The sequence below is a fragment of the Actinokineospora sp. NBRC 105648 genome (assembly GCF_030269645.1).
GTDB lineage: Bacteria > Actinomycetota > Actinomycetes > Mycobacteriales > Pseudonocardiaceae > Actinokineospora.
Genome location: NZ_BSTR01000031.1, coordinates 49,785 through 90,801, shown reverse-complemented (window position 1 = coordinate 90,801; position 41,017 = coordinate 49,785). Strand labels below are relative to the sequence as shown.

Below are 41,017 nucleotides of genomic sequence, written 5' to 3'. Positions count from 1 at the left end.
GCTTTCGTGGATGCATTGGGTGTGGCGGGGTGGCGATGCGGGGGGTGGGGTGGGCGGGTTGACTGGTGGGGACGGTTGATTCGTGGTGGAGGAGAACGGGCAATGACTGATCGCAAGGCGACGACGGTGTGGACTGGGGACCTGGCTCGGGGGAAGGGTGAGGTCAGCCTGGACACCTCGGGGGCGGGGGCGTTCACCGTCTCGTTCCCGTCGCGGGCGCAGGAGGCCAATGGGCAGACCAGCCCGGAGGAACTGATCGCGGCGGCGCACTCGTCCTGCTACTCGATGCAGCTCTCGGGGTTGCTCGGGGCCAACGGGACGCCGCCGGAGCGGATCGAGACGAACGCCGTGGTGACCTTCGGGAAGAAGGGGGAGGGGTTCGGGATCCTCGGGATCGTGCTCACCGCACGGGCTTCGGTGCCGGGGCTGGCGGCGGAGAAGTTCGCCGAGCTCGCCGAGACGGCCAAGCAGATCTGCCCGGTCTCGGCTGCCCTGACCGGTACCGAGATCACCCTGGACGCGGCCCTCGCCTGATCCTCGCCTGAGCTGCGGCGGTGTGGCGGGGGCGCTGGACGAGAGCGCCTGCCCGCCACACCATGCGAGTCGGCGCCACCCTCGCTGGTGTGCGGCGCCGGAAGAGCTGAACCGTCTCCCGTTCGGGGGAGGGGACGGTCACGGTTCACCGGTCTGGCTCAGGCGGCCAGGCCGGCCCGCTCCTCGCGGACCCCGGTCTCCTGCTTGCCGCGGGAGAACACCGCGTCGACGGCCCACTTGCCGGGGCCGGTGAACGCGAGCAGCAGGAACGCCCAGGCGAACAGGGCCGCGGTCTCGCCGCCGTTCTGCAGCGGGAGTGTGCCGATCTCCTGGTGCACGGTGAAGTACGCGTACGCCATGGAGCCCGAGCACACGATCGCCGCGACCCGGGTGCCCAGGCCGAGGGCGACGAGCACGCCGCCCACCAGCTGGATCGCCGCGGCCCACCAGCCCGGCCACGCGGCGAACGCGGGAACCTGGCCGCCCTTGGGGCCGCCCAGCACGTTGAACAGCGTTGCCGCGCCGTGCGTGGCGAACAGGAAGCCGATGACGATCCGGAACAGGGCTAGTACGTGGTCCCGTGTTCTGTCGAACAGGTCCATGTCTGGCTCTCTTTCATTCGGAACAACAGGGGTGTCATCCATCCGTGGCCGTGGCCACACTGTGAGTAATGCCGTGCAGCGCCATCGGGTTCAATGAGTGGCAGGGACCACACTTTGCGTGATCTGGTTGACTTGCCCCGCCATGAAACGAGTCGTGATCATCGCCGCGCCCCTGCTGGCTCTCGCGGCCTGCGCCACCGAGCAGCCCGCGGCCGCGCCGCGGCCCAGCTCGCCCGCCGCGTCCATCGCGCCGTCGCCCGGCGGGAGCGGGTCGGCCCCGGTCGCGGTGCCCGCCGCGCCCGAGCCGGTCGCCGACGGACCGTGCCCCTACCTGACCAGCTCGGTGGTGGCCGAGGCCAACGGCCAGCACGTGACCAAGGTGCGCACGTCGGCGGACAAGCCCCAGCCCGCGTGCTTCTTCTACCGGCCGGACGGCAGCGTCCAGCTGACCGTGCGGATCTACGTGGGGGAGGCCGCGGTGGCCAAGGCGCTCGTCGACGAGGCCGCGCCGATCGCCACTTCCAGTCCCGCGTCGTCACCCAGCGGGTGGAAAGGTGGCTCTCTTTCGGGGGATGGCAAAGCCGTCTACGCGGTCGCCAAGGCGGGGACGGCGGTGGTGGTGACCTCGAACCAGGAGCAGACCATCAAGGCGCGCCGGATCACCGAGACGGTGATCAAGAACCTGAAGCTCTAGACACGCCGGTGGCCGCGTCCCACTTCAGGGACGCGGCCACCGGCCGTACTGCGCTCAGTTCTTCTCGGAGGAGATCGGCTTGGCGGGCTTCGCCTGGCCGTTGCGCTCCGCCGCCGGGGCCTCCGGCTTGGGCTTCTCGACCGACTCGGCACCAGTGCTCTTGGCGGTGGTCGCCGCGGTCTCGGTGGTCTTGGCCACCGGCGGCTTCGGTGCCGCGGGCTGCGGCTCGACGCGCGCCGGCTTCGCCTGCGACTTGCCGCGCAGCGCGACGGCCGCACCGGCGCCGACGCCGAGCAGCGCGAGCAGCCACGGCCACCGGCGACGCTTGTTCGCCGGGTCCTTGGCGGCTTCCTTCGCCGCGGCGCGAGCTGCCTTGATCTGCTCCTGAAGCTCACCGCGGTACTGCTTCACCTGCGGCTTCAGGTCCTTCTTCAGCTGCTTGACCTGCGCCTTCACCGGTCCGGCCGCCTTGGTGGCGCGCTTGGCCGCGGGCGACTTCGCCGCGTTCTTGCGCGCCTGCTTGGCCGCCTTGGCCAGGTCCTTGCGGGTCTGCGCCGCGGTCTTGGCCAGCCGCTTGCGGGTGCGGCGGGTGGTCTCGAGGACCTCCTGCCGGGCCACCTGCGCGGTCTCGGCCAGCGCCTCGGCCACCTGCTGCGGCGCGACGCCCTTGGCGGCGAGCCGCTGCTCGGCGACGTGCGCCGCCTCGGCACCGGCCTGTCCGGCCCGTACTGCACCTTGGCGCACCGCGCGCCAGCCGGTGCCGACGGCCTTGCCCACCGTCTCTCCGGCCCGGGTCATGGCTTCACCTCGTCCATCGTGTGTGCTCCAGGGACTTGCCGACCCGCTCAATCCTGCCCCTTCCGGACGGATCCCGCCGAAGATGGCACGATGATGGGCGTGGCAGACAGCAACGAATCCCTCGTCGGGACCAAGGTGACCGCCACCCTGCACACCTCGCAGGGTGACATCCGGATCAACCTCTTCCCCGACCACGCTCCCAAGACCGTGGCCAACTTCGTCGGTTTGGCCGAAGGCACCAAGCAGTACAGCGAGAACAACGCACAGGGCGCCACGTCGGGCCCGTTCTACGACGGCTCGATCTTCCACCGGGTGATCGAGGGCTTCATGCTCCAGGGCGGCGACCCCACGGGCACCGGCCGCGGCGGCCCGGGCTACCAGTTCGCCGACGAGTTCCACCCGGAACTGCAGTTCAACAAGCCGTACCTGCTGGCCATGGCCAACGCGGGCGCCAACACCAACGGCTCGCAGTTCTTCATCACGGTGGGCCCGACGACGTGGCTGAACTTCAAGCACACGATCTTCGGCGAGGTGGCCGACCAGGAGTCGCGGACCGTGGTCGACGCCATCGGCCGCACCCCGACCGGCCCGAACGACAAGCCGGTCACCGATGTCGTGATCACCAAGGTCGGCATCGAGCGCTAGGTGAGCACACCACCGCACCAGCCTGAGGACCGGACGCGGGCGGGCCTGCCCGCCTGCGTCCGGCACCCGGACCGGCCGACCGCGCTCAGCTGCACCAGGTGCGACCGGCCCGCCTGTCCCGAGTGCCTGGTGCCCGCCTCCGTCGGGTTCCACTGCGTCGACTGCGTCAACGAGGGCCGCCGGTCGGTGCGCCAACCGACCACGGTCGCCGGGGCCCGGCTGGCCGAGAAGCCGGTGCTGGTGCCGGTGCTGATCGCGATCAACGTCGCGATGTTCGCCATCACCGCGGCGCTGGCGAAGGACCTGTTCAACAACGAGCGGTCCGAGCTGTTCCACCGGCTCAGCGAGTACCCGCCGCTGGTGGCCGACGGCGAGTGGTGGCGGGTGCTGACCAGCGGCTTCCTGCACTTCGGGCCGATCCACCTGGTGGTGAACATGATCGCGCTGTGGTTCCTGCGCGACATGGAGATGCTGCTGGGCAAGGTCCGCTTCGCCGTGGTCTACCTGCTGGCCCTGCTCGGCGGCAGCGCGGCGCCGTACCTGTTCGGCGGTTTGAACGTCGAGGGCGCGGGGGCTTCCGGGGCTATCTACGGCTTGCTCGGTGGGCTGGTCGTGGCGGTCATCCGGCTCAAGCAGGACAAGCACGTGCTGATGAACGTCATCGGCGTGCTCGCGGTGAACCTGGCGATCAGCGTGTCCATCCCGAACATCTCGCTGCTCGCCCACCTGGGCGGGCTGGTGATCGGCGCGCTGGTCACCGCGGCGATGGTCTACGCGCCCGCCAACGGGCGGATCGCGTGGCAGGCGGGCACCGCGATCGCGGTGCTGGTGCTGCTGGTGACGGCGTTCATCGTGCGGACCCCGGCGGTCGAGGACCTCTACCAGGTCTGCGCGCTGGTCAACTTCCGCGCGCCGGACTGCTGAGCTGGTTTCAGGTCCGCAGTCGCAGGAGGTCGTTGACGACCTCCTGCGGGTCGACGCCGAGGTCGAGCCTGCCGAGCAGCACCAGGGTGGGTTCGGCCGCGTTGTCGGCGTCGATCTCGACGGCGGTGGAGTCGCGGCCGAACCTGCGGGTGCGGACCAGCCGCACGTTGACCTCGCCCCAGGTCCAGTGCCTGCCCCGGGTCAACCCCCGGACGGTTATCCCGGTCGAGTCAGCGGCGAGCCGAGGGCGCGCGAGGGTGCCGAACAGCGCCAAGAGCCCGAGCAGCAGCGCGGCGACGGCGAGCAGCAGACTGCCCCGAAGATCGCCGATGAGCACCGCGACCAGGGCGGCGACGGCGGCCAGTAGCCAGCCGACGACCACGACCTTGGGCTCGGCGGCCCACGTGCGAGAGCTGTCCCCAGGCGTCACGGGCATTCATCCACAGTAGTTATCCACAATGGGGATGACTTACATCCATGTGGTTCAGTCACTGCCCGCTGATTGGCGTAGCGGCGGTGACCCTGCGCGGTGAACGGCACGGGTACCTCGGTCCGGTGCTGGGTGACCAACCGCAGGTCAGCGCCACCGCATGGTCATCAGCAGGCCCGCGATCATCAGCGAGAAGCCGATGGCGAAGTTCCAGTTCCCCAGGTCGGCCATGAAGCCGATCTTCTCGCCCGCGATGTAGTTGACGACCAGCCAGGCGAGGCCGATCAGCATCACCCCGAGCATCACCGCGATGTAGATCGGGTGTGACGGCCCAGCCGGCTTCACCTTCACAGGCGTGCGGCGGTCGGCCGGCGGGGTGTACGCGGCCTTCTTGCGGACCTTGGACTTCGGCATGCTGTCCTCGCCTGACGTGATGCGTTGGATGCGGTCGTGCTGGCATGGGCGCAACTCCCGCCGATGCAACACGTTAACGTAGCTGAGCAGGTCGGCGAATCACCAGTCGCCAACGATGCGGAAATAACATGCGGAGAGGAGCCCGCGTGACCACTCCCGACCCGGGCGGCCCGACGCCCAGTGGCCTCGTCGGCCCAGGTGAGCGGCCTGAACGGCCTGACACGCTGCGCTCCGTCATCCGCACCATCGGTGAAGTGTTAATGACCGCCGGCCTGGTGGTGCTGCTCTTCGTGGTCTACGAGGTGTACGTCACCGACCTCGTCTCCGCGGGCAAGCAGCGCGAGGCGACGACCGCCCTGGACGACCGGTGGAAGTCCGACCCGGCCGCCGCCCCCGAGGACCCGGAGCGGGTCGAGCGGTTCCAGGGGCTCGCCGAGGGCTCGGGCTTCGCGAAGATGTACGTGCCCGCCTTCGGCACTGACTACTCGTTCACCATCATCGAGGGCACCACGGAGAAGACCCTCGAGATCGGCCCCGGCCACTACACCGGCACCGCCTACCCCGGTGAACCCGGCAACTTCGCGGTCGCCGGGCACCGGGTGGGCAAGGGTGCCCCGTTCAACGACGTCGACCTGCTGAACTCCTGCGACGCGATCGTGGTGGAGACGCACTACAGCTGGTTCGTCTACCGGGTGCTGCCCAAGTCCGAAGAGGTCGCGGGCTGGGCGGCGGGCAAGGGCGCCGACCCGCGCTGCCGCGGCGTCTCCCCGCTCGGCGGGCCGTACGCCCAGGTGGTGGGGCAGGAGATCGTGGCCCCCTCGCAGGGTGCGGTGATCGCGCCGGTGCCCGGGCAGCTGGGTGCCGAGGCCAGTGTGGGCGAGCAGGCGACGCTGATGACGCTGACCACCTGCCACCCGCGCTTCTCCGACCGCGAGCGGCTCATCGTGCACGCGGTGATGGTGCAGCAGTGGGCCAAGGACCCGGCCAAGCCCGGCGAGACCCCGCCCGAGTTGAAGGAGACCAGCTGATGTACGGGTGGATCTGGCGGCACCTGCCCGGCCCCACTGCGGTGCGGGTCGTGACCGCGGTGGTGCTGGTGCTCGGTGTGGTGGCGCTGCTGATGTTCGTGGTGTTCCCGTGGGTGGAGCCGAAGCTGCCGTTCAACCAGGTGACGACCCAGTAGCGCTGATCAACCAGTAGGTCCTGCCCAAGCAGTAGCCCAGGTGCGCAGCAGCAGTCCGATGCCCAGCACGCCGGCGCCCGCCAGCGCGGAGACCGGTGGGAGGGTTGCGGCGAGGACGGCGCAGCCTGTGAAGCCCGCGAGGTTGAGCGCGCGTGGCCAGCGGCGTTGTTCGGGCGGCTGGCGGTAGGCGCACGCGTTGGTGATCGCGTAGTAGGTGAGCACGCCGAAGGACGAGAACCCGATCACCCCGCGCAGGTCGCCCAGCAGCACCAGGCCGCAGACGACCGCGCCGACGGTGATCTCCGCGCGCGCCGGGACCTGCCGGGTGCTGGTCGTGGCGAGGAAGCGCGGGAGGTCGCGGTTGCGGGCCATCGCCATGCTCGTGCGGCCGATGCCGGTGATCAGCGCCAGCAGCGCCCCGAGGCTCGCGGCCGCGGCCCCGACCCGGACGGCGGGGGTCAGGCTCGGGTAGCCGGCTGTGGTGAGGAGGTCGGTGAGCGGTGCGCTGGAGGTGGCCAGGCGATCCGGGCCCAGGACGAGCAACAGCGTCACGCCGATGAGCAGGTAGAGCGCGATCGCGCCGGTCAGCGCCGCTAGGACCGCGCGCGGGATGGTGCGGCCCGGATCGCGGACCTCCTCGGCGAGGGTGGCGATGCGGGCGTAGCCGGCGAAGGCGAAGAACAGCAGGCCGGCGGCTTGGAGGATGTCCAGGGGGCTGCCGGTGGTCCACTGCGGGTGGTGGGCGGCGGGTAGCGCGAGTGCCGTTGTGGTCAGCAGGACAACGAGGACTACCGCCAAGAGGACCTTGGTGGCCAACGCCGTGCGCGTGATGCCCGCGCAGTTGACCGCGGTCAGCACCACCACGGCGGCCAGGGCCACCGGCCGCTCGAAGCCGGGTGCGGCGTAAGCGGCGAAGGTCAGGGCCATGGCGGCACAGCTGGCCGTCTTCCCGATCACGAAACCCCAGCCCGCGGTGAAACCCCACCACGGGCCGAGGACCTCCCGGCCGAAGAGGTAGGTACCGCCGGAGGCCGGGTAGGCCGCGGCGAGCTGGGCGGAGGCGGTCGCGTTGCAGTAGGCCACGAAACCGGCCACGGCCAGCGCGATGAGCAGTCCGCTGCCCGCGGTGGCCGCGGCCGGGGCGAAGGCGGCGAACACCCCGGCGCCCAGCATCGAGCCCAGGCCGATGGCGGTGGCGTCGAGCGGTCCCAAGCGCCGGGCGAGCGTCACCTGGGCGATGGTGTCAGCCGCAGCGCCAGCCGGGGGCAGAGGGTCACCGCCCGCCTGGCGTGTTTGCGCAGGTGGTCGGGTACGGCGCTGTCGGCGACGATCGGGTAGCCCCACTCGTCGAGGTCGACCAGCTCGGGGACCAGTTCCGCGCACACGCCGTGGCCGTCGCACTCGATCATGTCGACGGTGAGCCTGTCGGTCATCGCCAGCCCTCGCTCGGGTCGGGTGGGGTGGGCAGGGGGAGCGCGCCGGGGTGGCGCAGGCCCGGACAGCCGGGGCCGCCCAGGTGCGCGCGCACGTCGGCGGCGAACACGCGCAGCGCGGTGGCCACCAGCTTCACCACCCCGTCGGGGTGCGCGCAGGCGCCGCGCTTGTCGACCACGCCGAGGCGGAAGCGGAGGCGGTCGAACGCGGTCTGGTCCCGGCCCCAGGTGAGCCGGGCCAGGTCGTCGGCGATGGCGGGCAGGCCGTTGAAGCAGGGTCCGCACTGGCGGGCGTTCTGCGCGGCCAACCAGGACGCGACCCGCGCGGTCTCGGCCAGTCCGCAGGCGCCGCGCGGCAGCGCGAAGACGACACCCGCGCCGGGGGACGCGTCGACCTGGCGCAGGGCCTCCGGGGTGAACGGCAGCGCGAGTGCGTCCGCCGGAACCCAGTTGCCGCCGTAGCCGCCGACCAGGATCGCCTGGAGCGGGGCGGTTTGGCCGCCCGCGGCGTTGAGGATGTCCCAGCCGGTGGCGCCGGTCGGGAGCTCGTACACGCCGGGAGCGCGGACGGCGCCGCTGACGGTGTGCAGCGCGGTACCCGGCGCGTCGCCGGTGCCGGTGCGGCGGAACCACTCCGGGCCGTTGCGGGCGATCGTCGCCAGGTGCGCCAGAGTCTCCACATTGGACACCAGGGTTGGTTTGCCGCGCACGCCGGACTTGTAGGTGGATACCGAGCGGGGTTTGCCCGGCCCGCCCTCGACGAACTGCGCCAGCGCCGTCGACTCGCTCGAGACGTACCACCGGGGTGGTTCGACGACGGTGACGATGAGCCTGCTGCCCCACGCCGCCGCCGCGCGTTCGGCGACCAGGCGCCGGAGACCGTCGGCCAGGCCCGCGCCGCGGTGCACGCACACGGTGATCTCCTTGGCGCCTACAGCGAGGGCGGCGAGTTCGGCGCCGTCCAGCACAAGATGCGGCACCGTGCGCAGGAGCAGCTTGTCCTTGCCTGCGGCGGGTTCGCTCTCCGCGCCGTTGACGATCACGTGGGCGCCGCCTGCCGCGCGGCCGTTCTCCGCGACCGCGGCGAGCTTGCGGCCGGTGGGGAACCACGCGCCACCCCGGCCGCGCAGACCGGCGGCTCCGACCATGTCGATGAGGTGTGGCACCGCCTGAGCGGGGAAGGGACCGCGCCTGCGAGCGTGCTCGGCCAGTCCAGCGGTACTGCCCGCCAGCAGGCGCGGGCCGTCGAAGCGGGTGATCAGGGGTGCGCTCACATCGGCCTCCGCAAAGCCACTCTCCGCCAACCCGCCAGCCGGTAGCCGCCGGAGACAACCACGGCGAGCACGCTCACCGCGACGACCACGAGCACCCACAACCGATCCGTGCCGATGCCGACCGTGTGCGCGACGGCGACCGGCCACGACACGTAGGCCAGCCAGTGCACGTACCGCCAGACGCGCAAGCTCAACCGGGTGCGCAGCAGGCTGGTGACGATCAGCGCCAGCAGCAGGTCGAGCGCGATCGCGCCGAGCCCGACCCACAGCGGCCGGTAGTCCGAGGTGAACGGGACCAGCGCGTCGACCAGCGTGATCGGCACGAACGAGTCGAGCAGGATCGCGGTCACGTGCAGCAGCACCAGGACGATGGCCACCATGGACACGCTGCGGTGCAACGACTCCGTGACGAACCGCGGCCAGCGCGGCGAGTGCACCCGGCCCGCGGTGAGCAGGCCGAGGGCGACGGCCGCGGTGAACAGGGCCAGCGAGACGAACCCGCTCGCCCGGGACAGGTACCAGTAGCTGCTCTCCGAGAGCAACGGTGCGGCGATAGTCACGCTGCCACCTGCAGTTCGCTCGGCCAGTCACCGATGTGGATGACGGCGCCGGAAGCGGCTACAAGCCGGGCCGACAGCCCGTGTGCGTCCAGCCACCCAGGCGCTCGCGGGCCGAGCACGACCGCCGCGGTGGCCGCGGTGTTGGCCTGCGCGCACGTGCGTGCGGCGACGGACACCGCGCGCCAGGTCCGCGGTGCCGGGAGGCCGGTCGCCGGGTCGAGGATGTGGTGCAGCACCTGATCGGCGCGGCGCCAGGTGCGCAGCGTGGTGCTCGACGTGGCGAGACCGCCGGAGCGCAGGGTGACGACCTGGCCGCCGTAGGCCGCGGTGTGGTCCTCGGTCACCCGGACCCGCCAGGGCTGGGTGGTCCCGGCGATGGCGAGGTCACCACCGAGGTTGACCAGCACGCCGCCACCGGACTCGGCGGCGATCCGCGCGGCGGCGGCGTCGGCGGCCCAGGCCTTCGCGGTGGCGCCCAGGTCGAGCCGGACGCCGCGGGGGAGCCGGACCGACCGGGCGGCCACGTCGAGCTCGATGTCCCGCCAAGCCTGGCCGGGCACCGCGGTGGGTGGGGTCGGAACCGTCGCGAGATCGGCGAAGGTGCGGTCATAGCCGACCGCGGTCATGGCGATGCCGAGGGTCGGGTCGACCAGGCCCCCGGTCGCCTCGGCCGCGTCTAGGGCGGTCGCCAGGGCCGCGATGAAGATAGGGTCGAGGTCGGTGCCGCCGCCCACCCTGTTCACTGTGGACAGTGTGGAGTCCGGGCGGAAGCGGCTGCACGCACTGTCCAGTTCGGACAGGAAGGCGCGCAGCGCGGCCTCGGCGGGCGCCAGGGCGCCGGTGACCAGCAGGTGCGCCGTGGTCCCGATGGCGGTGAAGCGGGTGCTGTTCACGATCCCCCCGAGGTGGTCTGCTCGTCACCGCTGGAGCTCTCCGGGCGGTCTTCAGCGGGTGCGAGGGTGGGCTTCTCCTTGGCGGACTTGCCTGTGTAGTCGGCTTTCTCGGACTTCGGCATCGGGGCGGTGGCGGCGATCGCGGCCCCGATGCCGAGCGTCCCGGCCACGCTGAGGGCGACCACGCCGACGGTGACCTTGACGACCTTGGCCGCGGCGGCGTCGCGGTGGGCCGGGTGCAGTGGGCGGACCATGGGCTGTGCTCCTCAGCTCGCGTCGGTCGGGGTGGGCAACCCGGCGCTCGCCGCCTGGCGGGCGGCGGCGAACTGGGCGTTCGTGGTGGCGCCGCGCAGCAGCGCCTCGGCCTCGGCGTACCTGGCCGGGTCGTCGGTCTCGCGGCCGAGCCGTTCGACCAGCTCGCGGGCCTCGTCGCGGGTGGCCCGCGCGCTCGCCTTGGCGCGCCTGCGGGACAACCCGACCCAGGCCGCGCCCGCGAGCACGCCCGCACCGAGGCCGAGCGCCACCCAGGGCAGCACGTTCGCGGTGTCGTCCTGGTCGCGCGCGGTGGCGGCGGCGCAGGTCGGCGCGGCCTTGACGGCGCTGACGAAGTCGGTGAGCGCCCGGGTGAGGTCGCTGTTGCCCCCGGTGTCCAATGTGGACTTGTTGGCCGCGATCGCGCCGGACGCGGCGAGACCGGCCGCGCCCGCGCACAGCACCTGCGAACCCGCGTAGAAGTAGCGGCCCGCGACCACCGCGATGGTCTGCCCGGGCAGGTCGGCGGCCAGCCGCCGGGGCAGCGCGCTGACCTCGCCGACCCCGGGCCCGGCGGGCAGCACGGCGATCTTGATCGGCCGGTCGCCGATGGCCGCCTCGACGGCGGCGACGTCGAGCTGCCTGCCCGCGGCCGGGTCGAGCCAGACCGCCCGGTCGCGCAGCCGGGCGACGGCGTCGTCGACCGGGGCAGCGGTGACGTCGAGTAGGACACCGGTGACAGGTGTGGCCGCGGTGGCGGTTGGCGTGGCCGCGGTCGCTGGGACGGCGAGCAGCGCCAGGGCGGCCGCCGAGCGGAGGATCGACCGGACCACGTGCACCTCCCGGTAGTGGGTATCGGTGCACACACGGACCAGATCCGGGCGCGGTTCAACCCGGCGGCTATTTTTCGGGCGTCCGGGTAAGTTGGCCCCATGCGCGTCTTGGTCGTCGACAACTACGACAGCTTCGTCTACAACCTCGTCCAGTACCTGGCGCAGCTCGGCGCCGAGTGCGAGGTGTGGCGCAACGACGCGCCCGAGCTCGCGGGCCCGCTCGACGGTTTCGACGGCGTCCTGGTCAGCCCCGGCCCCAGCACCCCCGAACGCGCGGGCCAGAGCGTCGACGTGGTCCGCCGCTGCGCCGAGGCGGGGGTGCCGGTGCTCGGCGTGTGCCTCGGCCACCAGGCCATCGGTATCGCCTGGGGGGCGACGGTCGACCGCGCGCCGGAACTGCTGCACGGCAAGACCAGCAAGGTCCACCACACCGGCGCGGGTGTCCTCGCCGGACTCCCCGACCCGTTCACCGCGACCCGCTACCACTCGCTCACCATCGTCCCGACCACCATCCCGGACGACGAGTTCGAGGTCACCGGCCGCACCGAGTCCGGCATCGTGATGGCGATGCGGCACCGCACGCTGCCGATCGAGGGCGTCCAGTTCCACCCGGAGTCGGTGCTGACCGACGGCGGCCACCGCATGCTGGCGAACTGGATGGCCACCGCTGGGCACCCGGTCGAGGAGCGCCGGGTCGCCGAGCTGGAGCGGACGATGCGGGAGCTCACCCGCGCCCTGGCCTGACCGCGAGAACCCGATGACCGCGAGAACCTGAAGACGAGAGCGGCCCCTCCCGAGTGGATCGGGAGGGGCCGCTCTCGTGCTCGACCAGCTCGACTAGCTCGTTTACCTCGTCGGTGTGGACGGTCCGGTCGGGAACCTGGACTTGCCGATCGCGATCCCGATGGTCTCGTCCTTGTCGATCTTGGAGCCGGGCTGCTGGTCCTGCTCCAGGATCTTGCCGATCTTGTCGAAGTCGTTGGTGGTCTGGTCGAGGGCGTTGAACACACCCGTCCAGCCGCGCTGGCGCAGCAGGGCGTCGGCCTCGGCCCGGGTCTTGCCCTCCAGGTTGGGCATCTCGATCTGCAGCTTGTCCGCCTTCGACACGCTCAGCACGATCGTGGTGCCCTTGGGCGCCTTGCCGCTCTTCGGGCTCTGGTCGACGACCTCGCCCTGCGGGCGGTCGGAGGACACGTCCTTGCGCTGGACCTTGAAGCCCGCCGCCACCAGGTTCTTCGACGCGGTGTCGTAGTCCTGGCCGACGAGGCTGGTCACGTCCTGGGAGTCCGGCTCCTTGCCGATGATCAGCTTGATCTGGGTGCCCGGGTTGACCTGGGCACCGGCGGCCGGGTTGGAGTCGACGACCTTGCCGATCTGCTTGTCGTCGGTGACCTCGACCTGGTCGGTGGCCGGGGCGGCCTGCAGCTTGGCCTCCTGCAGGATCTTCGCGGCCTCCTGCGGTGACTTGCCGTTGAGGTCGGGGACCGAGACCTTGCCCGGCGCGACGCCGACCTTGAGGGTGACCCGGTCGCCCTTGCGCACGTCGGTGTTCGCGGTGGGGGTGGTGTCGATGACCTTGCCGATGGCGTCCGCGCCGCACGGGCCGGGCTGGCCGTCGGCGGTCTGCTCGCAGGCCACGGTCTCCCGGGCGACCTGCAGGCCCTGGGCGGTCAGCTTCGACTGGGCCTCGGCCTCGACCTGGTTGCGCACGTCCGGGAGCTTGAAGGTGTCGCTGCCGGTCGGCTTCTCGTCCTTGCTGCCCAGCAGCACGAACAGCAGTCCGATGAGCGCGGCCACGATCAGCGCGACCAGGACGACGAGCCAGGTGCGGTTCCGCTTGCGCCTGCGTTCCTCGTCGTCGTTGCTGTAACCGTTGTAGTCGTCGTAGTCGTCGGAGAGGACCTCGGGGCGGTGCCTGCCGCGGACCTCCTGCTGGCGGTTCTGGCCCAGCACCGCGGTGCGGTCCTCGTCGGTCATCACCATCGGGGCGGCCGGGCGCTGGCCGGAGAGCACCCGGACGATGTCGGTGCGCATCTCGGCGGCCGACTGGTAGCGGTTGGCCGCGCCCTTGGACATCGCCTTGAGCACGATCGCGTCCAGCTGCGGGCTGACCCGCGGGTTCAGCGCGGACGGCGCCCTCGGGTCCTCCCGCACGTGCTGGTAGGCCACCGCGACCGGGGAGTCACCGGTGAACGGGGGCTCGCCTGTGAGCAGTTCGAACAGCACGCACCCGGTGGCGTAGACGTCGCTGCGGGCGTCGACGGCCTCGCCGCGGGCCTGCTCGGGCGAGAGGTACTGGGCGGTGCCGATGACGGCCGCGGTCTGGGTGACCGCCACCTGGCCGTCGGCGACCGCGCGGGCGATGCCGAAGTCCATCACCTTGACCGCGCCGGTCTTGGTGATCATCACGTTGGCGGGCTTGACGTCGCGGTGCACGATGCCGTGCCGGTGGCTGAAGTCCAGCGCGGCGCAGACGTCGGCCATGATCTCCATCGCGCGCTGGCCGGGGAGCGGGCCCTCGGTCTTGACGATGTCGCGCAGCGTCCGCCCGTCGACGTACTCCATCACGATGTAGGGCAGCGGGCCGGTCTCGATGCGGGTCTCGCCGGTGTCGTAGACGGCGACGATCGCGGGGTGGTTCAGCGCGGCGGCGTTCTGCGCCTCGCGGCGGAAGCGCTCCTGGAACTGCGGGTCCCTGGCCAGGTCCTGACGCAGCACCTTCACCGCGACCTCGCGACTGAGCCGGACGTCACGCCCGAGGTGCACCTCGGACATGCCGCCGTAGCCGATCGTCTCGCCGATCTCGTAGCGGTTGGAGAGCAGTCGCGGTGTGGTCATCGGTGCGTAGTCCCGCTCCTAGTCAAGTCCTGTCCCATCATGCCTGCTGTCCTCCGGCGTGCCGGGCAGGTTCCCTCGCTTGGCCCGCGCGGGGGCGGGAAGACGTCCTCATCCCGCGGGCCCGTTCTGCGGCCTGCACCTGATTGTGACGGGCGCACCCAGTTTGACCTTGCCCACTGGCGAGACTTCGACAACGACGCACGTCACCGGGTCCTCGGGCGGCATCCCGGTGTCGGTCAACGTGATCGGGGTGACGCCCAGCTGGGACAGGTCGAACCCGACCTGCGCCGCGGAGCGCCTCAGGTAGGGCGCCTCGACGACGGTGACCATGTTGTCATCGTCGGGCAGCGGGCTCGTCGGCCGGATCGGCCGCGACGTGGGCTGCGACGTCGGCTGCCCGGCGGGCGGGCCACCGGGCTCCACGGACTCGTTCTCGGCGGGCTTGGTCGTCGTCTGCTGCGGCTGGTTGTCCGGCGGCCGCTCGTCCTGGGACCGGAAGATCGCGGGCAGGCCGAACGCCAGCGCCGCGATCAGCGCCACGGTGAGCACCGCGATGGCGACCCACAGACCGGTGCGGCCCTGCCGCGGCGGTTGCGGGGGCAGGCCCATCGGGAAGGCGCCGGAGCCGACGTGCCCGGGTGGCGGCACCGGGAGGAGGCCGGGGTGGGTGCCGGTGGCCATCGACTGCGCCCGGTGGGCGGCGGCCATGGCCAGGCCGGACGGCGCGGGCAGCGGGCGGCCGGCCCGGACCGCGGCGACCGCGGCGGCGAACTCGCCACCGTTGCCGTAGCGCTGCCGGGGGTCCTTCACCAGGGTGGTCTCGATGACCGCGCGGGCGCCCGGCGGCACGTCCGGCGGCAGCGGCGGGGCCAGGTCGCGGATGTGCATCATCGCCACCGTGACCGCGTTCTCCGAGAGGAACGGCCTGCGGCCGACCAGGCACTCGTAGCCGACCACGGCGAGGGAGTACACGTCGCTGGCGGGCTCGGCCTCGTGCCCGAGGGCCTGCTCCGGGGCGATGTAGTGCGCGGTGCCCATGACCATCCCGGACCGGGTGACCGGGGCGGCGTCGGCGGCCTTGGCGATGCCGAAGTCGGTCAGCTTCACCACCCCCGCCGGGGTGATCAGGATGTTGCCCGGCTTGACGTCGCGGTGGACGTAGCCGCGCTCGTGCGCGGCCTGCAGCGCGTGCCCGGCCTGCTCGAGGATGTCCAGCGTCCGGTCGGCGCCGATCCGGCCCTCCTTGGCCAGGATCGCGGCCAGCGGGTCGCCCTCGACCAGCTCCATCACCAGGTAGGCGGTGTCCTGCGGGCCGTCGACGATGGACGCGGTCTCGCCGTAGTCGTGCACCGCGGCGATGCCGGGGTGGTTGATCGAGGCGGTGGTGCGCGCCTCGTTGCGGAAGCGGTGCAGGAACTCGGCGTCACCGCAGAGCTCCGGCTTGAGCACCTTCACCGCGACCAGCCGGTCGAGCCGGGTGTCGGCGGCCTCCCACACCTCGCCCATGCCGCCGACCGCCAGCCGGCGGGCGAGCCGGTAGCGGTCGGCGAGCAGCTGGCCCGAGGTGAGCATCAGCCACCCCCGCCGAGCACGGCGTTGATCGTGGCCCGGCCGATCGCGGCGGACAGCTTGCCGCCGGTCGCCGCGACGTCCTGGCTCTCCACCACCACGGCGACGGCCACCTTGGGGTCATCGGCCGGTGCGAACGCGACGTACCAGGCGAAGGGGGGCGTGTTCTTCGGGTCGTTGCCGGTCTCGGCGGTGCCGGTCTTGGACGCCACGGTCAGCCCGTCGCGCTTGCCGTCGCCACCGGTCTTGGCCTCGGACTGGATCATCATGTCGCGCAGCTGGTCGGCCGAGCCGCGCGACATCACCCGGCCGAGGCTGTCCTCGTCGAACCTGGAGATCTCCGAGAGGTCCGGCGCGAGGACCGACTTGACCAGCTGCGGGCGCATCCGCTCGCCGCCGTTGGCGATCGAGGCGACGATCTCGGCGTTCTGCATCGGCGAGAGGCGCACGTCGCGCTGGCCGATGCCGCTCTGGTAGAGCGCGGCGTTGTCGGCGATGGTCAGGCAGTTCGCCCGCGGCCCGATGCAGGACTGCACGACCGTCATCGGCACCGTCAGGCTGTCCTCGCCGATGCCGAACTTGGCCGCCTGCTTGCCCAGCTTGTCCGCGCCCATGTCGTGCGCGAGCTGGGCGAACGCGGTGTTGCAGGACAGCGACAGCGCGGTCTCCATGGTGACGCCGTTGGGCTGGCCCGCGCAGAAGCCGCGGTTGTAGTTGCGCAGCTCCGAGCCGCCGACGGTGATCTTGTCCGCCGAGGTGACCAGGTCGTCCTTGCTCTTGCCGTCCTCGAGCGCGGCCGCGGCCACCACCAGCTTGAACGTCGAGCCGGGCGCGTAGGTCTCGGAGATCGCCCGGTTGAGCATGGGCTTGCGCTTGTCGGCGTTGTTGGCCGACCACGCCTTCTCCTGGGCGCTGCCGTCGTGCGCGGAGAGCGGGTTCGGGTCGTAGGACGGCGTGCTGACCATGGCCAGGATCTCGCCGGTCTTCGGGTTCAGCGCGACGACCGAACCGGCGTAGCCCGCCTTCTCCATCGCCTGGTAGGCCGCCTGCTGGGCGGCCGGGTTCACGGTCAGCTCGATGTTGCCGCCGCGCGGGTCGCGACCGGTGATCAGGTCGGACAGGCGGCGGACGAAGAGCCGGTCGTCGGAGCCGTTGAGGATCTCGTCCTCGGTGCGCTCCAGGCCGTTGGCGCCGTAGCGGACCGAGTAGTAGCCGGTGACCGGCGCGTACATCGGGCCGTTGTTGTACTGGCGCAGGTAGCGCAACCGGTCGTTGGTCGGGCTGACCGTGGCCAGGATCTGCACCTGGTTGCCGACCCTGGCGAGGATCTTGCCGCGCTCGCGGGAGTACTCCTCGAGCAGCACCCGCTGGTTGCGCGAGTCCTTGCGGTAGTCGTCGGCCTTGATGATCTGGATGTAGGTGGCGTTGGCCAGCAGCAGCACGATCATGCCGAGCATGGCGAGGCCGACCCGGCGCAGCGGGGTGTTCATGTCGGCCGCTCCACCATGACCGTGTGCGCCTCGGCGATCGGCGCCTGGGGGACCGGCCGCGGCCGCGAGCTGGTCTGCGGCCTGCGGGCGGCGTCGGAGATCCGCAGCAGCAGGGCCACCAGGACGTAGTTGGCCAGCAGCGAGGAACCCCCGTAGGACAGGAACGGCGCGGTGATGCCGGTTTCCGGGATGAGCTTGGTGACCCCGCCGACGACCACGAAGACCTGCATGACCAGCAGGAACGACAGGCCGCCGCCGAGCAGCTTGCCGAAGGTGTCACGCACCGCGAGCGCGCTGCGCATGCCGCGCAGGGCGAGCACGGTGTAGATCATCAGCAGCGCGGCCAGGCCGATGAAGCCCAACTCCTCGCCGATGGCCGCGGTGATGAAGTCGCTGTTGGCCAGCGGGACGAGCTCGGGGCGGCCCGCGCCCAGGCCGGTGCCGCCGACCCCGCCGGTGCCCAGCCCGAACAGCGCCTGCGCGATCTGGTAGCCGCCGCCCACGTCGTAGTAGGTGGCCAGCGGGTCGATCCAGTTCGCCACCCGCTGCTGGACGTGGGTGAACAGGTTGAAGGCGATGACGCAGCCGCCGACGAAGAGCGCGAGGCCGACCACCACCCAGACGACCCGCTCGGTGGCGACGTAGAGCATCACCAGGATCGTGCCGAAGAACAGCAGTGAGGTGCCGAGGTCCTTCTGGAAGACCAGGACGCCGACCGAGACGCCCCAGGCGAACAGGATCGGCCCGAGGTCGCGCGCGCGGGGCAGGTCGATGCCCAGGACCCGCTTGCCTGCGGCCATGAACAGGTCCCGCTTGGAGACCAGGAAGCCGGCGAAGAAGACCATCAAAAGGATCTTCGCGAACTCGCCCGGCTGCAACGAGAACGGTCCGACCTTCAGCCAGATCTTGGCGCCGTTGATCGTCGGGGCGAGGAAGCCGGGCAGCAGCGCGGGCAGCGCCAGCAGGACCAGGCCGACCAGGCCGAAGGTGTAGCCGTACTTGGTCAGCGTGCGGTGGTCCTTGACCACGATCAGCACGACCAGGAACAGCGCCAGCGCGACCGTGGTCCACAGGATCTGCTTGGGCACGTCGTTGTTGATCTCACGGCCCGCGCGCAGCGCCCGCTCGGTCATCGCCAGGTCGATCCGGTAGATCATCACCAGGCCCAGGCCGTTGAGCAGCGCGACGCAGGGCAGGATCAGCGGGTCGGCGTAGGGCGCGTACTTGCGCACCGCGGCGTGGGCGACGCCGAAGAGGGCGAGGAACGCCAGGCCGTACCAGACGATGCGCAGCGTGAGCTGCTGCTCCTGGTTGGCCTCGACGAGCATCAGCGCGGCGGAGACCACGAACGCGGCGAACCCGAGGAGTAGCAGCTCGGTGCCGCGGCGGGTGGGGGCCGCGTTGTCGGTGCTCGCGCTGCTCTGCCCGGTCGCCGGACCAACCGCGCCCTGGACCGGAGATCCCATCAGCCGCCGCCCTTGTCCTCGCGCGGGTTGCGGCAGTTCACGCCCGCCTGCGGCACGACCTGGGAGCTGGTCGGCGCGGCCGTGCCGGTGGGCACGATCTCGGAGGTGGCGGTGGGCAGACCCGCCGTCGGGCTGGTCGTGGCGCCCGCCGACGGGTCGAGCTGACCGGGCGGGGTGCCCGGCTGCTCGGTCGTCGTCGCTGTCGTCGCTGTCGTCGTGGTCGGGGTGGCCGTGGCGGTGGTGCTGCTCTGCTGCGCGGCCAAGTCGGCGCAGTCGGGCAGGCCGAACCGGCTGCGCAACCCGCGGACGAACTCGCGCGCGTCGACGATGTTGCCGAAGGTGTTGCTGCCCGAGCGGACCTCGTCCTTGCCGAACTGGTCCAGGTCGTTGACGTAGAACCGGTCGCAGGTCGTGGTCGCCGGATCGCACGAGCCCTGCAGCTGGCTGTTGAGCGAGAGGCCCAGCACGCTGCCGCGCACGCCCTGGAAGATCGCGATCTCGCCGTTGTCGCCCTCGCCGACGAAGTACTGGTTGTTGACCCAGATCCGGGCCGCCACCGCACCGGCGGCGAGCAGCACCAGGACCAGCGCCAGCCCGATCAGCACCCGCACCCGCTTGCGCCGCTTGACCTTGGGGTCCGGCGGCGGGGGCTGCTCGACCTTGCGCGGCTCGGGCCGCGGCGTGGTCATCGCGCTGGCCCGGGAGGCGGGCGAGTCCGGCGGCGGCGTCTCGTCCGAGCCGTTGCCCGCCGCGCCGCCGACGATGGTGTGGGTGTCGCCGTAGTCGACGTCGACCACGTCGGCCACGATCACCGTCACGTTGTCCGGGCCGCCGCCGCGCAGCGCCAGCTCGATCATCCGGTCCGCGCACTCCTGCGGGTCGGGGATCTGGATGGCCTCGCTCAGCGTCTCGTGGCTCACCGGGCCGGACAGCCCGTCCGAGCACAGCAGGTAGCGGTCGCCCGGGCGCGCCTCGCGCACCGTCAGGCTCGGCTCGACCTCGTGCCCGGTCAGCGCCTTGAGCAGCAGCGAGCGCTGCGGGTGGGTGGCCGCCTCGTCCTCGGTGATCCGACCCTCGTCGATCAGCGACTGGACGAAGGTGTCGTCGTGGGTGATCTGGCTGAACTGGCCGTTGCGCCGCAGGTAGACGCGCGAGTCGCCGACGTGCACCAGGCCCAGCCGGTTCCCGGCGAACAGGATCGCCGAGAGCGTGGTGCCCATGCCGTCGAGGTCGGGGTCGCCCGCGACCAGCTCGGCGATGGCGCCGTTGCCCGCGAGGGTGGCCTCCCGGAGCTGTCCGAGCAGGTCCTCGCCGGGCTCGTCGTCGTCGAGCGGCGCGAGCGCGGCGATGACCACCTTGCTCGCGACCTCACCGGCGACGTGGCCGCCCATGCCGTCGGCCAGGGAGAGCAGGCGGGGGCCCGCGTACACGGAGTCCTGGTTGTTCGAGCGAACCAGGCCCCGGTCGCTGCGGGCCGCGTAACGAAGAACAAGGGTCATGAGCGCAGCTCGATCACCGTCTTGCCGATGCGGATCGGGACACCAAGTGGGACCCGGAGGGGTTGGGTGACCTTAGCCCGGTCCAGGTAGGTGCCGTTCGTCGAGCCCAGGTCTTCCACGTACCAGTCGGTCCCGCGCAGCGACAGCCGCGCGTGCCGGGTCGAGGCGTAGTCGTCGTCGAGCACCAGCGTGGAGTCGTCCGCGCGACCCATCAGGATCGGTCTGCCGTCCAGCGTGATCCGCGTCCCGGACAGCGCGCCGTGGGTCACCACCAACTGGCGCGGCGCCTTCCCGCGCACCTTGCCCGCCGCCGAACGGCGGAATCCCGGCACCGCGACGCGCAGGCCGGACGCCGCGTAGAGGTCCGAGCGGACCACCCGCAACGCGGCCAGCACGAACAACCAGAGCAGGGCCAGGAAGCCCGCCCTGGTCAGCTGCATCACCAACTCAGGCACTTGTTGTGACCGCTCCCGCTTCTCACGGTGTCCAACTCGACATGAGGACTGCCCGGGCGTGCACCCCGGACAGCCCTCAGGACGTCTGGTCGACCTCGTCCGTTGCTTCTGCGTGTATCTCGAGCTTCCCCGACCCGAGGACACCCGACCAGATGGTCCCCGCTAGCCCTGCGTGCGGAACACCAGGGACGAGTGGCCGATCCGGACGACGTCGCCGTCGGCGAGCTGCCAGGTCTGCACCGGCGTGCCGTTGACGGTCGTGCCGTTGGTCGACCCCAGGTCCGCCAGCGTCGCGCTCTGCCCGTCCCAGGTGATCTCCAGGTGGCGCCGGGAGACACCGGTGTCGGGGAGGCGGAAGTCAGCGTCCTGGCCGCGACCGACAACGTTCCCACCCTGCTTGAGCGAGTAGTTGCGGTTCGAGCCGTCGTCGAGCTGCAGGCTCGCCGAGAGCTGCCGCGGCCCGGACTGCACCGCGGGCGGGGCGTAGCCCTGCTGGCCGTACGGGTCCTGCCCGTAGCCCTGCTGGCCGTACCCCTGCTGGTCGTAGCCGCCCTGCTGCTGGCCGTAACCCTGCTGCTGCTGACCGTAGCCCTGGTCGTAACCGCCCTGCTGCTGGCCATAGCCCTGGTCGTAGCCACCCTGCTGCTGGCCGTAGCCCTGCTGCTGCTGGCCGTAACCCTGGTCGTAGCCGCCACCCTGCTGCTGGGCGTAACCCTGGTCATAGCCGCCCTGCTGCTGCTGGCCGTAACCCTGGTCGTAGCCGCCCTGCTGCGGGGGCTGCTGCTGGCCGTAGCCCTGACCGTAGTTGGGATCGTTGCCGTACTGGCCCTGGCCGTACCCGTACTGCTGCTGTCCGTACGGGTCGCCTTCAGGCGCCTGGCCGTAGCCGGGAGGCTGGCTCATGGATCGGTCTCCTGCGTTGCGGGGTTGTGCCTGCCGTCTGCCTGCCGGTTGGCCTGCACCGCCGCCGTGAGGTTGGGCCTTCACGTCGGGGTCGACGGACGAGCGGGTTCGGAACTGTCCGGTGTGCAGCGCGTCGGAGCGCTCCAAGGAGACTACGACGTCGCCGTAGGTATCCCAGCCGTGCTCGGCGAGATGTTCCGCCACGCAGTCGGCGAGCAGCGCTTTCATGCGGTCTACGTCACCGGCGAAGTTGTCGTGGTCGGCCGGCCCCAGTTGCACCACGTAGTGGTTGGGCGCCAACTGCCTGCCACCAGCCAGTTCGCGGACGTTGTCCTCACCTTCGCGCTGCAGCGCCTGCGCCACTTCCTGGGGCACTACGTTGCCACCGAACACGCGTGCGAAGGTGTTGCCAACGACGTCCTCCAGCTTGCGGTTGAGCCGCTGTCCGATGCCCATGGGTCCTCCTTCCGCCGCGTGGTCCTGGTCCGATCGTATCCGGGCGCGCCGTGCAGGACACGGGTATGTGCGAACCGGGTTTTCGCCCGTGCTAGTGTTCCCCTCGTCCCGCAGAGGGACGACCCACTCGGGCGAGTGGCGGAATGGCAGACGCGCACGGTTCAGGTCCGTGTGTCCGAAAGGACGTGGGGGTTCAACTCCCCCCTCGCCCACGCAAATGGCCGGTGAGTGCTCGCGGAGAGCGCTCGCCGGTTTTTGCGTGTCAGTGCCTTCCCGGGGGGCCGAGCCCCCCGGACCCCCCACGGTGCGGCAAGCCCCTGAACCAGCGTGGTCGGGGATGGCTTCGCTTCGCTCGCCGAGAGGCATCGCTTCGCTTGCCGAGGGAATTGGGGTCGTTCGCTTCGCTTCGCTCGCTGGGTGGGGATCTCGCGGGGCGGTTTCTGTGGACGTTCATCTCTCTGTGTTGGTGGGGTTGCCCGCTGTGTGGGGTGGGGAGTGGGGTTTCAGCCTGTTTGGCCTCGCGGGTTGGTGGTCGGCTGTCTTCCTGCTGGTGCCGGGGCTCGTTTGGGGTTGTTCTCTTGTACCTGTTCGGTGTTCGTGGGGTTGGGTGGGTTTGCTTTGGGTGGGTGGGGGGTTACTTAGGGTGTTGGGGTAGGGGAATGGTGTGGGGTGGGACACCTTTTCCCGGTGAAATCGCTGAGGGGGAGGGCACTGGGGGTGGGTGGGCTGGATGGGGGACGCGGTGGTCTAGGTGGGGGATCGCTGAAATGGGCCTCTTGCTGGGGAACTCTTTACCGTTGATCTTCGTTGTCGCACTGTCGGTAGTTTTGGTGTCAACCGCCTGCCCCCGGTCTCACCCAGACGGCAGCACAGTCGGGCCGAAGTCCGATTACCGGTCGTCGACCGGTCACCGACCGCTCGGCGCCGCCGGTCGCATGGGGGCGTTCGTACCCTCTTAATCGCCCGTCTCTCCCTGGTACTCAATTGAAGTACCAATCGACACCGCGTCGATCGGCAGGCAACGCGATGCGGCCGGCGATCGGTGGAAGAGAAGGGCGGAAGTTCGTGACCGGCATTCCAGGGCGCACAGCGGTAACCGAGAGTCTGAAGGCACTGCCTGCGCAGCTCACCCCGCCGGTCGAGCTCCCCGCGGGGGTGCACGAGTTGGCCGTCGCCGCGGCGGCGTCGCTCGGGTGGTCGGGCACCGTGCTGCCCGAGATGACCCTGCACGGCCGTCGGGTCTGCCTGGTCGCCGACCTGCGGGCCGACGTGCACGCCGAGCGGATCTGCCTGGGCCAAGAGCCGGTCACCGACCGGGCCAGTGTGTCCACCTGGGCTTGGCCCGAGCTGCACGGCCGGGTTCCCGAGCCCGCGGTGCGGATCGTCGGCGCGATCGCGGTCGCGCGGCACTGGCGCACCGGGCTGGCCAACGCGGTCCCCTTCCTGCGCTACGGCGACGCCGCGATGGTGCTGCCCACCTCGGCCGTGCTCACCCACGACTACCTGGCCAACTGCCTGCCCCGCTCGCGGGCCTACGGCGTGGCCATCCTCAGCGCCGAGCCGGACGCGCGCGTCGACCTCGACCTGCCGGGTCGCCAGGACCGCGCCTGCCCGGACGTGGACGCCCGCTACCGCTGGGTGAGCGAGCTCGCCTACGACCAGATCCTCGACACTGCGCCGATCCCCTCGTAGCCGTAGGTTTTCCCCATGCGTCTAGTGATCGCGGGCGGCCACGGGAAGATCGCGCTGCTGCTCACCCGGCTCGCCGCCGACCGCGGCGACACCGTGGTCGGGCTGGTGCGCAACCCCGACCACGTCGAGGACGTGCGCGCCCGCGGCGGTGACGCCGTCGTGCTGGATCTCGAAGCGGCGCAAGCGGAACAGGTCGCGGCCGCGCTGGCGGGTGCCGACGCCGTGGTCTTCGCCGCCGGCGCGGGCCCGGGCAGTGGTGTCGCGCGGAAGGACACAGTCGACCGTGCCGCCGCCGAGCTGGTCGCCGACGGCGCGGAGATCGCCCAGGTGCGGCGGTTCCTCCAGGTGAGCGCGATGGGCCTCGATCGAGTGACCGGGGACGCCGCTGGAGACGAGGTGTTCTCCGCTTACCTGCGCGCGAAGGACGCCGCGGAGCGCGACCTGCGGACGCGTGATCTCGATTGGACGATCTTGCGACCGGGCAGGCTGACCGACGACCCGCCCACCGGCGGGGTCGAGCTGGCCGAGTCGGTCCGCGGCGCCGCGGTGAGCCGCGCGGACGTCGCGGCCGTGCTGCTCGCGCTGCTCGACACCCCGGACACCGCCGGGCTGACCCTCGAACTGGTCGGCGGCCAGGTGCCGGTCGAGGTCGCGGTTCAGTCCGCGATCGGACCCAGAACCCGGTCGCAGTAAGGGTTCCGGAAGCGCCCCTCAGGGTCCACTTCGGACCGAACGCGGGCGAAGTCGGTGAACCTCGGGTACCGCGCCGCCAGTTCCCGGGCGTCCAGGGTGTGCATCTTCCCCCAGTGCGGCCGACCACCCACCGCACCGGCGATCGACTCGAACAGGTCGAAGTACGCCCGGTAGGGCAGGCCGCGGTACTGGTGGACGGCGATGTAGGCCGACTCGCGGTCGTACGCGGTGGACAGCCAGATGTCGTCGCGCGCGGCCACCCGCACCTCCACCGGGAACATCACCGGATCGGGTAGTGCCGGCACCCGGACGCGCAGCTCGGCCAACACGTCGCCGAGTGCGGCGCGCGGGATCGCGTACTCCGATTCCACGAATCGCACGCGCCTGTTGGTGACGAACACTTTGTGCGAGACATCGCTGTAAGAGCGCGGCGTTAGCACTGACGACGACAGTTTGTTCAGCGATCGAACCAGTCGCGGTGCGGTGCGGCCGAGCTTGCACAGTGCGCCGAACGCGCCGTTTTCCATGACCTCGTACTCGAAAAATCGGCGCGCCGCGCCAAGCGGTCGCGCGGCGGTACCCGCGGGGAGGCGATTGTTGCGCTTGGTGAGCGCTCGTTCTCCGTAGGGGAACCAGTAGAACTCGAAGTGGTCGTTGCCCGCGCAGTGCTCATCGAGCCGGTCGAGCACGTCGTCGAGCGGCTCCGGGCGCTCTTCGGCGGCCAGCACGAACGATGGTTCGGTGCGCAAGGTCACCGTGCTGATCACGCCCAGCGCGCCCAGCCCCACCCGGGCGGCGGCGAACAGGTCGGGGCGCTCGGTCGTCGAGCAGCGCGTCACCGAGCCGTCGGCCAGGACCAGTTCCAGGGCGCTGACCTGGGTGGCGATCCCGCCGAGGCGGGCGCCGGTGCCGTGCGTGCCGGTGGCGATCGCGCCCGCGACCGTCTGCGCGTCGATGTCACCGAGGTTGGCCAGGGCGCGGCCGAGCCGGTCCAAGCCGGTGTTGAGCGCGGCGAGGGTGGTCCCGGACCGGACGGTGACCTCGCCGGTGTCCAGGTCGGCCGCGGTGATCCCGGTCCAGGCGGACAGGTCGAGCGCGACCCCGTGGGCCGCGCCGACCGCGGTGAACGAGTGGCCGCTGCCGCGAGCGCGGACCGTGAGCCCGCGCTCGGCGGCCGAGGTGATCGCCGTGCTGATCTCCTCGACGTGCCGCGGGGTGCGGACCTCGGTGGCGACCGCGGTCTCGGTTCCCGCCCAGTTCCGCCAGGCCTGCGGGGGTGTGCGTGTCATCGGGACCTCCCAGCCGGGAACATTAAGTGAATCGCCTTCACTTCTCAAGACCGGATGCCGTACGGTGGACCGGTGTCCACCCCACGCGACCGGTTCGACAGCGCGACCGAGCACCTCGACCCGCCCACCGCCGTGGTCGACCTCGACGCCTTCGACCGCAACGCCGCCGACCTCGTCCGCCGCGCCGACGGCAGGCCGATCCGGGTGGCGAGCAAGTCGGTCCGCTGCCGCTACCTCCTCGAACGGGTGCTGCGCAGGCCCGGCTTCACCGGCGTGATGAGCTACGCGCTGCGCGAGGCGCTCTGGCTGACCCGCGCCTGGGTGGACACGGATCTGGCCGACACCGACATCCTGGTCGCCTATCCCACCGTGGACCAGCGGGCGCTGCGCGACCTGGCCGCCGACGAGCACGCCCGGCGCGTCATCTCGGTGGTCGTCGACTCCGTCGAGCACCTCGACCTGGTCGACGCCGCGCTCGGTGCCGACCACCCCGAGATCCGGGTCTGCCTCGAACTCGACGTGTCCTGGCGCCCGCTGCTCGGCAGCCGGAAGGTGCACATCGGCACGCTGCGCTCACCGGTGTTCAGCCCGGCGCAGGCGAGCGACCTGGCCGCGGTGATCGCCGCCCGGCCGGGGTTCCGGCTGGTCGGGCTGATGGGCTACGAGGGGCAGATCGCCGGGCTCGGCGACGCGCCCGCGCGCAACCCGCCGCTCGGCGCGCTGCGCCGGTGGATGCAGCAGGGGTCAGGCCGCGAACTCGTGCGCAGGCGCGGGAAGGTGGTGCGCGCGGTGCAGTCGGTGCACCCGTTGGAGTTCGTCAACGGCGGTGGGACGGGCAGCATCGAGCTGACTCGCCGGGACCGCTCGGTCACCGAGATCGCCGCGGGGTCCGGGTTGGTCGGACCGACGCTGTTCGACAACTACAGCCGGTTCACCCCGAGCCCGGCGGTGCTCTTCGCCGTACCGGTCGTGCGCAGGCCCGCGCCCGGTGTCGCGACCCTGCTCGGCGGCGGCTACCCGGCGTCCGGCCCGCCGAACCGCGCGCGGCTGCCGCGGCCGTACCTGCCCGAGGGCCTGAAGCTGACCGCGATGGAGGGTGCGGGCGAGGTGCAGACCCCGGTGACCGGTCCGGCCGCCGACAGCCTCCGCATCGGGGACCGGGTGTGGTTCCGCCACGCGAAAGCGGGTGAAGTCGCCGAACGGTTCGCCGAGTACCACGTGATCGAGGGCGGCACGGTGACCCGCACCGTGCCCACCTACCGCGGCGAGGGCCACAGCTTCGGCTAGCGCGCCGCCTCCATCTGGCCGGTGAGGTAGCCGCGCACCACCATCTTCGCCTCGGCGATCACCGTTTCCTCGGGGAAGAGCTTGCGGCGGAAGGCGAGGTTCAGTATCCCGTCGGCGATCTCGTTGGCCACCGCGACCGGCAGCCGGATGTCCTCGAAGGCGATGTCGAACCGGTCGGCGAGGAACGAGGCCATGTTCTCCGCGATCACCGTGTTGTTGTCCCGCTCGCCATCGATCAGCCGCAGGTCGACCACGTCGCCGAAGCGGATCCGGCTGAAGCCCGGGACCTCCCGGTACATCCGCACGTAGCTGTCGAAGATCAGGTCGGCGCCGTCCCACCAGTGCTCGAGGTGCGCCTCGTCGAGCCTGCGGGCGATCTCGGTCATGAACTGGTCGAGGTTGCGCTGGGTCAGCGCCTGCACCACGGCGCGCTTGTCCGGGAAGAACTGGTACAGCGAACCGACCGCCACCCCCGCCCGCTCGGCGATGAGCGTGGTGGTCACACCGTCGTAGCCGAGTTCGTCGACCAGCTCCGCGCACGCCTCGAGCATCTTCTGCACGCGCTTGGCACTGCGCTGCTGCACGGGCTGACGGCGGAGTGGGGTAGGGCTGGCCACTGCGTCTCCTCCTGATCGCGGACTGGGTCTTGCCGGTCCAACGACTGAGAGAGACGCGCGAAGCGGTCCGATGACCACTTAAGGGAACCAGTTTCACAAATTACCAACTGGTAACCGAGGAGTGGTACCGCGGACCGGCGCCGGTCGGGGAACAAGAGCACACAGCACCGGCCCGCGGAGCATCACAACCTGACACAAAGCCAGGTCAAATCTACGAGGTGAGGAATCAAACCCCACACAACAACAAGATCAAACCCAAACCCACACCCCGCCACCCCAGACGAAGGTCCAGTCCCCACTACACAAAACCACCCCAATGGGCGCACGTCCCAACAGGACCCACACCCCTCCAGGTAACGCCCCCACCTACGCCCCCCGCCCCCGCACACCACTCAAACCCACAGCCCCACCCGCCAGCGCCCCAGAACCACCAACGGCCCCAGCGGGCCGACCATCAGAAACCGCGCCACAAGCACGTCCCGAACAACCGAACCCGCCAGCAGGTCCCCAAACATCCGAACCCACCTCACCCACCCTCAGTGAGTGGTCCCCTCAACGCAACCACCCCCGTGTGGGGGTTCGGGGGCAAAGCCCGCCGACCGGGGCGTGGGGGCTGGGCCCCCACAAGACACAGAGGTCCAGTCCCACCGGCTCACGCTCTCCGTGAGCACACCCCACCCAGGACTGGACCGACCCCGGCCCCACGGGACTCCGCGGCGTCCGGGGGAACGGCGGAGTCCCGTGGGACCCGGTTAGCGCGCGGTCGCGGTCAACCGACGCGGCGGCGTGGCCTTGGCCTTCGCGCCTGCGTCGTTCGCGTGCCGCGCGGTGTGTTGTGGCGCGAGGCCACCCGCGACGAGGTGCTCGTAGGCGGCCCGCCAGACCGAGCACGGCGCCTTCTGCTGGCGCCAGCGGCTGGAGCAGACCGGGCAGTTCCCCCGCTCGTCCGGCTCGTGCGCGGCGAGCATGGCCCGCCAGCCCTCGGTCAGCCGGGGCAGTTCGGATCGGGCTACGGACAGCAGCGACGGGGCGTCCGCGCGGTTGGCCAGTTCGGTGAGCATGTCCAGTCGTTCCCACACGGCGCTGCGCAGGACCTGGCCGAGTATCTCGTCCACCTCAACGTCACCGTCACCTTTCCGCCTGTTCGGCGGCTTCTTGGAGGGCTGTCCGCAACTGGCCGAGTTGCCCGGAGGTCAGGACCGCCGTCTCACCGGGGGGCCCGACCAGGACCACCTTGTTCTTCTCCACGAGCACGGTGAGGCACCGGTCGCGGTTGATCACGTCACCGCAGCTGATCCGCCAGACGCGGCGTTCACCCACTGAGCCGTGCAGGTCACCGTGGAAGGGCGCGTGGCGCTCGCCGCGATCGTCGGCCCGGCGAGCGGGCTGTGCCGCCACCGGGCTGGTGGCCGACCGGAGCAGTTCCACGGTTCTCGGTTTCCCTCCGTGCTCGTACGCTTACAACGAACTACATTGAGGCGTGAGGAACGAGATTGGAGCGTCGCAGCGCCGATCGGCGGTCGTTTCACGGTAAGCGGTCACGGAAGTTCGGCCCGACCGATCAGGTTCGCCGATCCGCTCTTCTCGCCGCCCGTGAAGTGCGCTTACTCTGCGTTTGACGCCCAGCGGACTGTGAGGGGCCGGAATGAACTCGATCGGATCGACGGGTTCTCCCATTACTCCGGACACGTGGGAGGAACCCGAGATGCGGGCCGCGCTCGCCGCGCGGGAGGTCAGTTCCGTGTACCGGCTGCTTCGCCGGACCGGCGTGTCGCAGCGCCAGATCGCGGCGATGACCGGCCAGTCGCAGTCCGAGGTGTCGGAGATCCTCAAGGGTCGTCAGGTGATGGCCTACGACGTGCTCGCCAGGATCGCCGACGGGCTGGGCGTCCCCAGGGGATATATGGGCCTGGCCTACGACGAGGTCACCGCTGTTCGTGTCGCGGTGACGCGCGAGGCCTCACAGCCTGAGGAGAGCGAAGAGGTGAAGCGTCGGGAGTTCCTGGCACACGCGGCCGCCGTCACGGTGGGCGCGAACGTGCTGGGCACCAACTCCGGGTCGTGGGTCGCCAACCCAGTCCAAACCCCCGCACCCGGCCGGATCGGCATGACCGATGTCCGCCAGGTGGAGGCCGCCACCAGGGCACTGCGCTCGCTGGACTACCAGTACGGCGGCGGCTTCTGCCGCGACGCCGTGGTCGCGCAGCTGTCCTGGGGCCAGCAGATGCTGGGGGCGTCCGGCCCCGAGCACGTCAAGCAACGCCTGCACGTGGCCCTGGCCGACCTGCACAACCTGGCCGGGTGGACCTCGTTCGACATCGGACTGACCGACTCCGCCCGCAACCACTTCGGCAAGGCGCTGGAGCTGGCCAAGGCGGGCAAGAGCGAACCACTGGTCGCGAACATCCTCTACCGGATGGGCCGGGTCTACCTGCACAAGGAGTCCCCGGACGACGCGTTGAAGATGTTCCAGCTGGGCCAGATCGCCGCCCAGGAGTCCGGTTCGGAGCTGGCCGTGGCGGTCATCTGCGCGAACCAGGCGTGGGCGTACGCGCTGATGGGCCACAAGGACCAGACGATGAAGCTCATCGGCCGGACCCGCGACGAGTTCGCCCGGGCGGACCACTCCAAGGCCGAGGACTGGGTCAAGTTCTTCAACGAGACCGACGTCTACGCCATGATCGGCACCGTCCACACGGTGCTGGCGCAGACCTCGGACCCCACGCACACCAAGTTCGCCATCCCGGCGCTGGCCAAGGCCATCGACTCCTACGGTGACGAGTTCACCCGCAGCAAGGCGTTCAACCTCAGCGCGCTGGCGACCAACCACATGCTCGAGGGCGACATCGACCACGGCGCCCGGATCGGGCGGGCCGCGGTCGAGCTGGCGGAGAACCTCAAGTCGACCCGGGTCAAGGACCGGCTCAAGCCGCTGCTGACCGAGGCGAACAAGCGGCGCAACAACGCCGACGCGCGTGACCTCGCCGACCAGATAACCAATTTGAGCGTGGCCTGACCGGGATCCCGGCGGCCGAGGCGCAGTGGGCACCGGTGGCCACGGACGGGTTGTTCACCAGGGAGAACCTGCGCGGCGCGCTGGCCGAGATCTGCGCCCTGATCGGCCTGGACCACACCGGCGCGCGGCTGCTGCGGTTCACCAACAACGCCGTCTTCCGACTGGCGAACGAGCCGGTCGTGGTGCGGATCGTGGGGTCGGTGGCGCTGCGCCACCGGGTGCGCAAGGTCGTCCGGGTGGCGCGGTGGTTCGCCGACAACGAGGTCCCCGCGGTGCGCTTGGTGGACGGGTTCGACCAGCCGGTGTTCGTGGGGGAGTACGCGGCGACCGTCTGGGACGCGGTCCCGGACTTCGACCGCGTCCCGCACGCCGCTGACCTGGCCAGACTGCTGCACACGGTGCACTCGCTGCCGCCGCCCACCCTGCCCGCCTGGGACCCGCTCGACGACGTGCGCAGGCGCCTGGGCGAGGCCGAGGGCCTCGACGGCGAGGAGCTGGCGTTCCTGCGCGACCGCTGCGACCAGGTCGGCGAGCGGCTCGACGGGCTGGACTTCGCCCTGCCCAGGGGGTTCGTGCACGGCGACGCCCACCTGGGCAACCTCATCCCGGCCGCGGCGGGCCCGGTGCTGTGCGACTTCGACTCCAGCTGCGTCGGCCCACCCGAGTGGGACCTCACCCCGCTGGCGGTCGGCGTGCGCCGCTTCGGCGAACCGGCCGCCCGCTACCGGGAGCTGGCCGAGGGCTACGGCTTCGACGTCGCCGGGTGGGCGGGCTTCCCGGTGCTGCGCGAGGTCCGCGAGCTGAAGCTGATCACCAGCGTGCTGCCGATCATGAACAGCAGCCCGGAAGTGCGCCCTGAGCTGCTCAGACGCCTCCGGGACTTCCGCACGGGTGACACGTCGGCACGGTGGTCGCGCTACACGTGAACCGGTTTGTTAGGCCGGATGGCGGTATGTAACTGGTAACGGCGTGCGCATTGTGAACGACGCCAGGGGCAGTGCGACAGCACTACCGCGTGTTTACGTCCCATGGGGTGGCCAGTGAGCGGGTTCCTGCGTACCGCGATCCGGGGTAAGCGCACCGAGCGCGCCTTGGCGTCCGCTCGTGTCCTCGACCGAGCTGTGGACAACCAACTCGCCTGCGTCGCGGGCCTGCCCGCCGACGCCCGCGAACGCGCGGCGGATCACTTGGCCGAGCTGGTCCTGCTGGCCCAGGCCTACCGGCACTACGCCAACGGCTGGATCAGCCACCGCGAACTCGACCACCGCGGCAGGCGCGCGACCGCGCGGTTGACCGAACTCCGCGCCGCCCGCCCCACCGCCGCGCACCTCACCGAGCGGGACTGACCACTTGGCGTTGGCCCGTTCGGGCTATCCGCCCTCCGATTTTGGTTGCCCACTCACCAGGTCGAACGCCGAGCGGTCGCCCACCGCGCCGAACGCCCCGGTTAACGCACTTTCAGCCGAAAACCTGTGGATAACTCGGCAGAATTGTCCACAGCTGTGGACAACTCCTTGTGGATCAGCGCCCCGACCACCACCGCGGTTGGACCTGGCGAGGGTGGCAGTGCCTCGGGTGCGACCCCCGGCTGCAGGACCGGTGTCCAGCCGTCGTGGAAGAACGGCAACACCAGCAGCGCGACCAACCCGGCGACCAGGACGGGCAGCCCCTGGGTTGAGCGCCGCCGGGGTGCCGCGTCCATGGCCACCGACCGTTGGGGCGGAATCGTGGGGCAGGCGATCGCGGCGAGACCAACCTCGACGTCGAGTGCGCAGGCGAGGTCGGCGACCAGGGTCGCGTGCGGGTCGGCGCCGGTGATCGCGTGCAGCCCGGTGCCCAGGTCGAGGTGCTCGGCGACGTCGGCGACCAGGCGCTCGTGCGGGTCGCGGGTCATGACTCGTCCCCGAGCAAGCCGGTCAGGGCCCGGCGGGCCTTGTGCAGGTTGGCGCGCACGTTGTCCTCCCGCAGGTCCAGCACCGCAGCGATCTCCTCGGGGTGGTAGCCGTCCGCCGCCCAGGCGATCACCTGGCGCTGCCGGGGCGGGAGCGCGCGGTGCGGACGAGGGCCCGCAACCCGTTCACCCGTGCGCGTTCACGGGCCCGCCGGTCGCGGGCGACCGCCCGCCAGATGATCAGTCCGTGGCTCAGGACCGCTACCACCACGCCGAGCAGCCCGACTGTCTCGTTCACGGTGCACCTCACTGGTCGACAGGACGCTGTCGATCACTAAGAGGCGGCCGGGGGCCGGAGCGTGAACTCAGGAGACCGGGGCCCGGCTCAGGATCACCGCGAAGCCGAAGGCCAGGCCCATGATGCCCAGCTCCATCGTCGCCCAGCCGAGCAGCGCCGTGCGCTGGTGCGCTGCGATCGCGGGCATCAGCCGCCAGCGGATGGTGGCGCCGAGGGCGGCCAGGCCGATCAGGCAAGCCGTCTTCAGCACCAGCAGGACGCCGTAGCTGGTGGTGAACAGCGCCGTCCACAGCGAGTGGGTGGGGTTCACCAGCAGCTCCACCGCACCGTTGAACACCCCGGTCGCGGTGACCACCAGCAGGCAGATCGTGGCGAGCCTGGAGAAGCGCGGCAGGGCCAGGGCCAGCAGGGTCCGGTTGGCCGACAGCAGGACCACCACCGCGCCGAGTCCGCCGGTCCACGCCGCCGCGCTCAGCACGTGCAGTTCCATCGAGATCATCGTGAAGTCGTGCCAGCGCCAGTTGGTCGCGTGGCCGGTGACCGGCAGCGGGAGCAGCGCGAACATCGCGACCGCCGCCCGCAGCTCGGCCGGGACCAACTCGCCGACCCGGACCGACCACAGCGACAGGGCGAAGCTGATCAGGGCGAAGATCGCCACGAACAGCAGGGCCTTGCCCGCGCCGACGGTGTCGACGTACTCCAGCACCGCCGCCGCCGAGACGTTCTGACCCGGCTTCAGCTCCGCGGTCTGCAGGACCAGGGCGACCAGCGCGGCGGTGGCCCAGACCAGGGCGGCCACCATCGCCACCCGGCGGGCGACCGCCAGCACCGGTTCGGCCAGCTTCGGCCGGTCGAAGCCGATGACCAGCGGCAGCAGGCACAGCCCGACGGTGATCACCGCCGACATGTCCAGCAGCACCCGCACCACCGGCAGGCCGACCCGGACCACCGCCCCCGGCTCCGGCAGCCCGGGGACCGGCTCGGTCGCCACGATCGTCAGCCCGATGAGGACGCCGACGACCGAGCAGGCGACGAGCACGGCCACCAGGTGCGGGCGCGCGGTGGCGGTGGTCCGGGTCTGGCTCACGGCGTCGAACCGCCGAGTCGCATGGCCAGCACGATGCCCGCGCCGAGCAGCAGCACGGCGCCGCCGATCCACACCCACACCGGCACGCCGCCGTCGTCCGGCGTCGAGGCCGCGGGGGTGCCCGTGTCCTGCGCGACCTCCTCGGCGGGCGCCGGGGTGCCGTTGCCCGCCTTGGTGAGGGTGAACTTGATCTCGCCGGTCACCGGGTGGCCGTCGGCGGACAGGATCCGGTAGCCGACGCGGTACTCCCCGGCCGGGCCGAGCGGGCGGAGCGGGGCGGAGACGACGTTGCCGCGCACCGCCGCCTTTCCGGCCTGCCACTGGTCCTTGCCCGCCGGACCCACGACCACGAGCGTGTTGAGGTTCTCACCGGCCTGCACCGGCTGGTCGAAGGTCAACTCGATCGTGCCGGGCCCGGTCTCCAGGCTCGCCTTGTCGGCCGGGTTGCTGGAGACCAGTTGGTTGTGCGCCAGCGCCGGACCGGCCAGGCCGACCACGGCGAACAGGGCCACCACCAGCGCGCCGACGGCTCGGCCGAGGGTCCGCATCCGCTACTCGCCCGCCTTCGCCGCGGCCACCGCGCGCCGCGCCCGCAGCGTGGCGCCCGCGCCGAGCCCCAGGCCGAGCGCGCCGACGGCCAAGCCCGCGCCGCCGAGCCAGCGGGCGGTGTTGTCCGCGCCCGAGGAGGCCGCCGCGGCCTCCTTGTGCGTGTCGGTGGCGTTGGCGGCGGGCGCGACCGCGTCGTGCGAGTCGCCCGCGTCCGCCTTGGTCAGCTTGATCACCGGTGCCGGGTGCTCCGGCTCCTCGGCGCCCGCGGCGGGCGGCGGGGCGTCCCAGGCCACGACCTTGCCGCTGTCGTAGGTCTGGGTGGTGGGCAGCACGAGCTGCTCGGTGTTGGTCGGCAGCGCGCCGCCGGAGACCTCGAACTCGGCGAACTCGCCGGGGCCGATCCGGGTGCCCGGGGCGGCGGTCCAGGTGACCGTGCTGACCGCCTCGGTGATCTCGGTGCCGTGCGAGGTGATCGGCTTGTCCAGCTTGGCCTTGACGATCGCCGCGGTCCAGCCCGCCAGCGGCTTGGTGCGCAGCGAGGCCAACGGGTACTCGGCCGGGAACTTGACCTCGAGCTTGACGGTGCCCGCGCTCGCGTCCTCGTTCGGCACCCGGAAGGTGATCTTGGTGTATCCGCCCTGGGCGGCGGTCTCGCCGATGACCTTGGCGGTGACGTGCGCGGAGGCGACGCCGGTGCCGAACAACACGGCGGTGCCCGCGACGGCGAGCAGGACGCCCGCGCGCGCGACGAAACGATGAGTCGACATGGGGATGGTTCTCCTGATGTGCACGAGAGGGCGGGCCCAGTGTCGGACCCGTTCGGGGGTGTCGGGGATCAGGAGGGGAGCGGGGGGCCGCGGCGGCCGCAGACCACGCGGAGGACCACGGTGAGCAGATGCCCGGGCGCGACGGCGATGGGCGCGGTCGTGGCCGCGGGCGCGGGCGCGATCGGCGGCGCGGTGATCGCGATGGCCCGCACCAGCCCCGCCAGCGCGGCAGCGATTGCGGTCAACGCCTGGGACGCGCCGGTGAGCAAGACCGCGCTGAGCACGGTGGCGACCACGTGCGTGGTCACCATCAGGGAGTCGCTGACGCCCGCGGCGTGCAGGTGCCCCGCGTGCGGGTCGGTGATATCGGTGAGCAACACGTGCAGGCTCAGCTGGCTGACACCCAGCAGCGCCAGCGTCGCGACCAGGCCGCCGCGGCGGTCGGCCAGCGCTGTGCCCGCCCAGGCCACCAGCGCGGTGAGCGCCAGGGTGACCGCGGTGTCCGGCACGCCACCACCGGCCATGCCGTGCGCGGCGACGGCCAACGTCGAGGTCGACAGCCCCAAGAGGACGCCGCGCAGCGCGCGGAAAGCGCGAGGCGGTGTCACTCGACCGGGGGGCACAACCCCATAGCGTATTCGGCGGTGTCCAGTGGCCTGTACCACCCCGCCGCCAAGTCCCACCTGATCAGACGCCGAGGGCGTGCAGCAACCGCTCCTCGATGGCGTCCAGCTCGGTGCCCACCGCCCGGTGCGCGGCCCGCCTGCGCGGCGTCGGCATCCGCTCGGCGGCCCGCACGGCGGCGGCCAGCTGCCGGAGCTTGCCCTCGGCCTCGTCGGCGAACGCCACGTCCTCGGGCTTGGCGTCGCGCTTGGTGCGCAGCTCGGTCAGCCCGCTCGCCGCGCCCGCGATCCGCGCGTGCAGCGACCCGCCGCGACCGCTGTACTGGCCGAGGTCGTCGACCGCGACGCCCAGCCGCCGCGCCTTCCGCCGGTCCCAGCGGTCGCGCACCGCCGCGGCGGTCTTGACCACGTACGGGGTGACGACCGGCAGCACGACGGGTCCGAGCACCTTCGCCACCGCGATCGCGTTCTTGGCCTTGCCCGGGGTGACCCGCGGCGAGCCCGCTGCCTTCTTCCGCGCCATGGGGAGAACCTACTGGCGGTGATCCGGCTGGGCACGCCGGCCGTCTCGGGTTCGTCGCCCACCGCAACTAAGCTGCGGTGTGTGACTACAACGGTGCTCCTCGACGCCGGCGTGGTGAGCCGCTGCAGGCGTCGTGTGCACCTGGAGCACGACCCGGCCATGCGCGATGCCCCCCGCGGTGCCCCCGACCCCACCGCTGAGCTGCGCAAAGCCGACGCCACCGCGCACCGGCGGGCGGTCGCCGACCAGCTCGCCGCGCGGTTCGGCGACCGTTGGCACGAGATCCCGACCGGGCCCGAGCTGCGCGCCGCCGAGCGCGAGGCCGCCACGGTCGAGGCGCTGCGCGCGGGCCGCGACTTCATCTGGGCCCCGCAGCTCCCGCGCGACCAGGCCACCAGCAGGCGCGGCGCGATCGACCTGCTGGTGCGCACCGCCGGTGGGTACGTGCCGGTCCTGGTGGTCCGGCACAAGACCATCGATCCCGGTTCCGGCGCGCGCACGTCCGTGCTCACCGACCTCGCCGAGGTGGGTGGCAGTCCCGATCCCAAGCACAAGGTCCGCCCGCAGCCGCGCGACCAGCTGCGCCTCGCGCACACCCGCAGGCTCCTGCAGGCCGGTGGCTTCGCCGACGAGCGGCACGCGCTCGCGGGCGTCGTGGGCCTCGAGGGCGACATCGTCGTCTGGCACGACCTGGAGGCGCCCACCTGGCCGGGTGGGCGCACCGCGCTGGCCGAGTACGACTCCCGGTTCGCAGACCGGGTGGCGGTCGCGACCGCGGCGGCGACCGGCGCGCACCCGCTGGCCGAGCCGTCGCGGATCGTGGAGTGCCGCAGCTGCCCGTGGTGGCAGGTGTGCGAGGCGGCCCTGCTGGACGCGCGCGACGTCAGCCTGGTCGTGCGCGGCGAGGACGCCGGGATGCTGCGGGCCGCCGGGGTCACCACCGTCGACGAGCTCGCCCTGGTCGACCCGGGCGACCGCGACCTGCCGCCGCTGGTGGGCATGCCGCTCGACGACGCGGTCGGCCTGGCCCGGGCGTGGCTGGCCGACCTCACCGTGGTGCGGCGCACCGTCTCGGTCGGGGTGCCGCGCGCCGACGTCGAGGTCGACGTGGACATGGAGAGCTTCGGCGACGCGGGCGCGTACCTGTGGGGCGCGCTGCTCAGCGGGGCCGACGTCGGCGAACCGCACGGCTACCGCGCGTTCGTCAGCTGGGAGCCGCTGCCCACCGACGACGAGGCCCGCTCGTTCGCCGAGTTCTGGCAGTGGCTCAGCGGGATCCGGCGCGCCGCCGCCGAGCGCGGGCTGACCTTCCGCGCCTACTGCTACAACGAGCTCGCCGAGAACCGCTGGCTGCTGGCCTCGGTGAAGCGGTTCGGCCAGTACCCCGGCATGCCCTCGCGGCGCGAGGTGCTCAACTTCATCGAGTCCGACCAGTGGTTCGACCTGTTCGGCAGCGTCCGCGAGTACTTCCTGTGCTCGCACGGCAAGGGGCTCAAGACGATCGCCCCGGTCGCCGGGTTCAAGTGGCGCGACCCCGAGGCGGGCGGCGAGAACTCGATGCGTTGGTACCGCGACGCGGTCGGGTTGGACGGTGGCGTGCCCGAACTGCCGCAGCGCAAGCGGTTGCTGGAGTACAACGAGGACGACGTGCGGGCCACGTTCGCGCTGCGCGCCTGGATGACCTCGCCCGCGGTCATGGAGATCCCGTACGTGGGGGACATCTAGCCCCGGGGCATCTGGCGCGCAGGCGGATGGGGCCTCGAATACCGTTGGCACCGAGCCGACTCGATGAGGAGCATGCATGCCGCAGCAGGTACGGGGCGTCGTCGCCCGCGCCAAGGGACAACCGGTCAGCGTCGAGACGATCGTGGTGCCCGACCCCGGGCCGGGTGAGGCCGTGGTCCGCGTGCAGTCGTGCGGGGTCTGCCACACCGACCTGCACTACCGCGAGGGCGGGATCAACGACGAGTTCCCGTTCCTGCTCGGGCACGAGGCGGCCGGGATCGTGGAGACCGTGGGCGAGGGCGTCACCGACGTCGCGCCCGGCGACTTCGTGATCCTCAACTGGCGCGCGGTGTGCGGGAAGTGCCGCGCCTGCGTCAAGGGCAAGCCGTGGTACTGCTTCAACACCCACAACGCCGCCCAGCCGATGACGCTGGCCGACGGCACGCCGCTCTCGCCCGCGCTGGGCATCGGGGCCTTCGCGGAGAAGACGCTCGTCCACAGTGGACAGTGCACGAAGGTCGACCCGACGGCGTCCCCGGCCGCGGTCGGGCTGCTCGGCTGCGGTGTGATGGCGGGTATCGGCGCGGCGATCAACACCGGCGGCGTCGGCCGCGGCGACAGCGTCGCGGTGATCGGCTGCGGCGGGGTGGGCGACGCGGCGATCGCGGGCGCGCGGCTGGCGGGGGCGACCACGATCATCGGCGTGGACGTCGACGACCGGAAACTGGAGTGGGCCAAGGGGATCGGCGCCACGCACACCGTCAACGCCAAGTCCGGTGACCCGGTGGCGGCCATCCAGGAGCTCACCGGCGGCTTCGGCGCGGACGTGGTGATCGACGCGGTAGGGCGCCCGGAGACCTGGAAGCAGGCGTTCTACGCGCGCGACCTGGCGGGCACCGTGGTGCTGGTCGGCGTGCCGACGCCGGAGCTGGCGGTCGAGCTGCCGCTGATCGACTTCTTCTCCCGCGGCGGCGCGCTCAAGTCCAGTTGGTACGGCGACTGCCTGCCCTCGCGCGACTTCCCGTACCTGGTCGACCTCTACCAGCAGGGCCGCCTGGACCTCGACGCGTTCGTCTCCGAGACGATCGACCTCGACGGCGTGGAGCAGGCGTTCGAGCGCATGCACCGCGGCGACGTCCTGCGCTCGGTGGTGGTGCTCTGATGTCGCACCGCGTCGAGCACGTGGTCACCTCCGGCACGTTCAGCCTCGACGGCGGCACGTGGGAGGTCGACAACAACGTGTGGCTGGTCGGCGACGACTCCGAGGTGGTGATCATCGACGCGGCGCACGACCCGGACGAGATCCTCGCCGCCGTCGACGACCGGCGGGTGGTGGCGATCATCTGCACGCACGCCCACGACGACCACATCAACGCCGCCCAGGACCTCGCCGAGGCGACCGACGCCCTCGTCCACCTGCACCCCGCCGACGAGGAGCTGTGGCGCCGCGTCTACCCCGACGCCGACTACGAGCCGCTGCACGACGGCCAGCAGTTCGAGGTCGGCGGTGTCTTCCTCGAGGTCATGCACACGCCGGGCCACGCGCCGGGCGCGGTGTGCGTCTACGCGCCGCAGCTGGGCGTGGTGTTCAGCGGCGACACCCTGTTCGAGGGCGGGCCGGGCGCGACCGGGCGCTCGTTCAGCGACTTCCCGACGATCATCGACTCGATCTCCGAGCGGCTGCTGGCGCTGCCGGGGGAGACGATCGTGCACACCGGCCACGGTCACTCGACCACGATCGCGGCCGAGTCACCGCACCTGCAGGAGTGGATCGACCGGGGGCACTAGGGGCTAGCGGGGGGCCATCCGCAGGGATCCGTCCAGGCGGATGACCTCGCCGTTGAGGTAGTCCTGATCGATGATCGACAGGGCCAGCCCGGCGTACTCCTCGGGCTTGCCCAGGCGCTTGGGGAACGGCACCCCCTCGGCCAGGGCCGCGCGGAACTCCTCGCTGACCGTGGCCAGCATCGGGGTGTCGATGATGCCGGGGGCGATCGTCACCACCCGGATCCCGGAACTGGCCAGGTCCCGCGCGGCGGGCAGGGTCAGCCCGACGACCCCACCCTTGGACGCGGCGTACGCGGCCTGCCCGATCTGCCCGTCGAACGCGGCGATCGAGGCGGTATTGATCACCACGCCGCGCTGCCCGTGCTCGAGCGCCTCGGTCCGCGCGATCGCGGCGGCGGCGAGGGTGACGACGTTGAAGGTGCCGATCAGGTTGACCTCGATGACCTTCCGGAACAACCCGAGGTCGTGCGGCCCCTTCTTCGACAGGATCCGCGCCGACGGCCCGATCCCCGCGCAGTTCACCACGATCCGCAACGGCGCCGCGGCCCCCGACGCCTCGGCCACGGACGCCTGGACCTGCTCGGGGTCGGTCACATCGGTGGCCAGGTAGGTGACCCCAGCCACCTCGGGCGCGTTCGCCACGGCGGCGGGCAGATCGAAGGCGAACACCGACGCGCCCTTGGCCGCGAGCGCCTGCGCGGTCGCCCCACCGAGCCCGGAGGCACCCCCGGTGACGATGGCCGCGGTCCCGTCGATCTGCATGTGCGTTCCCTTCGCCCTGTACCTGTGTCGCGGGTGAGGTTAACGCTCGTTCAACCCCGCCCCCACTCCGATGTGTTGGACTTCGCTCCCTGTCGGGGGAGGCACGTGGGTGACCGAGGTGGTCGATGGGCGCCGGTTGTCTCTTATGGCGTCGGGGTGGTGGAGGTCGGTGGGCATCGCGGTGATCGGTGGGACGCCGCCCTGCTCGCGCACGGAACGGGTGTGCTGACCATCTTGGCGGTGGTTCGCCTATGGGTGATCTGCT

The 41,017-nt window shown here is 71.4% G+C and carries 47 protein-coding genes and 1 tRNA gene; 17 read left to right on the top strand and 31 right to left on the bottom strand.

Features of this window, described 5'->3' with window-relative positions; translation table 11 throughout:
* Window positions 1-102: 102 nt before the first annotated feature.
* Window positions 103-534, top strand: coding sequence for an OsmC family peroxiredoxin (locus QSK30_RS24370; RefSeq protein ID WP_285506098.1), 432 nt, complete (start codon window positions 103-105; stop codon window positions 532-534).
* Between the two features lie 158 nt (window positions 535-692).
* On the opposite strand, the gene QSK30_RS24365 is transcribed toward QSK30_RS24370, so the two are convergent.
* On the bottom strand, window positions 693-1,136 hold the full coding sequence (locus tag QSK30_RS24365; protein ID WP_285506096.1) for a DoxX family protein: 444 nt from the start codon (window positions 1,134-1,136) through the stop codon (window positions 693-695).
* Window positions 1,137-1,278: 142 nt separating this feature from the next.
* Here QSK30_RS24365 and QSK30_RS24360 point away from each other — a divergent pair, with 142 nt between their 5' ends.
* Window positions 1,279-1,830 carry a DUF2020 domain-containing protein gene (locus QSK30_RS24360; protein WP_285506094.1) on the top strand — a complete coding sequence of 184 codons (552 nt, stop codon included), beginning with the start codon at window positions 1,279-1,281 and terminating at the stop codon, window positions 1,828-1,830.
* A gap of 54 nt (window positions 1,831-1,884) precedes the next feature.
* Here QSK30_RS24360 and QSK30_RS24355 read toward each other — a convergent pair whose 3' ends face one another.
* Complete coding sequence (locus QSK30_RS24355; protein ID WP_285506092.1) at window positions 1,885-2,628, bottom strand: hypothetical protein; 744 nt, start codon at window positions 2,626-2,628, stop codon at window positions 1,885-1,887.
* A gap of 90 nt (window positions 2,629-2,718) precedes the next feature.
* On the opposite strand from QSK30_RS24355, the gene QSK30_RS24350 reads away from it, so the two are divergent.
* Both QSK30_RS24350 and QSK30_RS24345 read left to right on the top strand, forming a co-directional pair.
* The gene (locus tag QSK30_RS24350) at window positions 2,719-3,273 is read left to right on the top strand and encodes a peptidylprolyl isomerase (RefSeq protein WP_502871878.1); all 555 of its coding nucleotides are present in this window, start codon (window positions 2,719-2,721) and stop codon (window positions 3,271-3,273) included.
* Window positions 3,274-4,197 carry a rhomboid family intramembrane serine protease gene (locus QSK30_RS24345; RefSeq protein ID WP_285506088.1) on the top strand — a complete coding sequence of 308 codons (924 nt, stop codon included), beginning with the start codon at window positions 3,274-3,276 and terminating at the stop codon, window positions 4,195-4,197.
* Window positions 4,198-4,204: 7 nt separating this feature from the next.
* Here the strand turns inward: QSK30_RS24345 and QSK30_RS24340 are convergent, their stop codons facing one another.
* Window positions 4,205-4,633: a PH domain-containing protein gene (locus QSK30_RS24340; RefSeq protein WP_285506086.1), complete on the bottom strand. Its 429-nt coding sequence runs from the start codon at window positions 4,631-4,633 to the stop codon at window positions 4,205-4,207.
* Window positions 4,634-4,774: 141 nt separating this feature from the next.
* Complete coding sequence (gene crgA / locus QSK30_RS24335) at window positions 4,775-5,041, bottom strand: cell division protein CrgA (protein WP_285506084.1); 267 nt, start codon at window positions 5,039-5,041, stop codon at window positions 4,775-4,777.
* 146 nt (window positions 5,042-5,187) lie between these two features.
* On the opposite strand from crgA, the gene QSK30_RS24330 reads away from it, so the two are divergent.
* Window positions 5,188-6,069, top strand: coding sequence for a class E sortase (locus QSK30_RS24330; protein ID WP_285506081.1), 882 nt, complete (start codon window positions 5,188-5,190; stop codon window positions 6,067-6,069).
* Complete coding sequence (locus QSK30_RS24325) at window positions 6,069-6,224, top strand: hypothetical protein (protein WP_285506079.1); 156 nt, start codon at window positions 6,069-6,071, stop codon at window positions 6,222-6,224. Before QSK30_RS24330 ends, QSK30_RS24325 begins: the two co-directional genes overlap by 1 nt.
* 6 nt (window positions 6,225-6,230) lie before the next feature.
* On the opposite strand, the gene QSK30_RS24320 is transcribed toward QSK30_RS24325, so the two are convergent.
* Genes QSK30_RS24320 through QSK30_RS24290 form a run of 7 tightly spaced genes read right to left on the bottom strand, consistent with a single transcriptional unit; the run spans window position 6,231 to window position 11,469 of the window.
* Complete coding sequence (locus tag QSK30_RS24320; RefSeq protein ID WP_285506109.1) at window positions 6,231-7,463, bottom strand: APC family permease; 1,233 nt, start codon at window positions 7,461-7,463, stop codon at window positions 6,231-6,233.
* Window positions 7,451-7,657, bottom strand: coding sequence for a ferredoxin (locus QSK30_RS24315; RefSeq protein WP_285506078.1), 207 nt, complete (start codon window positions 7,655-7,657; stop codon window positions 7,451-7,453). Before QSK30_RS24315 ends, QSK30_RS24320 begins: the two co-directional genes overlap by 13 nt.
* A complete protein-coding gene (locus QSK30_RS24310) occupies window positions 7,654-8,931 on the bottom strand; it encodes an NADH-ubiquinone oxidoreductase-F iron-sulfur binding region domain-containing protein (RefSeq protein WP_285506077.1) in 1,278 nt (425 codons plus the stop codon). Before QSK30_RS24310 ends, QSK30_RS24315 begins: the two co-directional genes overlap by 4 nt.
* Window positions 8,928-9,491 (bottom strand): ferric reductase-like transmembrane domain-containing protein, encoded by a 564-nt coding sequence (locus QSK30_RS24305; protein ID WP_285506075.1) that lies wholly within the window; start codon window positions 9,489-9,491, stop codon window positions 8,928-8,930. The genes QSK30_RS24310 and QSK30_RS24305 overlap by 4 nt, the downstream gene beginning before the upstream one ends.
* On the bottom strand, window positions 9,488-10,384 hold the full coding sequence (locus tag QSK30_RS24300) for an FAD:protein FMN transferase (protein WP_285506074.1): 897 nt from the start codon (window positions 10,382-10,384) through the stop codon (window positions 9,488-9,490). The genes QSK30_RS24305 and QSK30_RS24300 overlap by 4 nt, the downstream gene beginning before the upstream one ends.
* Entirely contained in the window at window positions 10,381-10,638 is a 258-nt protein-coding gene (locus QSK30_RS24295; RefSeq protein ID WP_285506072.1) for a hypothetical protein, read from the bottom strand. The genes QSK30_RS24300 and QSK30_RS24295 overlap by 4 nt, the downstream gene beginning before the upstream one ends.
* 12 nt (window positions 10,639-10,650) lie before the next feature.
* Window positions 10,651-11,469: a hypothetical protein gene (locus QSK30_RS24290; protein ID WP_285506071.1), complete on the bottom strand. Its 819-nt coding sequence runs from the start codon at window positions 11,467-11,469 to the stop codon at window positions 10,651-10,653.
* Window positions 11,470-11,568: 99 nt separating this feature from the next.
* Here QSK30_RS24290 and QSK30_RS24285 point away from each other — a divergent pair, with 99 nt between their 5' ends.
* Complete coding sequence (locus QSK30_RS24285; protein WP_285506070.1) at window positions 11,569-12,213, top strand: aminodeoxychorismate/anthranilate synthase component II; 645 nt, start codon at window positions 11,569-11,571, stop codon at window positions 12,211-12,213.
* 102 nt (window positions 12,214-12,315) lie between these two features.
* Here the strand turns inward: QSK30_RS24285 and pknB are convergent, their stop codons facing one another.
* The 7 genes from pknB to QSK30_RS24250 form a co-directional block, all read right to left on the bottom strand.
* A complete protein-coding gene (pknB, locus tag QSK30_RS24280; RefSeq protein WP_285506068.1) occupies window positions 12,316-14,307 on the bottom strand; it encodes a Stk1 family PASTA domain-containing Ser/Thr kinase in 1,992 nt (663 codons plus the stop codon).
* A gap of 108 nt (window positions 14,308-14,415) precedes the next feature.
* Complete coding sequence (locus tag QSK30_RS24275) at window positions 14,416-15,879, bottom strand: protein kinase domain-containing protein (RefSeq protein WP_285506067.1); 1,464 nt, start codon at window positions 15,877-15,879, stop codon at window positions 14,416-14,418.
* A complete protein-coding gene (locus QSK30_RS24270) occupies window positions 15,879-17,366 on the bottom strand; it encodes a peptidoglycan D,D-transpeptidase FtsI family protein (protein WP_285506066.1) in 1,488 nt (495 codons plus the stop codon). The genes QSK30_RS24275 and QSK30_RS24270 overlap by 1 nt, the downstream gene beginning before the upstream one ends.
* Window positions 17,363-18,832, bottom strand: a complete 1,470-nt coding sequence (locus QSK30_RS24265) for an FtsW/RodA/SpoVE family cell cycle protein (protein WP_285506064.1) — start codon at window positions 18,830-18,832, stop codon at window positions 17,363-17,365. The genes QSK30_RS24270 and QSK30_RS24265 overlap by 4 nt, the downstream gene beginning before the upstream one ends.
* Window positions 18,832-20,331, bottom strand: coding sequence for a PP2C family protein-serine/threonine phosphatase (locus QSK30_RS24260; RefSeq protein WP_285506062.1), 1,500 nt, complete (start codon window positions 20,329-20,331; stop codon window positions 18,832-18,834). Before QSK30_RS24260 ends, QSK30_RS24265 begins: the two co-directional genes overlap by 1 nt.
* A complete protein-coding gene (locus QSK30_RS24255) occupies window positions 20,328-20,786 on the bottom strand; it encodes an FHA domain-containing protein FhaB/FipA (protein WP_285506060.1) in 459 nt (152 codons plus the stop codon). The genes QSK30_RS24260 and QSK30_RS24255 overlap by 4 nt, the downstream gene beginning before the upstream one ends.
* A 162-nt stretch (window positions 20,787-20,948) precedes the next feature.
* Window positions 20,949-22,145 (bottom strand): FHA domain-containing protein, encoded by a 1,197-nt coding sequence (locus QSK30_RS24250; protein ID WP_285506058.1) that lies wholly within the window; start codon window positions 22,143-22,145, stop codon window positions 20,949-20,951.
* Between the two features lie 129 nt (window positions 22,146-22,274).
* Between QSK30_RS24250 and QSK30_RS24245 the strand changes: the two genes are divergently transcribed.
* From QSK30_RS24245 to QSK30_RS24235, 3 genes are all read left to right on the top strand, one after another.
* A tRNA-Leu gene (locus QSK30_RS24245) sits at window positions 22,275-22,357 on the top strand.
* An 853-nt stretch (window positions 22,358-23,210) separates the two neighbouring features.
* Window positions 23,211-23,837, top strand: coding sequence for a hypothetical protein (locus tag QSK30_RS24240; RefSeq protein ID WP_285506056.1), 627 nt, complete (start codon window positions 23,211-23,213; stop codon window positions 23,835-23,837).
* Window positions 23,838-23,852: 15 nt separating this feature from the next.
* Window positions 23,853-24,530, top strand: a complete 678-nt coding sequence (locus QSK30_RS24235; protein WP_285506054.1) for an NAD(P)H-binding protein — start codon at window positions 23,853-23,855, stop codon at window positions 24,528-24,530.
* Here QSK30_RS24235 and QSK30_RS24230 read toward each other — a convergent pair.
* Window positions 24,494-25,819: a D-arabinono-1,4-lactone oxidase gene (locus tag QSK30_RS24230; protein ID WP_285506053.1), complete on the bottom strand. Its 1,326-nt coding sequence runs from the start codon at window positions 25,817-25,819 to the stop codon at window positions 24,494-24,496. The two genes, QSK30_RS24235 and QSK30_RS24230, sit on opposite strands and share 37 nt — an antisense overlap.
* 54 nt (window positions 25,820-25,873) lie before the next feature.
* On the opposite strand from QSK30_RS24230, the gene QSK30_RS24225 reads away from it, so the two are divergent.
* Window positions 25,874-27,106, top strand: coding sequence for an amino acid deaminase/aldolase (locus QSK30_RS24225; protein ID WP_285506051.1), 1,233 nt, complete (start codon window positions 25,874-25,876; stop codon window positions 27,104-27,106).
* On the opposite strand, the gene QSK30_RS24220 is transcribed toward QSK30_RS24225, so the two are convergent.
* The 3 genes from QSK30_RS24220 to QSK30_RS24210 all read right to left on the bottom strand — a co-directional run bounded on the left by QSK30_RS24220 (window position 27,103) and on the right by QSK30_RS24210 (window position 29,151).
* Entirely contained in the window at window positions 27,103-27,657 is a 555-nt protein-coding gene (locus QSK30_RS24220; RefSeq protein ID WP_285506106.1) for a TetR/AcrR family transcriptional regulator, read from the bottom strand. The two genes, QSK30_RS24225 and QSK30_RS24220, sit on opposite strands and share 4 nt — an antisense overlap.
* Window positions 27,658-28,475: 818 nt before the next feature.
* Complete coding sequence (locus QSK30_RS24215; RefSeq protein ID WP_285506049.1) at window positions 28,476-28,838, bottom strand: hypothetical protein; 363 nt, start codon at window positions 28,836-28,838, stop codon at window positions 28,476-28,478.
* A gap of 13 nt (window positions 28,839-28,851) precedes the next feature.
* Entirely contained in the window at window positions 28,852-29,151 is a 300-nt protein-coding gene (locus QSK30_RS24210) for a hypothetical protein (RefSeq protein WP_285506047.1), read from the bottom strand.
* Between the two features lie 217 nt (window positions 29,152-29,368).
* Here QSK30_RS24210 and QSK30_RS24205 point away from each other — a divergent pair, with 217 nt between their 5' ends.
* The 3 genes from QSK30_RS24205 (at window position 29,369) to QSK30_RS24195 (ending at window position 32,085) form a co-directional block, all read left to right on the top strand.
* Window positions 29,369-30,739 carry a helix-turn-helix transcriptional regulator gene (locus QSK30_RS24205; RefSeq protein WP_352231611.1) on the top strand — a complete coding sequence of 457 codons (1,371 nt, stop codon included), beginning with the start codon at window positions 29,369-29,371 and terminating at the stop codon, window positions 30,737-30,739.
* A 35-nt stretch (window positions 30,740-30,774) separates the two neighbouring features.
* Entirely contained in the window at window positions 30,775-31,665 is an 891-nt protein-coding gene (locus QSK30_RS24200; RefSeq protein WP_285506044.1) for a phosphotransferase enzyme family protein, read from the top strand.
* Window positions 31,666-31,779: 114 nt separating this feature from the next.
* Complete coding sequence (locus tag QSK30_RS24195) at window positions 31,780-32,085, top strand: hypothetical protein (protein WP_285506042.1); 306 nt, start codon at window positions 31,780-31,782, stop codon at window positions 32,083-32,085.
* A 101-nt stretch (window positions 32,086-32,186) separates the two neighbouring features.
* On the opposite strand, the gene QSK30_RS24190 is transcribed toward QSK30_RS24195, so the two are convergent.
* From QSK30_RS24190 to QSK30_RS24155, 8 genes are all read right to left on the bottom strand, one after another.
* A complete protein-coding gene (locus QSK30_RS24190) occupies window positions 32,187-32,633 on the bottom strand; it encodes a hypothetical protein (RefSeq protein ID WP_285506041.1) in 447 nt (148 codons plus the stop codon).
* Entirely contained in the window at window positions 32,630-32,764 is a 135-nt protein-coding gene (locus tag QSK30_RS24185) for a hypothetical protein (protein ID WP_285506040.1), read from the bottom strand. The genes QSK30_RS24190 and QSK30_RS24185 overlap by 4 nt, the downstream gene beginning before the upstream one ends.
* On the bottom strand, window positions 32,761-32,928 hold the full coding sequence (locus tag QSK30_RS24180) for a hypothetical protein (protein ID WP_285506038.1): 168 nt from the start codon (window positions 32,926-32,928) through the stop codon (window positions 32,761-32,763). The genes QSK30_RS24185 and QSK30_RS24180 overlap by 4 nt, the downstream gene beginning before the upstream one ends.
* Window positions 32,929-32,995: 67 nt before the next feature.
* Window positions 32,996-34,015, bottom strand: a complete 1,020-nt coding sequence (locus QSK30_RS24175) for a CopD family protein (protein WP_285506037.1) — start codon at window positions 34,013-34,015, stop codon at window positions 32,996-32,998.
* Complete coding sequence (locus tag QSK30_RS24170; protein WP_285506035.1) at window positions 34,012-34,563, bottom strand: copper resistance CopC family protein; 552 nt, start codon at window positions 34,561-34,563, stop codon at window positions 34,012-34,014. Before QSK30_RS24170 ends, QSK30_RS24175 begins: the two co-directional genes overlap by 4 nt.
* A 3-nt stretch (window positions 34,564-34,566) precedes the next feature.
* On the bottom strand, window positions 34,567-35,331 hold the full coding sequence (locus QSK30_RS24165; protein WP_285506033.1) for a YcnI family copper-binding membrane protein: 765 nt from the start codon (window positions 35,329-35,331) through the stop codon (window positions 34,567-34,569).
* A 68-nt stretch (window positions 35,332-35,399) separates the two neighbouring features.
* On the bottom strand, window positions 35,400-35,939 hold the full coding sequence (locus QSK30_RS24160; RefSeq protein ID WP_285506032.1) for a hypothetical protein: 540 nt from the start codon (window positions 35,937-35,939) through the stop codon (window positions 35,400-35,402).
* A 79-nt stretch (window positions 35,940-36,018) separates the two neighbouring features.
* Window positions 36,019-36,477, bottom strand: coding sequence for a DUF6474 family protein (locus QSK30_RS24155; protein WP_285506031.1), 459 nt, complete (start codon window positions 36,475-36,477; stop codon window positions 36,019-36,021).
* A 72-nt stretch (window positions 36,478-36,549) separates the two neighbouring features.
* On the opposite strand from QSK30_RS24155, the gene QSK30_RS24150 reads away from it, so the two are divergent.
* From QSK30_RS24150 to QSK30_RS24140, 3 genes are all read left to right on the top strand, one after another.
* Entirely contained in the window at window positions 36,550-38,202 is a 1,653-nt protein-coding gene (locus tag QSK30_RS24150) for a TM0106 family RecB-like putative nuclease (RefSeq protein ID WP_502871879.1), read from the top strand.
* Window positions 38,203-38,278: 76 nt separating this feature from the next.
* Window positions 38,279-39,364, top strand: coding sequence for an S-(hydroxymethyl)mycothiol dehydrogenase (locus tag QSK30_RS24145; RefSeq protein ID WP_285506028.1), 1,086 nt, complete (start codon window positions 38,279-38,281; stop codon window positions 39,362-39,364).
* Window positions 39,364-39,990, top strand: coding sequence for an MBL fold metallo-hydrolase (locus QSK30_RS24140; RefSeq protein ID WP_285506027.1), 627 nt, complete (start codon window positions 39,364-39,366; stop codon window positions 39,988-39,990). Before QSK30_RS24145 ends, QSK30_RS24140 begins: the two co-directional genes overlap by 1 nt.
* A 3-nt stretch (window positions 39,991-39,993) precedes the next feature.
* Here the strand turns inward: QSK30_RS24140 and QSK30_RS24135 are convergent, their stop codons facing one another.
* Window positions 39,994-40,752: an SDR family NAD(P)-dependent oxidoreductase gene (locus tag QSK30_RS24135; protein ID WP_285506026.1), complete on the bottom strand. Its 759-nt coding sequence runs from the start codon at window positions 40,750-40,752 to the stop codon at window positions 39,994-39,996.
* Window positions 40,753-41,017 lie beyond the last annotated feature (265 nt).

Bases quoted from the DNA above. Each gene is read 5' to 3' on its own strand.
- QSK30_RS24370 (WP_285506098.1), top strand. From the start codon at position 103: ATGACTGATCGCAAGGCGACGACGGTGTGGACTGGGGACCTGGCTCGG.
- QSK30_RS24365 (WP_285506096.1), bottom strand. From the start codon at position 1,136: ATGGACCTGTTCGACAGAACACGGGACCACGTACTAGCCCTGTTCCGG.
- QSK30_RS24360 (WP_285506094.1), top strand. From the start codon at position 1,279: ATGAAACGAGTCGTGATCATCGCCGCGCCCCTGCTGGCTCTCGCGGCC.
- QSK30_RS24355 (WP_285506092.1), bottom strand. From the start codon at position 2,628: ATGACCCGGGCCGGAGAGACGGTGGGCAAGGCCGTCGGCACCGGCTGG.
- QSK30_RS24350 (WP_502871878.1), top strand. From the start codon at position 2,719: ATGATGGGCGTGGCAGACAGCAACGAATCCCTCGTCGGGACCAAGGTG.
- QSK30_RS24340 (WP_285506086.1), bottom strand. From the start codon at position 4,633: ATGCCCGTGACGCCTGGGGACAGCTCTCGCACGTGGGCCGCCGAGCCC.
- crgA (WP_285506084.1), bottom strand. From the start codon at position 5,041: ATGCCGAAGTCCAAGGTCCGCAAGAAGGCCGCGTACACCCCGCCGGCC.
- QSK30_RS24325 (WP_285506079.1), top strand. From the start codon at position 6,069: ATGTACGGGTGGATCTGGCGGCACCTGCCCGGCCCCACTGCGGTGCGG.
- QSK30_RS24315 (WP_285506078.1), bottom strand. From the start codon at position 7,657: ATGACCGACAGGCTCACCGTCGACATGATCGAGTGCGACGGCCACGGC.
- QSK30_RS24295 (WP_285506072.1), bottom strand. From the start codon at position 10,638: ATGGTCCGCCCACTGCACCCGGCCCACCGCGACGCCGCCGCGGCCAAG.
- QSK30_RS24285 (WP_285506070.1), top strand. From the start codon at position 11,569: ATGCGCGTCTTGGTCGTCGACAACTACGACAGCTTCGTCTACAACCTC.
- pknB (WP_285506068.1), bottom strand. From the start codon at position 14,307: ATGACCACACCGCGACTGCTCTCCAACCGCTACGAGATCGGCGAGACG.
- QSK30_RS24275 (WP_285506067.1), bottom strand. From the start codon at position 15,879: ATGCTCACCTCGGGCCAGCTGCTCGCCGACCGCTACCGGCTCGCCCGC.
- QSK30_RS24270 (WP_285506066.1), bottom strand. From the start codon at position 17,366: ATGAACACCCCGCTGCGCCGGGTCGGCCTCGCCATGCTCGGCATGATC.
- QSK30_RS24265 (WP_285506064.1), bottom strand. From the start codon at position 18,832: ATGGGATCTCCGGTCCAGGGCGCGGTTGGTCCGGCGACCGGGCAGAGC.
- QSK30_RS24260 (WP_285506062.1), bottom strand. From the start codon at position 20,331: ATGACCCTTGTTCTTCGTTACGCGGCCCGCAGCGACCGGGGCCTGGTT.
- QSK30_RS24250 (WP_285506058.1), bottom strand. From the start codon at position 22,145: ATGGGCATCGGACAGCGGCTCAACCGCAAGCTGGAGGACGTCGTTGGC.
- QSK30_RS24235 (WP_285506054.1), top strand. From the start codon at position 23,853: ATGCGTCTAGTGATCGCGGGCGGCCACGGGAAGATCGCGCTGCTGCTC.
- QSK30_RS24230 (WP_285506053.1), bottom strand. From the start codon at position 25,819: ATGACACGCACACCCCCGCAGGCCTGGCGGAACTGGGCGGGAACCGAG.
- QSK30_RS24225 (WP_285506051.1), top strand. From the start codon at position 25,874: ATGCCGTACGGTGGACCGGTGTCCACCCCACGCGACCGGTTCGACAGC.
- QSK30_RS24220 (WP_285506106.1), bottom strand. From the start codon at position 27,657: ATGCTCGAGGCGTGCGCGGAGCTGGTCGACGAACTCGGCTACGACGGT.
- QSK30_RS24205 (WP_352231611.1), top strand. From the start codon at position 29,369: ATGAACTCGATCGGATCGACGGGTTCTCCCATTACTCCGGACACGTGG.
- QSK30_RS24190 (WP_285506041.1), bottom strand. From the start codon at position 32,633: ATGACCCGCGACCCGCACGAGCGCCTGGTCGCCGACGTCGCCGAGCAC.
- QSK30_RS24170 (WP_285506035.1), bottom strand. From the start codon at position 34,563: ATGCGGACCCTCGGCCGAGCCGTCGGCGCGCTGGTGGTGGCCCTGTTC.
- QSK30_RS24165 (WP_285506033.1), bottom strand. From the start codon at position 35,331: ATGTCGACTCATCGTTTCGTCGCGCGCGCGGGCGTCCTGCTCGCCGTC.
- QSK30_RS24155 (WP_285506031.1), bottom strand. From the start codon at position 36,477: ATGGCGCGGAAGAAGGCAGCGGGCTCGCCGCGGGTCACCCCGGGCAAG.
- QSK30_RS24145 (WP_285506028.1), top strand. From the start codon at position 38,279: ATGCCGCAGCAGGTACGGGGCGTCGTCGCCCGCGCCAAGGGACAACCG.
- QSK30_RS24140 (WP_285506027.1), top strand. From the start codon at position 39,364: ATGTCGCACCGCGTCGAGCACGTGGTCACCTCCGGCACGTTCAGCCTC.
- QSK30_RS24135 (WP_285506026.1), bottom strand. From the start codon at position 40,752: ATGCAGATCGACGGGACCGCGGCCATCGTCACCGGGGGTGCCTCCGGG.